This is a genomic window from Paraburkholderia sp. CHISQ3, from assembly GCF_030464945.1.
Taxonomy (GTDB): Bacteria; Pseudomonadota; Gammaproteobacteria; order Burkholderiales; family Burkholderiaceae; genus Paraburkholderia; species Paraburkholderia megapolitana.
Genome location: NZ_JALPRG010000002.1, coordinates 627515 through 684852 on the forward strand (window position 1 = coordinate 627515; position 57338 = coordinate 684852).

At 62.8% G+C, this 57338-nt stretch carries 53 protein-coding genes (2 of these 53 running past the window's edge); 26 read left to right on the forward strand and 27 right to left on the reverse strand.

The features are described 5' to 3' along the window. Window positions 1-893: the 3' portion of a citrate synthase family protein gene (locus M0D65_RS06555; protein ID WP_266251937.1), read on the forward strand. 346 nt of this gene lie to the left of the window's left edge; 893 of the gene's 1239 nt are visible here — the last part of the coding sequence; its start codon lies off the left edge, out of view; its stop codon occupies window positions 891-893. A 75-nt stretch (window positions 894-968) separates the two neighbouring features. Here the strand turns inward: M0D65_RS06555 and M0D65_RS06560 are convergent, their stop codons facing one another. Continuing rightward, window positions 969-1286 (reverse strand): DUF2917 domain-containing protein, encoded by a 318-nt coding sequence (locus M0D65_RS06560; RefSeq protein WP_266251938.1) that lies wholly within the window; start codon window positions 1284-1286, stop codon window positions 969-971. Between the two features lie 181 nt (window positions 1287-1467). Between M0D65_RS06560 and M0D65_RS06565 the strand changes: the two genes are divergently transcribed. Then, on the forward strand, window positions 1468-2880 hold the full coding sequence (locus tag M0D65_RS06565) for a PLP-dependent aminotransferase family protein (protein ID WP_266251939.1): 1413 nt from the start codon (window positions 1468-1470) through the stop codon (window positions 2878-2880). A 21-nt stretch (window positions 2881-2901) separates the two neighbouring features. On the opposite strand, the gene M0D65_RS06570 is transcribed toward M0D65_RS06565, so the two are convergent. From M0D65_RS06570 to M0D65_RS06580, 3 genes are all read right to left on the reverse strand, one after another. Continuing rightward, on the reverse strand, window positions 2902-4221 hold the full coding sequence (locus M0D65_RS06570) for an MFS transporter (protein WP_266252040.1): 1320 nt from the start codon (window positions 4219-4221) through the stop codon (window positions 2902-2904). Between the two features lie 42 nt (window positions 4222-4263). After that, window positions 4264-4920, reverse strand: coding sequence for a DUF4286 family protein (locus M0D65_RS06575; RefSeq protein ID WP_266251940.1), 657 nt, complete (start codon window positions 4918-4920; stop codon window positions 4264-4266). A 104-nt stretch (window positions 4921-5024) separates the two neighbouring features. After that, complete coding sequence (locus tag M0D65_RS06580) at window positions 5025-6050, reverse strand: LysR family transcriptional regulator (RefSeq protein WP_266251941.1); 1026 nt, start codon at window positions 6048-6050, stop codon at window positions 5025-5027. 177 nt (window positions 6051-6227) lie between these two features. On the opposite strand from M0D65_RS06580, the gene mdtD reads away from it, so the two are divergent. Both mdtD and M0D65_RS06590 read left to right on the forward strand, forming a co-directional pair. Beyond that, on the forward strand, window positions 6228-7664 hold the full coding sequence (gene mdtD, locus M0D65_RS06585; RefSeq protein ID WP_266251942.1) for a multidrug transporter subunit MdtD: 1437 nt from the start codon (window positions 6228-6230) through the stop codon (window positions 7662-7664). 300 nt (window positions 7665-7964) lie between these two features. Then, a complete protein-coding gene (locus M0D65_RS06590; protein ID WP_266252041.1) occupies window positions 7965-9239 on the forward strand; it encodes an EAL domain-containing protein in 1275 nt (424 codons plus the stop codon). Here M0D65_RS06590 and M0D65_RS06595 read toward each other — a convergent pair. Then, window positions 9195-10157, reverse strand: coding sequence for a sigma-70 family RNA polymerase sigma factor (locus tag M0D65_RS06595; protein WP_266251943.1), 963 nt, complete (start codon window positions 10155-10157; stop codon window positions 9195-9197). The genes M0D65_RS06590 and M0D65_RS06595 overlap by 45 nt on opposite strands. Window positions 10158-10374: 217 nt before the next feature. Between M0D65_RS06595 and clpP the strand changes: the two genes are divergently transcribed. The 3 genes from clpP (at window position 10375) to M0D65_RS06610 (ending at window position 13175) form a co-directional block, all read left to right on the forward strand. Continuing rightward, entirely contained in the window at window positions 10375-11043 is a 669-nt protein-coding gene (gene clpP, locus M0D65_RS06600; protein WP_266251944.1) for an ATP-dependent Clp endopeptidase proteolytic subunit ClpP, read from the forward strand. A gap of 202 nt (window positions 11044-11245) precedes the next feature. Next, the gene (locus M0D65_RS06605) at window positions 11246-12583 is read left to right on the forward strand and encodes a chloride channel protein (protein ID WP_266251945.1); all 1338 of its coding nucleotides are present in this window, start codon (window positions 11246-11248) and stop codon (window positions 12581-12583) included. 250 nt (window positions 12584-12833) lie between these two features. Beyond that, entirely contained in the window at window positions 12834-13175 is a 342-nt protein-coding gene (locus M0D65_RS06610; RefSeq protein WP_266251946.1) for a DUF4148 domain-containing protein, read from the forward strand. Window positions 13176-13279: 104 nt separating this feature from the next. On the opposite strand, the gene M0D65_RS06615 is transcribed toward M0D65_RS06610, so the two are convergent. The 4 genes from M0D65_RS06615 to M0D65_RS06630 all read right to left on the reverse strand — a co-directional run bounded on the left by M0D65_RS06615 (window position 13280) and on the right by M0D65_RS06630 (window position 20240). After that, window positions 13280-14491, reverse strand: coding sequence for a hypothetical protein (locus tag M0D65_RS06615; RefSeq protein WP_266251947.1), 1212 nt, complete (start codon window positions 14489-14491; stop codon window positions 13280-13282). Between the two features lie 92 nt (window positions 14492-14583). Beyond that, window positions 14584-16713 carry an alpha-galactosidase gene (locus M0D65_RS06620; protein WP_266251948.1) on the reverse strand — a complete coding sequence of 710 codons (2130 nt, stop codon included), beginning with the start codon at window positions 16711-16713 and terminating at the stop codon, window positions 14584-14586. A gap of 97 nt (window positions 16714-16810) precedes the next feature. After that, on the reverse strand, window positions 16811-19225 hold the full coding sequence (locus tag M0D65_RS06625; RefSeq protein WP_266251949.1) for a glycoside hydrolase family 95 protein: 2415 nt from the start codon (window positions 19223-19225) through the stop codon (window positions 16811-16813). 409 nt (window positions 19226-19634) lie between these two features. Then, complete coding sequence (locus M0D65_RS06630) at window positions 19635-20240, reverse strand: rhomboid family intramembrane serine protease (protein ID WP_266251950.1); 606 nt, start codon at window positions 20238-20240, stop codon at window positions 19635-19637. A gap of 528 nt (window positions 20241-20768) precedes the next feature. On the opposite strand from M0D65_RS06630, the gene M0D65_RS06635 reads away from it, so the two are divergent. Continuing rightward, the gene (locus M0D65_RS06635) at window positions 20769-22079 is read left to right on the forward strand and encodes a lipase family protein (RefSeq protein WP_266251951.1); all 1311 of its coding nucleotides are present in this window, start codon (window positions 20769-20771) and stop codon (window positions 22077-22079) included. A gap of 85 nt (window positions 22080-22164) precedes the next feature. On the opposite strand, the gene M0D65_RS06640 is transcribed toward M0D65_RS06635, so the two are convergent. From M0D65_RS06640 to xseA, 6 genes are all read right to left on the reverse strand, one after another. After that, entirely contained in the window at window positions 22165-23031 is an 867-nt protein-coding gene (locus tag M0D65_RS06640; RefSeq protein WP_266251952.1) for a LysR substrate-binding domain-containing protein, read from the reverse strand. 115 nt (window positions 23032-23146) lie between these two features. Continuing rightward, window positions 23147-24211, reverse strand: a complete 1065-nt coding sequence (locus M0D65_RS06645; protein WP_266252042.1) for an ABC transporter substrate-binding protein — start codon at window positions 24209-24211, stop codon at window positions 23147-23149. A 502-nt stretch (window positions 24212-24713) separates the two neighbouring features. Next, window positions 24714-25304, reverse strand: a complete 591-nt coding sequence (locus M0D65_RS06650; protein ID WP_266251953.1) for an HD domain-containing protein — start codon at window positions 25302-25304, stop codon at window positions 24714-24716. Next, entirely contained in the window at window positions 25304-26470 is a 1167-nt protein-coding gene (locus tag M0D65_RS06655) for a gamma-butyrobetaine dioxygenase (protein WP_266251954.1), read from the reverse strand. Before M0D65_RS06655 ends, M0D65_RS06650 begins: the two co-directional genes overlap by 1 nt. A gap of 216 nt (window positions 26471-26686) precedes the next feature. Continuing rightward, complete coding sequence (gene sodB / locus M0D65_RS06660; RefSeq protein ID WP_266251955.1) at window positions 26687-27265, reverse strand: superoxide dismutase [Fe]; 579 nt, start codon at window positions 27263-27265, stop codon at window positions 26687-26689. Window positions 27266-27473: 208 nt separating this feature from the next. Further along, complete coding sequence (gene xseA / locus M0D65_RS06665) at window positions 27474-28853, reverse strand: exodeoxyribonuclease VII large subunit (protein WP_266251956.1); 1380 nt, start codon at window positions 28851-28853, stop codon at window positions 27474-27476. A gap of 600 nt (window positions 28854-29453) precedes the next feature. On the opposite strand from xseA, the gene lpxK reads away from it, so the two are divergent. From lpxK to M0D65_RS06690, 5 genes are all read left to right on the forward strand, one after another. After that, window positions 29454-30470: a tetraacyldisaccharide 4'-kinase gene (lpxK, locus tag M0D65_RS06670; RefSeq protein WP_266251957.1), complete on the forward strand. Its 1017-nt coding sequence runs from the start codon at window positions 29454-29456 to the stop codon at window positions 30468-30470. Then, on the forward strand, window positions 30451-30657 hold the full coding sequence (locus M0D65_RS06675) for a Trm112 family protein (RefSeq protein ID WP_091011206.1): 207 nt from the start codon (window positions 30451-30453) through the stop codon (window positions 30655-30657). Before lpxK ends, M0D65_RS06675 begins: the two co-directional genes overlap by 20 nt. Window positions 30658-30804: 147 nt before the next feature. Then, a complete protein-coding gene (gene kdsB / locus M0D65_RS06680) occupies window positions 30805-31623 on the forward strand; it encodes a 3-deoxy-manno-octulosonate cytidylyltransferase (RefSeq protein WP_266251958.1) in 819 nt (272 codons plus the stop codon). 258 nt (window positions 31624-31881) lie between these two features. After that, window positions 31882-32544: an adenylate kinase gene (adk, locus tag M0D65_RS06685; protein ID WP_091011204.1), complete on the forward strand. Its 663-nt coding sequence runs from the start codon at window positions 31882-31884 to the stop codon at window positions 32542-32544. Window positions 32545-32721: 177 nt separating this feature from the next. Then, window positions 32722-33480: a 3-hydroxyacyl-CoA dehydrogenase gene (locus M0D65_RS06690; protein WP_091011203.1), complete on the forward strand. Its 759-nt coding sequence runs from the start codon at window positions 32722-32724 to the stop codon at window positions 33478-33480. A gap of 147 nt (window positions 33481-33627) precedes the next feature. Here the strand turns inward: M0D65_RS06690 and M0D65_RS06695 are convergent, their stop codons facing one another. Then, window positions 33628-34485 (reverse strand): SirB1 family protein, encoded by an 858-nt coding sequence (locus tag M0D65_RS06695; RefSeq protein ID WP_091011202.1) that lies wholly within the window; start codon window positions 34483-34485, stop codon window positions 33628-33630. Next, on the reverse strand, window positions 34482-36032 hold the full coding sequence (gene murJ / locus M0D65_RS06700; RefSeq protein WP_091011201.1) for a murein biosynthesis integral membrane protein MurJ: 1551 nt from the start codon (window positions 36030-36032) through the stop codon (window positions 34482-34484). The genes M0D65_RS06695 and murJ overlap by 4 nt, the downstream gene beginning before the upstream one ends. Before the next feature lie 412 nt (window positions 36033-36444). Here murJ and rpsT point away from each other — a divergent pair, with 412 nt between their 5' ends. Continuing rightward, entirely contained in the window at window positions 36445-36723 is a 279-nt protein-coding gene (rpsT, locus tag M0D65_RS06705; RefSeq protein WP_091011200.1) for a 30S ribosomal protein S20, read from the forward strand. A 177-nt stretch (window positions 36724-36900) separates the two neighbouring features. Here the strand turns inward: rpsT and M0D65_RS06710 are convergent, their stop codons facing one another. Then, a complete protein-coding gene (locus tag M0D65_RS06710; RefSeq protein ID WP_091011199.1) occupies window positions 36901-37236 on the reverse strand; it encodes a DUF3579 domain-containing protein in 336 nt (111 codons plus the stop codon). Window positions 37237-37674: 438 nt separating this feature from the next. Here M0D65_RS06710 and argF point away from each other — a divergent pair, with 438 nt between their 5' ends. Continuing rightward, entirely contained in the window at window positions 37675-38604 is a 930-nt protein-coding gene (gene argF / locus M0D65_RS06715; protein WP_091011198.1) for an ornithine carbamoyltransferase, read from the forward strand. Window positions 38605-38696: 92 nt separating this feature from the next. Here argF and murB read toward each other — a convergent pair whose 3' ends face one another. After that, window positions 38697-39734, reverse strand: coding sequence for a UDP-N-acetylmuramate dehydrogenase (gene murB, locus M0D65_RS06720; protein ID WP_266251959.1), 1038 nt, complete (start codon window positions 39732-39734; stop codon window positions 38697-38699). Between the two features lie 194 nt (window positions 39735-39928). On the opposite strand from murB, the gene M0D65_RS06725 reads away from it, so the two are divergent. Further along, complete coding sequence (locus M0D65_RS06725; RefSeq protein WP_091011196.1) at window positions 39929-40414, forward strand: YajQ family cyclic di-GMP-binding protein; 486 nt, start codon at window positions 39929-39931, stop codon at window positions 40412-40414. A 138-nt stretch (window positions 40415-40552) separates the two neighbouring features. Here the strand turns inward: M0D65_RS06725 and plsY are convergent, their stop codons facing one another. After that, the gene (gene plsY / locus M0D65_RS06730) at window positions 40553-41206 is read right to left on the reverse strand and encodes a glycerol-3-phosphate 1-O-acyltransferase PlsY (RefSeq protein ID WP_091011195.1); all 654 of its coding nucleotides are present in this window, start codon (window positions 41204-41206) and stop codon (window positions 40553-40555) included. A 120-nt stretch (window positions 41207-41326) separates the two neighbouring features. Further along, window positions 41327-41818 (reverse strand): aminoacyl-tRNA deacylase, encoded by a 492-nt coding sequence (locus M0D65_RS06735; protein ID WP_266251960.1) that lies wholly within the window; start codon window positions 41816-41818, stop codon window positions 41327-41329. A 168-nt stretch (window positions 41819-41986) separates the two neighbouring features. Between M0D65_RS06735 and M0D65_RS06740 the strand changes: the two genes are divergently transcribed. Continuing rightward, window positions 41987-43585 (forward strand): class I adenylate-forming enzyme family protein, encoded by a 1599-nt coding sequence (locus M0D65_RS06740; protein WP_266251961.1) that lies wholly within the window; start codon window positions 41987-41989, stop codon window positions 43583-43585. 15 nt (window positions 43586-43600) lie between these two features. Here M0D65_RS06740 and xerD read toward each other — a convergent pair whose 3' ends face one another. The 3 genes from xerD to queG form a co-directional block, all read right to left on the reverse strand. After that, window positions 43601-44560, reverse strand: coding sequence for a site-specific tyrosine recombinase XerD (xerD, locus tag M0D65_RS06745; RefSeq protein ID WP_266251962.1), 960 nt, complete (start codon window positions 44558-44560; stop codon window positions 43601-43603). Further along, window positions 44557-45063, reverse strand: coding sequence for a methylated-DNA--[protein]-cysteine S-methyltransferase (locus M0D65_RS06750; RefSeq protein ID WP_266251963.1), 507 nt, complete (start codon window positions 45061-45063; stop codon window positions 44557-44559). Before M0D65_RS06750 ends, xerD begins: the two co-directional genes overlap by 4 nt. A 67-nt stretch (window positions 45064-45130) precedes the next feature. Further along, a complete protein-coding gene (gene queG / locus M0D65_RS06755; RefSeq protein WP_266251964.1) occupies window positions 45131-46381 on the reverse strand; it encodes a tRNA epoxyqueuosine(34) reductase QueG in 1251 nt (416 codons plus the stop codon). 17 nt (window positions 46382-46398) lie between these two features. Between queG and tsaE the strand changes: the two genes are divergently transcribed. The 4 genes from tsaE to trxA all read left to right on the forward strand — a co-directional run bounded on the left by tsaE (window position 46399) and on the right by trxA (window position 50426). Beyond that, window positions 46399-46956, forward strand: a complete 558-nt coding sequence (tsaE, locus tag M0D65_RS06760) for a tRNA (adenosine(37)-N6)-threonylcarbamoyltransferase complex ATPase subunit type 1 TsaE (RefSeq protein WP_266251965.1) — start codon at window positions 46399-46401, stop codon at window positions 46954-46956. Further along, on the forward strand, window positions 46938-48494 hold the full coding sequence (locus tag M0D65_RS06765) for an N-acetylmuramoyl-L-alanine amidase (RefSeq protein WP_266251966.1): 1557 nt from the start codon (window positions 46938-46940) through the stop codon (window positions 48492-48494). The genes tsaE and M0D65_RS06765 overlap by 19 nt, the downstream gene beginning before the upstream one ends. An 82-nt stretch (window positions 48495-48576) precedes the next feature. Continuing rightward, entirely contained in the window at window positions 48577-49458 is an 882-nt protein-coding gene (locus M0D65_RS06770) for a pirin family protein (protein ID WP_266251967.1), read from the forward strand. Between the two features lie 119 nt (window positions 49459-49577). Further along, on the forward strand, window positions 49578-50426 hold the full coding sequence (trxA, locus tag M0D65_RS06775; protein ID WP_266251968.1) for a thioredoxin: 849 nt from the start codon (window positions 49578-49580) through the stop codon (window positions 50424-50426). A gap of 106 nt (window positions 50427-50532) precedes the next feature. Here the strand turns inward: trxA and tcdA are convergent, their stop codons facing one another. After that, window positions 50533-51408, reverse strand: coding sequence for a tRNA cyclic N6-threonylcarbamoyladenosine(37) synthase TcdA (gene tcdA / locus M0D65_RS06780; protein ID WP_266251969.1), 876 nt, complete (start codon window positions 51406-51408; stop codon window positions 50533-50535). Between the two features lie 188 nt (window positions 51409-51596). Between tcdA and pdxH the strand changes: the two genes are divergently transcribed. The 3 genes from pdxH to M0D65_RS06795 all read left to right on the forward strand — a co-directional run bounded on the left by pdxH (window position 51597) and on the right by M0D65_RS06795 (window position 54840). After that, on the forward strand, window positions 51597-52247 hold the full coding sequence (gene pdxH, locus M0D65_RS06785; protein ID WP_266251970.1) for a pyridoxamine 5'-phosphate oxidase: 651 nt from the start codon (window positions 51597-51599) through the stop codon (window positions 52245-52247). Between the two features lie 157 nt (window positions 52248-52404). Beyond that, window positions 52405-53619, forward strand: a complete 1215-nt coding sequence (locus tag M0D65_RS06790) for a cyclopropane-fatty-acyl-phospholipid synthase family protein (RefSeq protein ID WP_266251971.1) — start codon at window positions 52405-52407, stop codon at window positions 53617-53619. A gap of 99 nt (window positions 53620-53718) precedes the next feature. Then, window positions 53719-54840: a DUF72 domain-containing protein gene (locus M0D65_RS06795; RefSeq protein WP_266252043.1), complete on the forward strand. Its 1122-nt coding sequence runs from the start codon at window positions 53719-53721 to the stop codon at window positions 54838-54840. Between the two features lie 81 nt (window positions 54841-54921). Here M0D65_RS06795 and msrA read toward each other — a convergent pair whose 3' ends face one another. Further along, window positions 54922-55470 (reverse strand): peptide-methionine (S)-S-oxide reductase MsrA, encoded by a 549-nt coding sequence (msrA, locus tag M0D65_RS06800; RefSeq protein WP_266251972.1) that lies wholly within the window; start codon window positions 55468-55470, stop codon window positions 54922-54924. 198 nt (window positions 55471-55668) lie between these two features. Here msrA and M0D65_RS06805 point away from each other — a divergent pair, with 198 nt between their 5' ends. Then, the gene (locus M0D65_RS06805; protein ID WP_091011182.1) at window positions 55669-56178 is read left to right on the forward strand and encodes a flavin reductase family protein; all 510 of its coding nucleotides are present in this window, start codon (window positions 55669-55671) and stop codon (window positions 56176-56178) included. Window positions 56179-56259: 81 nt separating this feature from the next. On the opposite strand, the gene M0D65_RS06810 is transcribed toward M0D65_RS06805, so the two are convergent. Further along, entirely contained in the window at window positions 56260-56778 is a 519-nt protein-coding gene (locus tag M0D65_RS06810) for an Lrp/AsnC family transcriptional regulator (protein ID WP_091011181.1), read from the reverse strand. A 132-nt stretch (window positions 56779-56910) separates the two neighbouring features. On the opposite strand from M0D65_RS06810, the gene kynB reads away from it, so the two are divergent. After that, a protein-coding gene (gene kynB / locus M0D65_RS06815; RefSeq protein ID WP_266251973.1) for an arylformamidase crosses the window boundary here: on the forward strand, window positions 56911-57338 show its 5' portion. 220 nt of this gene lie beyond the right edge of the window; only the first 428 of its 648 coding nucleotides appear in the window; the start codon lies at window positions 56911-56913; the stop codon falls past the right edge of the window.

Here is a 57338-nt window from a genome sequence, read left to right on the forward strand (position 1 = left end):
CGCGACGCATTGCCGATACGCCACCGACGCAACCGGGACCGCCTTCCGCTGCGCAATGGGCGGCATGGCTGAAGCTCTGGGGCGACAGCGCACCGCTCGATCGTGCGCTCGTGTTGCTGCCCGCGGCGGCCGCCCAGATGCCGCGCGTCTGGGCGCTCGGCCGCGATGCGCAGCTCGATTCAGCGTGTGCACTGGTGCGGCTGCTCGCTGCCGCGATGATCTCGACGACGCCGTCGGGTAATCCGCTGCACCGGCAACTCGCCACGACCTGGGGCGTGCGCAACCGGCGGCAAGCCGACCTGCTGCGTATGGCGCTGGTGCTGTGTGCGGATCATGAGCTGAATGCGTCCACGTTTACCGTGCGCTGCATTACGTCGACCGGCACGCATCTGTTCGGTGCGATAGCGGGCGGTCTCGCCGCGCTGGCAGGACCGCGTCACGGTGGCGAAACCACGCGCGTCGCGGCGCTGTTCGACGAAGCCGAGCGTGCCGGCGATCCCAACCGCTTCCTCGCCACCCGTATCGCGCACAACGAGCACGACGGTGCGCCAGGTGCGGTGCTGTCCGGCTTCGGTCATCCGCTGTACCCGCAAGGCGATCCGCGCGCGGCGTTGCTGCTGGACGCGCTGACGCAATGCGCGCCGGCACGCTCGCCACTGCCGTCAATCCTCGCGCTCGCGCAAACCGTGCGTGAAACCACGGGCGCGGAACCGACCGTCGACTTCGCTCTCGCCGCCCTCGAGCGCGTGCTCGATCTACCGAAGGAAGCGGCCTTCACGCTGTTCGCGGTTGGGCGGACAGTCGGCTGGATCGCCCATGCAATGGAACAGGCGGCAGACGGAAGACTGATCCGGCCGCGCGCCCGCTACATCGGCGAACACTACGAAGAGTGACGTCGGTTCGTCGCACGGCGCGATTAGATCGCTCGATTACGCCGCGCGGTTACACCGCTCGATTGCCTCGCTCGACTACGCAGCAAGCAACCACCGCGGCAACCAGCTACGCACCGGCGCACGCAGTCCCGCAGCAGCCGGCCGCGGCGTGCCGACACGCCCTTCCTCGACAGCCAGCGCGACACGCGCACCCGTGCGTCCGGCACTGATCCACGCCTGCGCGCCACGCGGCAGTTCGAAAGACTCGCCAGAAGCAAGCCAGTGATCGGTCAGATCGCCGCTGACGGTCAACCAGACCTCGCCCGCCATCACTTTGAGTACGAGCGGCTGCGCGGCACGCCAGGCGGCCGCGGGCTCGCCGTGTTCGAGTTCGAAAGTACGGATTTCGCGCATTGCTGTTCTCCTTGCAGGGCACTCTGGTTGAAACATTATTGCTGTGAGATGATCAGAAACCCATGAACACTTCCGAACAGTTTTGACAGAACTGTTCAGTCGAAAAACCGGACAGTTGCTGAGCAACTGCGCGAACAACTGCGCAAACCGGCGCCTCGACAGCGGGACCAGGAGGACGCAGATGAAACTCGATATCGAACTCGACCGCGATAACGGCGTGCCGCTCATCGAGCAGATCGTGCACGGCGTGCAGACATGGATCCGCTCGCGCGCGGCGCGCCCCGGTGCGAAGCTGCCGTCGATCCGCCAGTTCGCCGCCGACTACGCAATCAGCCGCTTTCCGGTGATCGAGGCGTATGACCGGCTTGTCTCGCTTGGTTATGTCGACTCGCGTCACGGCTCCGGTTTTTACGTGGCCGAGCGGTTGCGCACCGGCATGTCGGGCCGCGGCACCTCGGACCCGCGTCGTGCCGAAGAGGAATCGGTTCATCTCCTGCAGGAGTTCAACCATCCGGGCGGAACGCTAAAGCTCGGCAGCGGGTTCACGCCCGAAGCGTGGCGCGACATGGACAGCCTCGTGCACGCCATCCGCCACGTCTCGCGCGTCGACACCGAGAGCCTGATCGACTACTCGACGCCGCTAGGCAATGCGACGCTGCGCGAACATCTGCAGGCACGCATCGCACAGCTCGGCATCGTCGTGGATGCGTCCCAGATTCTCATCACGAATGGCGCAAGCCACGCGCTCGACCTGCTGATGCGCTACCGGCTCAAACCCGGCGACACGGTGTTTGTCGAAGACCCCGGCTACTTCAATCTGAACGGCCTGCTGAAGCTGCACGGCGTCAAGCTGATCGGCATTCCGCGCAATCACGGCGGCCCGGACCTCGATGTGCTGCAGGCACAGTTGCAGCAGCATCGGCCGAAGCTGTTCTTCATCAACACCGTGTTTCACAATCCGACCGGCACGTCGGTGTCGCCGCCGGTTGCGTTCCGGCTACTGCAGTTCGCCCGCGAGCACGATTTCACGTTCGTCGAAGACGACATCTTCGCGGACTTCCAGAGCGAACCAACCGCGCGACTCGCGACGCTCGATCAGCTCGAACATGTGGTCTATATCGGTGGACTGTCGAAGACACTGTCGTCGTCGCTGCGCATCGGCTACCTCGTGGCGAGCCACGCGATCGTCAAGGATCTGATCGACATCAAGATGCTGACGAGCATCGGCGGTTCGCGTTTTGTCGAAGCGGTTGCGGTTGCGCTGCTCGAACGCGGCATGTACCGGAAGTATCTCGAGCGGCTGCGGCGCCGGATGAGCGATGCGATGGGCCTCACCGTGCAGACGCTCGAAGATAACGGCTGGGAAGTGTTCGAAAAGCCGCTCGGCGGTCAGTTCGTGTGGGCGCGCGTGCCCGGTATCGACGATGCGGCGCGGCTCGTCGAGTGTGGTGAGCCGCTTGGCGTGACGGTCCCGCCGGGCAGCTACTTCCGGCCCAATGCAGAGACGAGCCCGTGGATTCGCATCAACGCGGCGTTCGGCAACGACCCGCGTGCGCATGCGTTCTTTGCTGCGGCGGCGCAACTCCCACGCTGACCAGCGTGGGCGCGTCCCGACTCAGCTTTCGAGCGGCCGCTTCGCCGTTTCGCGCGCAGCCAGCAATGCGATAGCCGTGACGACCAGCGCCCCGCTCACGTACATCGACACCGCGGTCGTGCCATGCCAGTGGCGATACAGCGCAACGATAATGAGCGGCGCGAAGCCGCCGCCGACAATACCCGCCAGCGTATAAGCCAGCGACGACCCGGCATAACGCACGCGCGTCGGAAACTGCTCGGTGACGAAAGCCGCCTGCGGGCCGTACATCATCGCGTGAATCACGAGACCCACGACGACCGCAAGCACGATGGTGAGCGGCCGCGCACTATCCATCAGCACGAAGAACACGAACGCCCAAACGATCGCCGCCACGACGCCGGCCAGATACACCGGCCGCCGGCCGAAGCGATCGGACAACGCACCGAAGAGCGGCACGCTCAACGCATTGAACGCGGTGCCGGCCAGCACGGCACCGAGCGCCAGCGATCTCGGCAGACTGAGCACGGTGGTCACGTAGGTCAGCGTGAACACGACGAGCAACGCATACAGCACATCCGAGCCGATGCGCGAGCCGCCGGCAATCAGAAGCCGCCGCCAATGCTGCGCGAACACCTCGGCGACCGGCACTTTCGCAGTTGCGTGTGCCTCGCTCAGTTGCTGGAACTGCGGGGTTTCCTCGACGCCGTTGCGCACCCAGATACCGAACGCGACCAGCAGCAGACTCGCGAGAAACGGCACGCGCCAGCCCCACGACAGAAAATCGCCGGACGAAATCGTCATCGTGATCGCTGCGATGAAGCCGGTCCCGAGCAGCGTTCCGAACGACGGCCCGACCTGCGTCCACGAAGCGTTGAGTCCGCGTTTCTTCTGGTCGCCGTGTTCGACCGACAGCAGCACCGCACCGGCCCATTCGCCACCGAGCGCAACACCCTGTACGAAGCGCAGCGCAACCAGCAGGATCGGGCTCAGGATGCCGGCCGTTTCGTAGGTGGGCAGTGCGCCCATCAACGCGGTGGTGATGCCCATCAGCACGAGCGTGATCATCAGCACCGCGCGGCGGCCCACGCGATCGCCTAGGTTACCAAACACCAGACCGCCGAGCGGCCGCGACACATAGCCGACCGCATAGGTAGAAAACGCGAGCAGCGTACCGGCGAGCGGATCGACGGACGGAAAGAACAGGTGATTGAAAACCAGCGCGGCAAGCGTGTTGTAGACCGTGAAGTCATACCATTCGAGCGACGTGCCGACCATGCTGGCAGTCGCGAGCCGCCCCCGGCCCGCACGCGGACGGCCGAGCACCGCGGGTTGTGCAACGGTGTTCATCAGATTCTCCAGGTTGGGATGGATGCCGGTCGTCGGGCGTTGAATGGCAGTTCGCTACGCGCCAAGGCGCCACAGGAGGCTGAAGGTACGCACGTCGTCCGGCGATGCACCGGCCTCGCGTGCCAGCGTTTCGGCCACCGCGCGAGTCGCCGCGGCATCGCTGCCTTCGACGAACACAATCGCATCGGCCGCTGCAAGCTGAGGTGTGCCGCCGGACGTCGCGAGCGGAGTGGAGAGTCGTGCATCGGTGCAAAACATCCGGATCGCGTGTATGCCCGCCTGCCGCACGCTGGCTTCGGCGTGCGCGTGCCAGCGCGTCGAATCGGCGGCTTGCGGCGGCAGCACGAACAGGGCGAGCTGGCCACCCTCGCCCGCGCCGGCTTCGAGCACCAGTTCGCCGACACGTCGTTGCGTATTCGTCATGCGCGCAAAGTTGCGCAGCGACCAGTCCGTCTGCACGGTAAAAGCCTGCTTGTACGACGCACTGTCGAACACACCGAGCGAATCGGTCACATACAACGCGAGATAGCGGCGCGCCTGACCGTCGTTCGCCAGAAAGCGCCGCGCGTGACGAAAGCCCGGCAGCGCAACGCGCTCCTGCATATGTTCGCGGTCATACCAGGCATTGAAGTCGGCGTCCACCAGCGGATCCGCTTCGGTGTCGGTCCAGATGCAGAGCTGGCCGAACGGAGAGGACGGTTTGAGACTCATGGGCAACGCTCCTGCGCACTGAGAGAAATCGGTCAGTGCACAGTGTCGCCAGTAGGCGCCGCTTCAATCCAACAAGAAAAAAAATCCGCAGCGAACAGGTTTTCTTATGGCTTCCGTTTGCGCGGCGCGTTCGCCGCTGGAACCTTAGCCTTGGCGTTAGCCTTTCCTTGACGCGGTTTCGCAGCGGCAGAGCGCTTGCTCGCAGCGCGCGCAGGCCGTGCCGCGGTGCCGACAAGCGCAGGACCCAGCGCGTGCACGAACACCCTCGCCTGCTCGGCGGCCAGCTCGACGATGCGCGCCGACAGCTCGCCGCCCTGCGCGCGATGGGTTGCTATAAGCGGCAGCGGCGCGAAACCGCCGTCTACATCCAGCAGCTCCAGCACGCCTTCAGTCAGTTCGCGCTGGATGATCGCAGGCGGCAGCACGGCCACGCCGAAACCGTCCGCGACGAGCCGGATCATCGCGGCCACGGAACTGATGCAATTGATCCGCGCAGGCCGCTCGACATCGGCGAACACGCGTTCCAGCGCGGCATGCGGCCCCGAGTGACGCGAAAAACTGAGCACCGGAAACTCGGCCACGCGATCGAGATCGATCGTGCTGCCGGACAGACCGAGCGTCGGACTCGCCACCCAGCGCAGCGGAAATTCGCACAGCGGATGATTGACGAACTCCGGCCCGGACAGCAGATCGGTTTGCAGGATCAGATCGACGGAATCGGTGCGCAGCAATTGCTCGAGATGGATCGTCGTGTCGCTTGTCACCTCGATCTCGAGACGCGGATAGCGATCGCGTACCACGGTCATCAGCGCGGGAAACCAGCTATGCACGATCGATTCGATGACGCCGATGCGTATCAACCCGGCATCTCCGCTCGCATCGTCGACTTCGCGGCGCATCTCGTCGCCAAGTCGCACGATGCGCTCGGCGTAAGCGAGTAGCTTGCGGCCAGCGGGCGTGAGCGTCGCCGAGCGCGAGTTGCGGTCGAACAGACGCACATCGAAGCTGTCTTCGAGCGACGCAATGCGGCTCGATACGGCCGCCTGGGTCGTATGCAGTTTTTCGGCGGTGAGGCGGAAGTTTCGCAGTCGCGCCAGCCAGATGAAGGTCTCGAGGAAACGGATATTCATGGTTTGGGCCAACGGACAAAGGGCGGAAAGCTTGCATGGTAGCGCGCCAGCTCGACCCGCAAAGAAGCAGGACTTGGGCTATCCCGACCTTTTCCCTAGAATGTGGCCTACCCGGTCCACCAGGTTCAACCGCAGCGCTGTGTCGCAGCCGCGCGTCCCACACGCTCCCAGGCCCTCATGTCCACGCCATCGACCGCCGCCTCGCCGTCCCCTCGTATGCTCACCGTGATGCTGTGGCTCGTCGCCACCGGCTTCTTCATGCAGACGCTCGACTCGACGATCGTCAACACCGCGCTGCCCGCGATGGCGACGAGCCTCGGCGAGCTGCCGCTGCGGATGCAATCAGTGGTGATCGCATATTCGCTGACGATGGCGGTCATGATCCCGGTATCGGGCTGGCTCGCGGACCGCTTCGGCACGCGGCGCGTGTTCTTCAGCGCGATTCTCGTGTTCACGGTCGGCTCGCTGCTGTGTGCGAACGCGCATACGCTGACGCAGCTCGTGCTGTGGCGCATCGTGCAGGGCGTAGGCGGCGCGATGCTGCTGCCGGTCGGCCGGCTCGCGGTGCTGCGCACCTTTCCCGCCGAGCGTTATCTGCCAGCGCTGTCGTTCGTCGCGATTCCAGGCCTGGTCGGGCCGCTGATCGGACCGACGCTCGGCGGCTGGCTCGTCAAGATCGCGTCGTGGCACTGGATCTTCCTGATCAACGTGCCGGTCGGGTTGATCGGTTGCATCGCGACGTTCATCTTCATGCCGGACAGCCGCAATCCGGACACCGCGCCGTTCGACATGAAGGGCTATCTGCTGCTGGTGCTCGGCATGGTGGCGATCTCGTTCGCGCTCGACGGACGCACCGAGCTCGGCATTCAACATGCCGCCGTGCTCGTGCTGTTGATTCTCAGCCTCGCTGCCTTCGTCGCCTACGGGCTGCACGCGGTGCGCGCACCGCAGCCGATTTTCTCGCTCGATCTGTTCAGGATCCACACGTTCAGCGTCGGCCTGCTCGGCAACCTGTTCGCGCGGATCGGCAGCGGCGCGATGCCGTATCTGATCCCGCTGCTGCTACAGGTGAGCCTCGGCTACTCGGCATTCGAAGCGGGCCTGATGATGCTGCCGGTCGCCGCCGCGGGCATGACGTCGAAGCGCATCGTCACGCAGCTGATCACGAAGTACGGCTACCGGCGCATCCTCGTCATCAACACGGTGCTGGTCGGGCTCGCCATGGCGAGCTTCTCGCTGACGAGCGCGGACCAGCCGTTATGGCTGCGGCTCGTGCAGCTTGCGTTCTTCGGCGGCGTCAACTCGATCCAGTTCACCGCGATGAACACGCTCACGCTGAAGGATCTCGGCACCGGCGGCGCGAGCAGCGGCAACAGCCTGTTTTCGCTGGTACAGATGCTGTCGATGAGCCTCGGCGTCACGGTGGCAGGCGCACTGCTCGCTACCTTCACGGGCCTGATCCCGCGCGCGACCGCGGTCAACACGCTGCCCGCGTTCCACGCGACGTTCCTGTGCGTCGGCATCATCACGGCCGGCACGTCGTGGATCTTCGCGCAGCTCGCACCGGACATCCGCCGCGCGGCGAAGAAAACCGATCCGTCCGAGCGGACCTGACCCGGCGCTCACACCGGCTCGATCAACGGTGCCGGTGAGGCGCACTGGTTTACCCGCAACAGATGCTCGGGTGCGTTCGCCAAAACCAGCACTTCACGAACACTTCGGGGCACGTCGCGCACCAGCGCTGTGCGGCAGGACGCACGACGCGCAGCAAAAACTCACGAACGTGAGCCGGATCTGCGCAGAAACCACTTTCTCCACGCGCATGTTTCTTGCTCGCCTATCCTGTAAACTTGCGGGCAGCCCCAGCGAATCAAGCGAGCTTGCGCACGGCCCGCCCTTCACAAGACCGACATGATGAGCACCATCGACCTCGATCCTCCCGGTTTCCAGCCGCCGCGCCCCATGGCCGGCGACGAAGGCGCCCGGCGCACCGTCCTGTATGGCGGCTACACCGTCTTCAGCGTGTTCCAGCCTGTGTTTTCGGTGTCGCACCGGCGCGCCATCGGCTACCACGCATCGCTGCGCGCGCACGACGAGCAGGCGCTGCAAGTGCCGTCGCACGAAGTGTTCACGCAGGCGGCGCGGCGCGGCGATCTGCTGGAACTCGGACGACTTGCCGAATCGCTGCATCTCGGCAACTTCAATGCGTTCGACAGCCACGACGAGTGGCTCTTCCTGAACCTGCATCCGGCCGCGCTGATGGACACGAGCTACGGCGATGCGTTGCTCGCGAGCCTGAAAGCGCTCGGCTTGCCGCCGCAGCGTGTCGTGCTCGAAGTGTCGGAGCAGGCGGGCGGCGAAACGACGCGCTTCGCCGAGATCGTCGATGCGTTGCGCAAATCCGGCTTTCTGATCGCGCTCGATGGCTTTGGTGCGAAGCATTCGAACATCGACCGCGTGTGGCAATTGCGACCCGACATCGTTACGCTCGATCGCTGCATTCTTGCGCAGGCGAGCGAGCATTCGCATATCGAGCGCGTGCTGCCGGGCCTCGTGTCGCTGCTGCACGAATCGGGGCAACTCGTGCTGATGGGTGGTCTGTCCACCGAACGCGATGCACTGATCGCGCTCGAGTGCAATGTGGATTTCGTGCAGGGGACGTACTTCGCGGGCCCGAGCGTCGACCCGGTGAAACCGCAGACAGCCGCGGGGGTGATGGATGCGCTATCGGCAGCGCTGCGCGAACGTGTCGCCGCACGCGAACGTGCCCAGGCGAAGCGCCTTGCCCCTTACGTCATCGCGCTGAAACAGGCGAGCACGCAACTGATCGCGGGCAAAACCGTGGCGGATGCAACCACCGCGCTGCTGGCGCTCGACGAAACCGCTCGCTGCTTCCTGCTCGATGCGTCAGGCCGGCAGATCGGCGATAACGTGCTACCGCCCGGCCGCGCATCGCAGCGCGCCAAGCGGTTTCGTCCGTTGCTGCACTCGGAAGGCGCTAGCTGGGAACGTCGGCCGTATTTCATCGAAGCCGTGCGCACGCCAGGCCTCGTGCATGTGACGCCACCGTATCTGTCGATCAACGAGGCGCACCTATGCGTCACCGCATCGATCGCCGCGCAGACTGCGCACGGCGTTCAGGTGCTATGCGTCGACATCAACTGGGAAGTCGCCGCACACCGTAACTGACACGGACGGGCGCACAAGAGAACGTGCGCGAATGCGTTTCAACAGACGTTGCACGGCGAACAGACCGAATTGCGCGTTGGCGGCCCGCAGGCTCGTCGCATCGGTGACCACACGCAGCGCGGCGATGGCGCCGGTGCCGGTGCCGCAGTCGTCCGCAGTGATATCCAGCCATGCCACGATCTCGCCGGCGCGCAGCAGCGCGAGACCCGGCGTGTCGTCCATCGACATGGCTTCGGCCGCGCAACCCTTCATGCTCGCGACGAATGTCGTCGTGGCTACCGTGTCGAGCGCATCGTCGACCACTTCCGGTAGCGCGCCGAACAGTCGCAGCAGGCTCGCGCGGTCCTGTTCATCGATCGCTTCCCGCAGTTGTTCGACCAGCCGCGTATGCGCGGCCGGATCGGCCGCCGGCAACGGCGCACCCGCGCGCTGCAGACGACTCTTCGCGCGATGCACGATCTGCCGGCAAGTCGATGGCGGCCGGTCGAGAATCTTCGCAATGTCCGCGTATTCGCAATCGAACGCTTCGTGCAACACGAATGCCGCGCGTTCTTCGGGCTTGAGCCTCTCGAGCAGCAGCAGTACGCCGCTGGACAATTCCGCTGCGCGCAATGCAAGCTCTTCCGCCGACGGCGCGAATTCGTCGAGCCACGGTTGCGGCGGCACGCCACCGTTCTGCAACGCACGCTCGTATTGCAGATGCCGCAACCGGTCGATCGCGAGGCGCGTCGTGATCGTGGTGAGCCAGGCAGCGGGGGTACGCACTTCGTCGGTACTGGCGGATTGCCACTTCAGCCATGCGTCCTGCACGATGTCCTCGGCTTCCGCGCGGCTGCCGAGCATCCGGTACGCGAGCGCGAGCAGCCGTGCGCGTGCGGCATCGAAGGCCGCTGCGGGATCGTTTGTCTGTTCTGTCATGTGTGACTCATGTGTAACATTCGCAACGCTCCAAAAACGAACGTGAAACCAGCGCGCGCTCGCGCGCTTTTCCGGTTGACGTTTGAACCACGGCCGGCGTGACACTCCAGCGAAAAAATTTATCTGTCACGCGACGTCCTGCCCTTGCGTCATGCGGTTAGAACCCCACGCCACGCTGATTTGCGGCATGAGGCCACTCTTTCACTGCGAGGAACGCATGCCCTTTCATCCCCCATTCCCCGGTTTCTCGGGGCTCGGCCTTGTGCCGACCGTCATCGAACAGTCCGGCCGCGGCGAGCGCGCCTATGACATCTATTCGCGCCTGCTACGCGAGCGCATCGTGTTTCTGGTCGGTCCGGTGAACGATCAATCGGCGAGCCTGATCGTCGCGCAGTTGCTGTTCCTCGAATCCGAAAACCCCGACAAGGACATCTCTTTCTACATCAACTCGCCTGGCGGCTCAGTCTACGACGGTATGGCGATCTACGACACGATGCAGTTTATCAAGCCCGAAGTGGCGACGCTGTGCACCGGCTTCGCGGCGAGCATGGGTTCGTTTCTTCTCGCGGCCGGCCAGCGCGGCAAGCGCTACGCGCTGCCGAACGCGCGGATCCTGATCCATCAGCCGTCCGGTGGCAGCCAGGGAACGGCCGCCGATATCGACATCCAGGCGCGCGAAGTGCTCTATCAGCGCCAACGGCTGAACTCGATACTTGCCGAGCGCACCGGGCAAAACATCGAAACGATCGCGAAAGACACGGATCGCGATAACTTCATGTCGGCCGCGGCGGCGAAGGAATATGGATTGATCGACGATGTGTTGAGTTCGCGGCATGCGCTGCCGGACTCAGCGGCTACGGCGATGTTGACTGGGCCGGCAACTTAAGACGACGCCGTGAAGTACCCCGCAGTTGCCATCAGAAGACGTGTGGCCCCCGGTATATTCAAAACACGCATCAATTGATTCAAATAAACAATTTGAATCATGCTGCGCTGCGGAATAGTATTCAGGGCAAAGAATCCGGCCAGATGGGAGTTACGATTCCGTCAGCCGCGACTCAATGTCCACCTATACCGGGAGCCACAACATGTCAGCCGAGATCGATCGTCGCACGGGACCCGCGGAGGCACCTCGTTCGCTCGTGAGGTTTGCCGTGGTCACCGTTCTGACGGGCGTGGGTGCTGGCATCGGCGGCATGGCGCTCGCGCTCCTGCTGCATGCAATCCAGCACGTCGCCTACGGCTACAGCGTGGCGCACGTGATCAGTACCGAAAGCTTCCTCGAAGGCGTGACCGACACGCTCCCGCTGCGACGTCTGCTCGTGCTCACGGTCTGTGGTTTGATTGCGGGTTTCGGATGGTGGGCGCTGTACCGTTTCGGCCGCCCGCTCGTCAGCATCCGCCAGGCGGTGAAAAGCGATAACCCGCGCATGCCGCGTGTCAGCACGACCATCCACGCACTGCTGCAGATCATCACCGTGGCAATGGGGTCGCCGCTCGGCCGCGAAGTTGCACCGCGCGAAATCGGCTCGGTGTGGGCCGCCTGGCTGGCGCAACGCGCCGGGCTTTCGGTAAGAGACCGGCAGATCATGGTGGCCTGTGGCGCCGGAGCCGGTCTCGCGGCGGTTTATAACGTGCCGCTCGGTGGCGCGGTGTTTGTGCTCGAAGTCCTGCTCTGCACGTTCGACTGGGCCGTTGTCGTGCCAGCTCTCGCCACCTCCGCGATTGCAGCAGTCGTCGCGTGGATCGGTCTGGGCAACGAGCACCAGTACCAGGTGCCGCAGTTCACACTGACCGCACAACTGATGGTGTGGTCAGTGGTATGCGGGCCGCTGTTCGGACTCGCAGCGTATGGCTTTACGCGTCTGACAAGCCGGGCACGCGCACTCGCACCGAAAGACTGGCGGCTGCCGGTTCTGACGATACTCAACTTCGCTGTGATCGGCTTGCTTGCAATGTCGTGGCCGCAACTGCTCGGTAACGGCAAAGGACCGGCGGGGCTCAGCTTCGACAGCCACCTCACAGTCGGGCTAGCGGCGATACTGCTCGTGCTGAAGGTCGTCATCACCAGCAGCAGTCTGCGCAGCGGCGCCGAAGGTGGTCTGCTTACACCTGGAATTGCCATCGGCGCACTGCTTGCACTGGTGATTGCCGGTTTGCTGAACCAGATCTGGCCTGGCATGCAACCGGGCGCATTCGCTATCGTTGGCGCGGCGGCGTTCCTTGCCGCGTCGATGCAGATGCCGATCACCGCGGTGGTTCTCATCCTCGAGTTCACGCGCGTCAATCACGATCTGCTGATTCCGATCCTGCTTGCAGTGGGCGGATCGGTCAGCACGCTCAAGCTGGCGGCACGCTGGTTTCCGTTGCCGTTCGTTCCGGCGAAAAGGCCGGTTGGAGCGGTCAGCATCGAACGCACGGCGTAACGATCGGCTTCGTCTTTCGATGCAGCGCTCGTAGGGCGCTCATCGCGCTGATTGCGACGTACAACACCTGACGTTCGCTCTTATTCCCCGTTGTCGTCGATATTTTCTGTGCACTCGTGCGGTCGCGCGATGCCAGCCTGCTCACGCACGGCATCGTTAAAGTTTTTTCTAATCGCGGGAATATCGGCGTGTGTGGTGAGGTTTACGGCTATGAACACAGCAGTCGTCTCTCACCACTCAGGAGTTCCAAATGAACAAACTCTCTCTCATCGCCGTGTCCTTCGTTGCCATCGCTTCGAGCGGCGTATTCACGAACGCTTTCGCACAGGAAAAGACCCGTGCCGAAGTCCGGCAGGAATTGATTCAGGCCGAAAACGACGGGCTGCGCTTCGTCACCGATGCGTCGTATCCCGACGTAAGTCCGATCTACGCGCATCAGGTCGCGCAGATGAAGGCGCAGGATACGAGCGGTGTCGGCGCGGCGGCGTCCGGTGCCAGCAATAGCGGTACGCGTGCTCCGATGAGCGGTGCGAATCACAGTGCGTCGTGTGTTGGACCCGTGAGCTTCTGCTCGCTGTATTTCGGCAGCTGATGCGCCTTTCAGGCACTCACTATGTTCAACAAAAAACGAAAGCTCCCACCTCGGGGAGCTTTCGCTGTCGCTACCTCATAGACTCGTTGAAACGTGATCTGCGCTCAATTCGGTAGCCGTCGCGGAAGCGCTGCAATGCGCGGCCCGCACGATCTCGCACTGCCGAGACATGCCGCGATCGCCTGTTCGCCGAACCACTTCTGCGTGTCGAGGTTGTAGTGCACGCTGCCATCCCCGCCACCGAGCGAGCCACCCTGGAAAATACCGAAGCCCGGTCCCTGGCCGTTCCAGTCGGGTGACTGCGACGCATCGACGAAACTGAAGACGCGTGCATCCGCATCGACAAAACCGCCGAACACCTTTTGCATCGACGCGAGCGCTGCGGGGTTATAAGGCGCGACACCATTGGTGACGTTGTCGTACGCAGTCGATAACGGCTTCACGATCATCACCGGAAACGCCGAACCTACCGACGCAAAAAAGCTGCTGAACAGATGAGCGTAGTTTTGCGGCGCACGACCGATCGTCGTCGCATTCCCGGCGGAGTTCAGCGGCGCAGCTTCCGCTTCCCACTGATTCCACTCGAGACCGAGAACGCGCGGCTTCTTGCCGGTCGCGAGAATCTGCTTCAGCCCGAGGTACATCATGCGGCGCGCAAACGGAGCAAGCGCCCAGGTCGGGGTTTTAGTCGCATCGAGCATCGGTTGCCAGAGATTGACGCCATGCACGGTCCAGTCGCAGCAACCGCTGAATGCATCGTCCGCGACGTCCACACCCTGGCTGCCCCAGCCGATATGAATGATGTACAGATCGGGCAGCGGCTCACCGGCGTTGATCGCCGACTGCCACGCATAAGCCGCGAAATTCGCGGCGTTTCCGCTGCCGCCGTAGTATCCGAGGTTCATGTCGGACGACGTGCTGTCGGTCCAGTTCACCCAGGACACGTGATCGATGGTGGAGATCGGTTGGGTGAACGAGGGTCCCGACCCATCGGCGTTGCCGGTGATATTCCCCCAGCCGTCATTGCGAATACCCCAAACATTGGGCGCGGACATTGCACCACTGCCGGCCCCCGGAGCCGCGGCACCGGTCAACACGAAACTGGCGGGCAGACCGTTCAGGCCCGCGCTATTGCTCTGTCCCATCACGAACAGCACCGCGACTTCGTCATGCCGGAAACGCGAGCCTTTTTGCCACGCTGCCGCTGTCGTTGCGGCGGTATCGGGCTGAGCAACCGTGTCGGCGGCGACGGATACCTGGACCGCGCTCGCAGCCAGTACCAGCGGCAGCGCAATCCGCATCAAGAGATTCTTCATGCCTGTCTCCATGGATCGTTATAGATCGCTATCTATGCGATGCCGCCGATACAACCCGGCAACCCGGCGGCATCGATTCGTCACACACCGTCTTACTGTTTGACTGCCTGGCCCAGGCCATCCAGATCGGGACCGTAGTTGCCGGGTATCGTGGAGAACTTGATCGTGTTGCTCGTGCCGGCTTTCAGCGGCACCACGACCTGAACGCTCGACAGGATCGGGAAGTCCCAGGTGCCTTCACCCGGAAACTGCACGGCAACCGCCGGCCCGTTGTTCACGCTCACATTCAACGCGCGAGGCGCACCGCCACCGTCGTCCGCGCTGATGTACACGACGGGAACCGCGTACTGTCCATCGGCGGCAGCAACGACGTTGTTGAACTGCAGGCTCGAATCCGAGTTGGTGAGATTGCCGATCTTCTCGTTACCGCTGCAGATGTTGCACTCCGCCACCGACGCGTCCTGGACGGTATTGGCCGGGTCTGCTGCCGCATAGATGACCGGCGGCAATGCAGGTTGCGGACCGGCGATCAACGTCACCTTGCCGACAGTCGGTGCGTGACGGCCCGGGTTGGGGAGCACGAACGTCAACTTGTTGCTGCCCGGCTGGAACGGCATGTACAGCGTGATTCTGCCTTGCGCGTTTCCGCTGGTAACGGGAAGCGTAATCGTCGTGAGGACGCTTTCGTTGAGGATCAGCGGCACCTTCAGCGCGGATTTCCCTGTGTTCTGGTAGTCGACGTCGATGTACCCGCCGTTGGTCGCGTTCAACGTATAGCGTGCTACGCCGGCTTCGTGCTTCTCGGGTGTGGCCGGCTCGACTTTCGTTGCATCGTCTGTACCGGCGATCGTCAGCATGACGGAGCCGCCCGCGGGTACATTGGCGACCGTGTAGCTGGACGCATGCGAACCGAGATCCTGGTGTGCCCAGATGTCGCGGACACTGGCTGAAGCACTGGGGCTCAGCCCGAGGTCTGCCCAGTTCACCGTGATCGCTGCCGCGGTCCCCGTCGTGTTGAGCAGGACCACCGCACGACGACCCTGGCCGGACAGCAGCTTGGCCCACACACCCAGACCGTCGCGCGGCTCTGCTACGCGAATTGCCTGCATACCGCGTACGTCCTGATCGACGGCCAGCACTTCGGGGTTGGTCAGCGTCGCCATCGTTGCTGCGCTAACCGGCGTCGTCAGGTCGAGACCCAGGATAAGCGGCGCACCCGAAATCGCCCACAAGCTCATGTGCGTTTGATCCTGCGCAGCCGTCAGACCGAACCCGGCAAGCATCATGTCCGCATCGTTATAGACGCCCGTGTGCTGCGCCTCCGGAAACAGATTGCCGTAGAAATTCTGGTTCACGATCCGGGAGAAATCGGGCGTGCTTTGATGGCCCGGTGTGCCCGTGTCGTACGTGATGTCCTCAGTGCTTCTCCACAGATCCGACACCTGGCCCCAGTCATACGAACGGCCCGTCTTGTCGACGTGGAAACTGTTCGGATTGATGCTGTAGACAATCGGTCGATTCTTCGCAGCCCCCGCGCTGTTCAGTGCATCGCGCATCATCTGGAAACCCGCGACCTGATCGTCGACCGTGCCGTCCGGCGAACACCAGTCGTACTTCACGTAGTCGACGTCCCATGAGGCGAACGTGTTGGCATCCTGCACTTCGTGCCCAAGACTGCCCATCGGGGTTGTGTGTCCTGGGTACAGGTTATTGCGCTGGGCACAGGTTTCGGCCGCGGGTACTTCGTAGATGCCGAACTTCAGGCCGCGAGCGTGCACATAGGCAGCCAGCGCCTTGATGCCGCTCGGGAACTTGACGGGGTCGGCGACCAGGTTGCCCTGCGCGTCGCGCGATGGCGCGAACCAGCAATCGTCGACGTTGATATAGCTGTAGCCCGCTTTCTTCAGCGCGCCATCTTTCTTCAAACCATCGGAGATCACATCCGCGGCTGTCTTCACCAGATCTTCGGTGACGGTGCAGCCATACGCATTCCACGATGCCCAGCCCATCGGCGGCAATGCGATCGTGCTTTGCGCCGGTGCGCCTCCTCGTTGCGAGAGCGCATCTGCGGCCGATGCAGCCGATGTGGCCGTGTTAGCCACGGCCTTCAGGGCGCTTGCCGCCTCGGTGGAATTCTGGTCGCCGCCGCAGGCGACCAGGCCGAAGACCATCAAGACGCTCACGAAAAGCAGATACACCTGCGTGCGACTCAGGGTTTTCATGATTTTCCTTGGTTGAATGAAACCGGGGGCTTCCCGGTAAGCACCGATACAATGTTTTGCTGCGGGCCTTGCGGCCCGTTAGTGGTTCACTAGTGGTTCACGAAAGCGGTCGCAGGTTGCCGTCGAATGTTGCCGTGCCGTTTTCTCGCACCGTTACGGCTCGCACCACGCTGCCGTATTGCAAGGTGGTTCGTGTGCCACCCACGCTGGTGAGCTTGACCGACGACAGCGCGCCGCGACTCCACTTCAGATCCAGCGAGAAGCCGCCTTTCGCGCGCAACCCGGTGACGTGCCCCGTGCCCCATTGCGATGGAAGCGCGGGCAGCACCGTGATGCGATCCATCCTGCTTTGCAGCAGCATTTCCAGAATCGCTGCCGGCCCGCCGAAGTTCGCATCGATCTGGAACGCCGACGAGTTGCTCGACAGCGCGTACGCATCGAACATGTTGGCAAACGTGCCGTCGATCCCGTCGTTGCCCTCCGAATAACGCAGCAACTTCGGGATCATCGAATAGCTGGTTGCGCCATCGTGGAAATGCGCCCAGCACGCGATGCGCCACGCGAGCGCCCAACCGAACGAATCGAAACCGCGTGCGGTGAGCAGTGCCTTCACACCGGCGACGAGCTTCGGATCGCTATCGAGCGTGATCCGCTCGCCTTCGAACCAGCCGATCAGCGGCGAGAGATGGCGATGCCCCACCTCGCCGACGATGCTGTCGTCCATCCACTCCTGTAGCTGCCCGGTCGTCGGGCTTACCTTCGGCAGATAGAGTTGCGATTTCAGACCCGCGATGGTTTGCGCGAAGCTCGCATCCTTGCCGAGCAGTCCGCTGGCTGTCCCGTAGTTGGTGAACAGATCCCAGACGAGTTCCTGCGCAAACGTGATGCCGAGCTGCTGGTGCGGCCCCTGCTCCGGCGACCAGTCCTTGTCGTCGACGAGCAGGCCCGATACCGGGTCCCTGATCAGACGCGCCTGCCAGAATTCACAGGCCGACTTCATGACCGGATAGATCCTCGCGAGATACGCCTTGTCGAGCGTGTACTGGTAGTGATTCCACAGCGTGCGGCAATACCAGGCGCTCGCAGGCGGACTCCAGTCCCAGCCAACCGAACCGTAAATGCCCGTCGAAATCGCCACGGTCCAGCCCGCCACCTTGCCGTCCGAATTGCTGTAATTCACGTTCGCGGCATCGTTGAAATGATTCAGGGTGTTTTGCTGCCACGACGGCAACTGTCCGGTGACGTAATCGACGAACGGTTGCTGGCACTCCGGCAAGCCGGCGCGATCGGCCAGCCAGTAATTCATCTCGATGTTGATGTCGGTGTGGTAATCGGCCATCCACGGCGGGTTGTTCGTGGTGCTCCACAAGCCTTGCAGATTCGCAGGCAGCGAGCCGCGCGACGATGAGATCGTGAGGTAGCGTCCGAACTGCACATACATCGCTTCGAGTTCGGGATCGGCCACGGTGGGGTTAGCCTGACGCGCCACCAGGCGCTCCGGAATCGTCAACGCTCTTTGCGCATCGGTCGATCTGCCGAGATTGAGGTCCATGCGTCCGAACAGCGCGCGGTAGTCCCGCACGTGACGCTCGAGCAGGTCGCGGTAACGCCTGCCCGCTGCGCTTTTCACATCGGCGATTACGGTGTCGCGCGGACTGACACCGTTCAGGTAATTGTCGACGTAACGCCCGTTGTAGTCGGTGCGGGCCGCCACGATGATCGTGAGCGCCGGGCAACCCTGGAGTGTGATCTGCGCAGTGGCCGCATTGAGCGTCGCAGTACCCGCATCCGGCACGACGGCCATGTAGGTTGAGTACAGTTCGCCGCTGCCACTCACCGCACCGGAGAACGACAGCGCCTGGTTCGATTCGCCGACAGTCTGCGTGCCCTGTCCGTCAACAAGGGAAATCGTGCCGTTATACGTGCCGCCATGAGACGCGAGACGAATCACGATCACGTTGTCGGGAAAGCTGCTGAAGATCTCGCGGCTATAGCTCCTGCCGCCGACGCTGTACTGCGTACGCACGATCGAATTGCTGATGTCGAGCGAACGCTGGTAGTTCGTCGCACCGGCGTGACCGGGCAAATCGACGTAGAGCTTGCCGAGCGTCAGGTAGCTGCCCATTCCCGTCGTCGTGTAGGCGAGATCGACGACGTTCTTGCTGCCCGACCACAACGTGATTTCGTTCAGGTAGAGCGCTTCGCGGTCGCTGGCGCCGCCCGACATCGCACCCAGACGTCCGTTGCCGACCGGCAAGCCCTGAAACTGGATGCTCGATTCGACCGCAGGCGTGTCGTAGTTGAACAGCAGCGCCTGATCGGGGGATACAAGCGATGAATCTGACGATATTGAAAGGGAAGCTGAATCGGTGGGGAATGCTGAGGGATCACCGGTTGTACCGGATGGAGAGCTGGTGGCAGCGCCGGCATGTCCGGCAACCGGGATGATGGCAGCCGCGCCCCCTAACTTCAGCAGCTTGCGCCGCTTTTGATTGACCAAAATTTTCATCATGTCTCCTGGTAAGATTTATGCTGAATCCACCTATGAATATTTCGTTCAAATATGCACGGGTAAGGTTTGGTCAGACATTAGGTTTTTCCCCTGGAACAGCATTGCAAATAGTGGGATTATTTGAGGCCAACTCGTGCGATATTCAGGTCGTTTTTTAGATTTAAATTAGTTAAACGAATCTTTTATCGCGAGGCCACGTCTCGATATTTTCGGTCGACCGATGTCGGATTTGAGGATCGCTTTAGATTTCCAGCTTATCCAATACATATGGATTACTGATTTATTATTCCCGTCAGCCAGGTTGACGGTGTTTTTATCTTCAATGCGTGGATTGGCCTGTTCGCGGAGAGCGAAACTGCCCTGTGTCCGATCCCTTTCGCATCAGAAAAGCGACCCTGCGAGTGTGCAGTCAGCCGGAGCGCCGCACGCGTGCGGCGATGCGCGCCGCAAGAATACCGCCTAGTGCTCCACCGAGATGGCTCTGCCAGGAAATGCCCGGCGTGAGCGGCAACACGCCGGACAGCACGCTAACGCCATAAACGCCCGCGACAAACAGCGCGACCACAATAGAAAGGACGCTGTGCGTATACCACCCGCGTGCGACGAGGTAACCGGCGTAGCCAAACACGAGCCCGCTCGCGCCGATATGCACCGTGTCCGGTGCGCCGAGCAGCCACGCAGTCGCGCCGGCGCCGAGCATACCGGCGAGTGTCGCTTGCCAGAACTCCGCGATGCGAGGCCACATGCAAAGCCAGCCGAGCACGACGAGGGCGCCCGTGTTCGCCATCAGGTGCGCGAGGTTGGCATGCAACCACGGTGCGAACAGAATGCCGACGAGACCGCGAAATGTGCGAGGCACGACACCATACTGTGCCAGGTTCAGAAACGGCAAAGCCGCCGAGACCGCCCAGACCATCCACATGGAGCCGACAAAGCAGACGAGGAGTACCGCACGCGGTTTAAGCGAGGCAATGGAGACCGTTGTGTTCGAACGGGGTGCTGTGACTCTCGTCATGGCTCGGTGGTCCTGAATCTTCTGTGTTTCATTACCGGGGTTTTGTAGAAACTCCTGCGCCAGATAATACTCAAAAAATCTCCTTCCGGCGGCCACAAATGATGCACTCGAAACGGCTGAAACCCTTCCACTATGACGTCGCTAACACCGCAATGCGATAACCCTCGTCATCTCAAAATTAGCTTGTTATCCGATTAGGCTTTTAGCTCCAAACGGCGGTAAAAACTCGTGCTGTGTGCTTAAATGAGTAAGCCAGTGGCGGTAGAGAAATATTAAATATGCTTGATAAATAGGATTCCAAAACTACGAGGAGACGAGCGATGGCGCCCCCCGATTTCTGACGCAACACCTGTCGTACCCCACAGCACGACTGAGTCAATCCCGAGCACACCCAATCCAGCAGGTTATCTCCGGCTACCCGGATCGGCCTGCTTATGTCGGCGACGCCCGTACCCAAGCTATCGCGATAACGGATGCGTGGGGGCGGACCACGAAAAGATCGCCGGCTCCATCCAGGAGAGTCATCGTATGGGCCTGAAACTTCGCTTACTCGCAGCCGTTGCGGCAGCGGTGACAACGACGCTGGCGGTTGCGGCTCCGGTTACCGTAGCCGCAACCGATCCGTTCTATACCTACACCGGCAGCACACCGCTATCTTCGATCCCGCTGGGTACCGTGCTCAAGACGCGGACCGTGCCCTATCACGTCGCGGGAATTGCGACGCCGGTCACGGCACAGCAACTGCTGTACCGCACGAACAACGCGCAGAACCAGCCCGTCGTCAACGTGACGTCGGTTATCCAGAGCCCGGCCAGCAACGGCCAGGCAATCTCCTACCAGTCGGCCTACGACTCGTTGAATCCCTACGATGAACCGTCGAAGGTCATCGCTGGAGATCAGGACATCAGCAAGATCATCAATCTGGGAAGCTTCATCTACAGTGCGGAATCCATTCCGCTCGCCCTGCTGCTGCAGCTCGGCTACAACCTGATCGTGCCCGACACAGAAGGTCAGACTGCGGACTTCGCAGCCGGCCCGGAATACGGCATGACGACCCTCGATTCGATTCGCGCTGCGATCAACACACCTTCCACCGGCCTGAGCCCTGCTACGAAGGTTGCGATCATTGGCTACTCGGGTGGAGCGATCGGTACCAACTGGGCCGCGCAGCTTGCGCCAACCTACGCGCCCGATATCAACAAGCTGCTCGTCGGTGCCGCGGAAGGCGGAATACTGGTCGATCCCGCCCACAACCTCCACTACGTGAATGGCAGCATAGTCTGGGGTGGCGTTGCGCCGGCGGCGCTCGTCGGTCTGGGACGCGCGTACAACATCGACTTCACGCCCTATCTCAACGATCAGGGGCTGGCGGTGTTCAACGATATCCAGAACCAGTCGCTGGCCTACATCCTGCCGAAGTACCTCGGGCTACAGTGGGCGACGTTGCTCAAGCCGCAGTACGCCAACGACATCAACAGCATTCCGGCCTACGTGAAGTACGCCAACGTCGTGAACGCCGGGCTCGCTGGATCGCCGACGATTCCGATGTACATGAGTCAAGGTTATCTGGGCATTCTCAACGGTTCGAATCCCTTGCAGTTCGGCGACGGCGTCATGCTTGCCACCGATGTGCGCGCGCTGGCGCAAAAGTTCTGTGCGAGCGGCACACCTGTCGTGTACACCGAATATCCGCTCGAACACGCGGCTACTGCTGCCGTGTGGGCAGTGGGGATGTTGCCGTGGCTGTACGATCGTTTCGCGGGGAAAACGGCGCCGAGCAACTGCTGGATCACGAGCCTGCTGCCGAGCAGCTCGCTAGCGCCTGAGACGGTTCACTAGGCTTGGCTGACGTCTTCACACAAGACGTCAATGCTCGTTGCTCGAGGCCATCGGTCAGGTGCCGATGGCCAGTCAACGCATTTCGCTACGCTTCAGTGAGGCAATCGATCAACGTCCGGTGCTCCGCATAGTCCGGCATGGTCGCGGGCCAGGTGATCCAGTAGGTGCCATCCATCGCGAGCGCGTTCGACGTCAGGCGCTTGAGGCGACCTGCAGCAAGCGCCGACTGACACAGCGGCAGTGAGCCGAGCAGTACGCCTGCGCCGGCTTCGGCAGCATGCAGCGCCAGCACGAACGTATCGAATCGCAGCGACGGCACAGGGGGCAACTGCGTTCCGTTGACTGCACACCAGTCGCGCCAGCCCACCCGAGGCCCGGAAGTCGCGATAAGCGGCAGGTGTTCCCAGCCGCGTTTTTTCTTTCCAGTCAGCGCCGGAGCAGCAAGCGGTGCAAGTTCTTCCCTGAAGAGCCGCTTCGCGCGACGTTCGGGCCACACGCCGTCACCGAAACGAATCTCGAAGTCCGCCTCCGCAAGGCCATAGTCGGGAAGCCGCTGTACGGTTTCAAACGTCAGCTGGACATTGGGCAGTGCGGCAGTAATCGCCGGCAGTCGCGGCGCGATCCAGAGCGTAATCACCGACGCGGAAGCCGCGATGGTAATTTTCTGTCGCGGCGACTCGAACAGATTAACGGTGCTGCCCAGCAACTGACCGAACGCCACCTGGATGTGCGGCAGCCACGCCTCGCCTTGCATCGACAGCACAACTCCGCGAGCCCGCCGGTCGAACAACGGCGCGCCGAGTCGCGCCTCGAGATTCTTGATGCGCTGACTGACGGCCGCCTGTGTCAAACCCAGTTCGTTGGCCGCTGCCGTAAAGCTTCCGAGGCGTCCGGCCGCCTCGAACACGCGAACCCATTCGAGAGGCGGAAGACCCGTAGTCGGCTTGTTCATGAGTGGCTCGCAACCGTGAAGTCGTGTTAGCCCGGTACGTTACATGAAAAGGTCGTTCGCACCGAGCAGCGCGGTCAAGGATAGATCCGGCTCTTCGCCACCGCAGGTGTGCGACTCATTTGATGTTCGCGCCGACGACCTGATCCCAGCGCTTCGTGATGATCGCGTTGAACGCATCCTGCTGGTCAAGGGTCGGGAATACCGCTTTTTCATATGCGGCCGCAGGAGGCAGTTTCGCCATCATATCGGCGGGAATCTTGTGGGTCGCCGTCAGGTCCTTGAAGCGAATCGGATGGCAATAGCCGCTCAACCACGTCAACTGGCCCTTGTCGGAATAGAGGTATTCCATCCAGAGCTTCGCGGCATTCGGATGCGGCGCATAGGCGCTGATCGCCTGCGCATACATGCCTGCAACGACGCCAGTCTTCGGCACGACGACCTGCACTTTCGGATTACCCTTCAGCGAGTCCCGATCGGCAAGCGCGTTGTAGTCCCAGCGAATCAGAATCGGCGTCGTGCCTTGCGCGAGCGTCGATTCCTTGCCGATCACCGGAACGAAGTTGCCGGATTTGTTCAACTCCGCGAAGTATTGCAGGCCCGCGTCGCCGGCCTTTGCGACGTCGCCGTGCGCGCGCGACAGGCCCGCAGCGAATACGCCCAGAATCGCCTGATTGGACACGCGCGCATCGCCTGCCAGCGACACCGAACTGGCGTAATCGGATTTCTGCAGATCGGCCCAGTCAGTGGGAATCTTGCTGACGAGATCGGCGTTCACCTCGAACGAAAGCACACCGTAGTAATCGCCGTACCAGTAGCCATCGGCATCCTTTGCCTCGGTGGGAATGGTGTTCCACGTCGCCACCTTGTACGGAGCGAGCAGACCCTCCGCTTTCGCTTTGGGTGCGAAGGACAGGCCGACGTCGATGGCGTCCGGCGCTTGCGGCCCGCTGTTGCCTTTGTTCGCGCGAATCGCTTCGACTTCGTCGCCCGACCCTGCGTCGGGATTCAACACGCTGACCTTGAGTCCGTACTTCGCCTTGAAGTCGTCGACCAGCTGGCCGTAGTTGCACCAGTCACGCGGCAGTCCCATCAAGGTCAGTTGACCTTCTGCCTTTGCGGCAGCGATCAACTGCGCCGAAGGTTCGGCCCACGCCGCGTTCATGCCGAGCAGATTCACCATACCAAGCGCCGGGAGACCGGCGGCAGCGAATTTCAGATAATTCATCCAATAATTTTTCATGATTTTTCTCCAAAACACCGATTCAGGTTGAATTGCAGGGATACTAGATATGGACAGATTTAACGGACGAGCACTGGCCTGTCAGTCATCTGGCTATTCGATCCAAAAATATCTGACGAGAACGACAATCCAATGCGCTGCGCCTCAAGCGGAACGGCTGCTATCGAAGCACAGGGGCGCGGCATACGATCGCTACAAGGCCTCTACAGCACGTTGGGTTCGCATCGATAGAACACGAAAAATTCGTGCTCCAATGGGTGTCAATAAACATTCCGACATTTACAGGGAATATCAAATATATTATTCATGCCTCATGTCAGTCCAATGACATCGAATAGATTTCTATTATTATTTTATAAATTAAAATATATAAACGCAATTACCCAATCGATTCCGAATCAAACGAAATCAATTGGGTTTTATCTTCCACCACCGGCCGCGTTCACCTCATACAATGCGCGTCCACGAGCCGTTGCACCAATGGCGCGTAGTGCGCGAAGTCGGGCGTGCTCGCACCGGTAACCTTCCCCGCATCGTCCGCCAGGCGAACCTTGATTACATCCTCGAGATTCGGGTTCTGGCTAAAGCGTGCTACCTGCTCATCCGTCATCGGACCGCCCTGAAGCCGTAGCGAATGCACGGATGCCGGCGACAGTTTCGCGAAGTAACCGGGATCGACGGCACAGAGATAACGTTTCGCGGCGACATGCAGACGAACGCAATCGGTCACGGCGCGAGGAAAGAATTGCTCGACCGCGACGGCGCCAGCCGCATCGTGATAGTTGTCCTTCGTGTCGCTCATCGAGAACGCGCCGAATTCGCTCGTGAAATGGCCGATGTCATGCAGGAGCGCCGCCACGATCACCGTATCGCTTTCGCCGTTCTGTTCGACGAGATGCGCAGCCTGGAGCATATGCTCGGCCATCGTCACACCTTCACCGAGGTATTCCTCGCCGCCGCGTCGCGCGAAAATATCGCCGATAAACGCAACGATGTTGTCGGCATCCAGCGTCTGTTTGATCGCAGTCGTCATCACGCGTGCTCCCGTTGTTTCTCGATGACGGCCAGCTTCGACAGCAACCCGTCCTTGTCGGCATAACATCCTTGCAGCCAACGGGAGCCCTCGCCGGAATAACCGCGACGCGCATGCAGAACGCGCGTGTTATCGACGATGAAGGATTCGCCTGGTTGCAGCTTGAAAGCCACCTGCATGTCGTGTGAATCGATCAGCTCGCCCATGCGGCGATACGCGCGGTAGTAATCGTCCATATCGTCATAAGGCACATCGACGATGGCGCTGGCCGACCGGTTGTTGAAACGCACACCGACGAGTTCGCCGTCGGGCATCAACTCGATCATCGGACGACGCGAACGCAGATGAACACCGGCACTGCCGATGTATTCGAAACGTGCGCAGTAGCGCGTCAGCAGATCGAAACCTCGTGGGCTTTCCTGCTGCAAACGCTCAGCGACGCGAAATCCGTCTACCACCATGTTCTCGCCGCCGGTCGCCGAGTTTTCGAGGCAGTAGAGCACTTGTAGCGTCGGCACCGGATCGCGATAGGGGTTGTCGGTATGCGCCTGCAGACCCAGCCCCGTGAACGCGAGATTGTTCGGGTTAACTTCCGTCCGCACCTCGAAGATCTTGCCGTAGTTGGTTTCGCGGACGTAGCCGAACAGGTCGACGACTTCGAGGAGCGCTCCGGGCTTCACCTGGCCGCCTGCCAGCTTGGCAAAACCGTAACGGCGGATATCGTAGAGCCAGTCGCCGAGTGCGTCCTCGCTGCGGCTAACCGCTGTGAAATCGCCGCACGGAACGTTCTGGGCGAGGCCCGCATCCCACGTTTCGATTTCCGTAGCGGTCCAGCCCGGTGCCTGGGGACGCAGCCCGTCGTACGCATGTCCGGCAAGCCACTGGATGTCGTAAGCAATCTCCTGATTGCCTGGCCGGAAGGTCACCCAGACGGTCTTCCCGTCAATCGAAGCGGAGGCAACCCGTGTGTCCGGCGAAATATCGCCGAGCGTAATCAGCCGCTGACCGTTGCCCTGCGCCCGGGTCGATGCATCGCTTGCGTTGTCTCGCAGCCATATGGCGTGAAAGCGCCGCTCGATGCCGTCGCTAAACCTCACAGCTAGCGCTTTCCCGTCGTCCAGAATGCTCGTCGTTTCCACGTTCTTGCCCGTCGTCTGAGTCGTCACAGGCCGTATTTCATACCCGTTCCGATCCAGCGACAAACAATCGATCTTGGGGACGAGACCCCGAAATGGTTATGGCTCGTGGACAGCAAACAACAACAAATAATGCGAGCGCCAGAAAGCAGAAAGCCCTCACGAATGAGGGCTTTCGTTCTTACTGCGTGTCCAGCTTTATTGCACGTTCGAGCGCTACATCGTCACGCTACAACCGCACCCTGCTTACGCAAAATTCTTCGCTGCAAAGTCCCAGTTCACGACGTTCCAGAACGCCTCGACAAACTTCGGACGAGCATTGCGATAGTCGATGTAGTACGCGTGCTCCCATACGTCGATCGTCAGCAGCGCTTTCGCGTCGGTAGTGAGCGGCGTAGCGGCGTTGCTCGTCGACACGAGGTCGAGCGAACCGTCTGCCTTCTTCACGAGCCATGCCCAGCCCGAGCCGAACGTGCCGATGGCGGTCTTCGTGAACGCTTCCTTGAATGCGTCGTAGGAACCCCACTTGGCATTGATCGCGTCACCCAGCGCGCCCGACGGTGCACCGCCACCTTGCGGCGACAGGCTGTTCCAGAAGAACGTGTGATTCCAGATCTGTGCGGAGTTATTGAAGATGCCGCCCGACGACTTCTTCACGATATCTTCCAGCGACAGGTTCTCGAACTCGGTACCCGGAATCAGATTGTTCAGGTTGGTCACATAGGTCTGATGATGCTTGCCGTAGTGGAACTGAATTGTTTCTAGCGAGATGTGCGGTGCGAGGGCGTCTTCGGCGTACGGAAGCGGCGGGAGGGTATGTGCCATGATGCTTTCCTTCTATCTGTTTGTGGGGGGAGTTCGCGGATGACGCTGTAGAGCACTCGATTGTAGGCGACTTGGAATAACCCCGCAAACCAGCGGCCTTTATGATCGGCATCGCGCGGATGCGGCATGCAACGTGCTGCGTAAGCGCCGTAATGAATGCCCACACAGCGATGCAGCGAGGTCAAAAGTGCGGCAGATGAAAGCGTCGTCAGAAACCATCGGTAAGACGTGGCTGCACATCGGCGAGAGCAATGTCAGCCGTACCGTCGGCGAGATGCACCGTGAAGCGCCGGCCGGGCTTCAATGCTGAAGGCGCGCGCACGGCGCGTCCGCTTTGCCCGTCGAGCAGCGCCGCATAGCCACGCTCGAGCGTGCGTTGCGGGCTCAGCACATCGAGCCGTGCAGCGAGCGTGGCCACGCGTGCCGTGTGCCGTTCATGCTGCCGTAACAATGCATCGTCGAGCCGCTGCGTGAGCCGTTGCAGCGTCGCGCGATGGGTGGCCGTATCGGGACGCCAGCGTTGCCAGCGCATCTGTAGCAGCGCAAAACGCGCTTGTGCATCGCGCACGGGTCGTGCGCCTGCCGAAGCCAGACGTACCCCAAGTTGCTGCAGGTGTGTCCGTTGCCGCGCGAGCCGTTCCGCCGGCGAAACGAGTCGCCGCGACAGCCAGTCGAGTTGCTGCGCGCGACGCTCCATCGTGCGATCGAAGCTGCGCGCCAGCGCCTCATGCCGCTGGCCGAGATCGCGCAGCAACAGCGCGCGCTGCGGGCTGACGAGTTCGGCGGCACCGGTCGGCGTTGGAGCGCGCAGATCGGCGGCGAAATCGGCGATCGTGAAATCGGTTTCGTGTCCGACGCCGCTCACCACCGGCAGCTCGCTCGCGGCTATCGCGCGCGCCAGGACTTCTTCGTTGAACGCCCACAGGTCTTCGATCGAGCCGCCCCCGCGACAGACGATCAACACGTCCACTTCGCGTCGCGCGTTCGCTGCCTCGACCATCGATGCAAGCTTCGCACTCGCTCCCACGCCTTGCACCGGTGCGGGATACACGATCACCGGCACGTGCGGCGCGCGTCGTGTGAGCGTCGTCAGCACGTCGCGCAAGGCGGCGGCCTGCAGGGACGTGACGATACCGATCGCACGAGGATGCGCAGGCAACGCGCGTTTGCGACTCGCATCGAAGAGCCCTTCCGACTCGAGTTGCGCCTTCAGACGCAGGAACGCTTCGTAGAGCCGTCCCTGCCCCGTGCGACGCACCGCCTCCACGTTCAGTTGCAGTTCGCCGCGCGGTTCGTACATCGTGACGAGCGCGCGGACTTCGATGCGGTCGCCTTCGCGCGGGGTGAATTCGGCATGCTGTGCACGGCCGCGGAACATCACGCAGCGCATCTGCGCCTGGGCATCCTTGATCGAGAAGTACCAGTGGCCGCTCGCGGCGCGCGTGAAATTCGACACCTCGCCCGACACCCAGACGAGCGGAAACGAGCGTTCGAGCATCGTGCCGATCGCGCGATTGAGCATCGACACCGGCACGACCGCATCGCCGCCAGCGGGCAGCGACGATGAAAAGGAACTATCGGAATTCATGCGAGGAATGATCAGAGGAAAAGCCAAAAGGAGCGTTCGGACAGCCGACAGACGATAGTCCGGGCGGCCCGCGCCGTCCAGCCCTGCCGCATAAAATGCCGCAAGTGTCCACACGGCGAACCGGCTGCGCAAAGCACGGACCCGACACCGCGCAAACGCTCATGAGTTCGTGGCATCTATTTGATTTGCATGGGTTTTTTATCTATCTATCATGCATTGAAGTCGATCCGGGGCTTTCTGCGCGGCCTTTCCCGGGTGTCACAGGGCGACTTCTCCACAAAGTTATCCACAGGCGGGCTACGTGTGCTCAATGCAAACCCGTGGTGGCAGCCCGGCCCGCGCGACTTGCCGCATACGACGCCCGCGCGCTAGAGTGCCGGGTCCCGGACGTTCCACGCGGATGCCGGGCGGGCGGCGAACAACACCTGTGGCATGCGCACTCGCTGCCCGCGCTTTTCGTAGCAAACCGCTTGTGTCTTTTTTCATCCTGTTTTTGATCCTGATTGCCTGGAGAATCGCGTCGATGTCTTATCTGTGGATCGCGTCATCCATGCCCGCGATGTGTGCGCCGCACATCGCACTGCTCCCGCCTGCCCCTCGATGAGCGGATTGAAAGCCCGTATCGAAGCGCGCCTCGCGCGCGAATGGCAACAACGCGGCCCGCTCGCCTGGGCGCTCACACCGTTCGCCTGTCTGTTCGGCGCGATTGCCGGCGCACGACGTGCGACGTTCTCGCTCGGCTGGCGCAAAGCGGTCCGCGTCGGCGTGCCGGTCGTCGTGGTCGGCAACGTCACCGTGGGCGGAACCGGCAAGACGCCGACCGTAATCGCACTCGTCGATGCACTGCGTGCCGCCGGCTTTGTGCCCGGCGTCGTGTCGCGCGGCTACGGCGCGAGAATCAAGGAACCGACGCAGGTCACACCGGCATCGCTCGCCACCGATGCCGGCGATGAACCGCTGCTGATCGCCCGCCGCACCGGCGCACCGGTGTGGGTCTGTCCCGACCGCGTCGCTGCCGCGCTGGCGCTATGCGCGGCGCACCCCGATGTCGACGTGATCGTCAGCGACGACGGCCTGCAGCACTATCGTCTGGCGCGCGATGTCGAGCTGGTCGTGTTCGATCACCGGCTTGGCGGCAATGGCTTTCTGTTGCCCGCCGGTCCGCTGCGCGAACCGTTGTCGCGCAGGCGCGATGCGACGCTGATCAACAACCCTTACGAACGCGCGTTGCCGCCATGGCCGAATACATGGCCGCTCGTGCTCACACCCGGCGATGCATGGCATCTCGACAGTCCCGAACTGCGCCGTCCGCTCGCGCAGTTCGCCGGCAACCGCGTGCTGGCCGCCGCGGGAATCGGTGCGCCCGAGCGCTTCTTCGCGACGCTGCGGGCCGCCGGTCTTACACCGGCCACGCGCGCGCTGCCCGATCACTATGCGTTCAGCAGCAACCCGTTCGTCGACGCCGATGCCGACTCAATCCTGATCACCGAAAAGGATGCGGTAAAATTGGCAGCCTGGCGCGATGCGCGGATCTGGGTTGTTCCAGTCGAAGCCGCGCTCGATCATCGCCTCATCGCTCTGGTTGTGGAGAAACTCCGTGGACGCTCGCCTGCTTGAAATTCTTGTCTGCCCGATCTGCAAGGGCCCGCTCAGCTACGATCGTGCCGCGCAGGAGCTCGTTTGCCACGCAGACAAGCTCGCGTATCCGATCCGCGACGGCATCCCGGTCATGCTCGTCGACGAAGCGCGTCAGACTGTCGAAGGTACGCCCGTCGAGCCGCTTCAACCGGGCGCCGGCACCTGAGTCGTGTCACTCGCCGGGCGCGGGTGTGAGGTCACACCGGCCTCGCATCGACAGCCTCACACCCGCCTGCCGGCATAGCACTTCACCGTTCAGCCGCTGCGTTTCCTGCGGCTTCCGTTTCCGGTCCTTTCCGCCGCCCTCCTCGCGATGCCCAACGCTACCTCTACGCCGCCCTTCATTGCCGTCGTCCCCGCGCGACTTGCGTCGACGCGTCTGCCTAACAAGCCGCTCGCGGACATCGGCGGCAAACCGATGGTCGTGCGCGTGGCCGAACGCGCACGCGAAGCGGGCGCGCAACAGGTGCTGATCGCGTCCGACGCCCAGGAGGTACTCGATGCCGCGTATGCCCACGGCATCGAAGCGGTGCTTACACGCGCCGATCATCCGTCCGGCACCGATCGTCTTGCGGAAGTCGCCACGCGGTTCGGCTGGAGCGACGACACGATCATCGTCAACGTGCAGGGCGACGAACCGCTGATCGATCCCGCGCTGGTGCGCGGTGTGGCTTCGCATCTCGCCGCGAGTGACGGCTGCGCGATCGCGACGGCCGCGCATCCGATTCACGATCCTGCTGAAATCTTCAGCCCCCACGTCGTCAAGGTCGTGCCCGATGCGCGTGGCGTGGCACTGTACTTCTCGCGCGCACCGATCCCGTGGGCACGCGACGCGTGGCAATCGCACTGGCCCGATCTCTCGGCAATGCCCGCGCCGCCTGCGCCGGCTGTGGTCTACCGGCATATCGGGTTGTATGCGTATCGCGCGAAATTCCTGCGCACCTACCCGTCGCTCACGCTATCGCCGATCGAACAGGTCGAAGCGCTCGAACAGTTGCGCGCGATGTGGCACGGCGAACGGATCGCGGTGCTGATCACGCAGGACGTACCGCTGCCGGGCGTCGACACCCCGGCCGACCTGGCCCGCGTACGCGAGCTATTCGCCTCGGGCGCCGAAAAACCCATGGCATAATCGGGCGGTTGCGCGACCCATCCGGTAATCGTCGTTCGTTCGGCTTTCGCACTACCTGCTGTACCGTGCCCCGTCTTGCAGCGCCGCCCGTTTCACACGAAGCGATGCGTGCTGCGCGAGACGTGCCGTTAACCGTTCGATAAAAGCCCAATGCCGCTTGCCCCGCAATTCACGAACAAAACGAGCGGATGCGCTCAAGCCGCTCAAGCCGCTCAAGCGATAGGCCGCATAGAATTCACATAGATCTGGAGATATCAAATGCGTTTGATCCTGTTGGGCGCTCCCGGTGCGGGCAAGGGAACCCAGGCCACCTTCATCAAGGAAAAATTCGGCATTCCGCAAATTTCCACCGGCGATATGCTGCGCGCCGCCGTGAAGGCCGGTTCGCCGCTCGGTGTCGAAGCGAAGCGCTTCATGGATGCCGGCGAACTCGTGTCGGACGAACTCATCATCAATCTCGTCAAGGAACGTCTGCTCGAGCCGGACTGCGTGAACGGCTATCTGTTCGATGGTTTTCCGCGCACGTTGCGGCAAGCCGAAGCGATGAAAGACGCCGGCGTCGCAATCGACTACGTGCTGGAAATCGACGTGCCGTTCGACGAGATCATCGTGCGCATGAGCGGACGTCGCTCGCATGCCGCATCGGGGCGCACATATCACGTCAAGTTCAATCCGCCGAAAGTCGAGAACGTCGACGACATTACCGGCGAACCGCTGATCCAGCGCGAGGACGACAAGGAAGAGACCGTGCGCAAGCGGCTCGACGTGTACGTCGCACAAACCCGTCCGCTGATCGACTACTACAACGGCTGGGCGCAGCGCGGCGCCGAGAGCGGTCTGAATGCGCCGGCGTATCGCCGGATCTCCGGGCTCGGTAGCGTCGACGACATCCGTACGCGCGTCTTCGACGCGCTGAAATAACGCGGCGGCCGCGCATCGAGCGGCTGTCGCGCGTGCGCCGCCGGCTTCGTGCCCGCGGCGTTTTTTCTTTGAGGTGCTGGTGTGAGGTCACGGCAAACGTCGCTGCCGCATGCCGGCAGCAGGCCACGAGCCCCCTCATACGACTGCCCATGAGGCATATACAAAGGAGAGAGCAAGATGGAGATTCGTGACAACGTATTCCTGATCACCGGCGGTGCATCGGGCCTCGGCGCGGCAACGGCGCGCCTGTTCGTCGCACAGGGCGGCAAGGTCGTGCTCGCCGATCTGAACGAAGCGGCAGGTACCGCGCTCGCCCAGGAACTCGGCGGTGTGTTCGTCAAATGCGACGTGACCCGCGAAGACGACGCGATCCAGGCGGTCGAAGCCGCGACGAAGCTCGGCACCCTACGCGGCCTCGTCAATTGCGCGGGTGTCGCACCGGCGGTGAAGACCGTCGGCAAGGACGGTCCGCATCCGCTCGACTCGTTCTCGCGCACCATTGCGATCAACCTGATCGGCACGTTCAACACGACGCGGCTCGCGGCTGCGGCGATGTCGAAGAACGAACCGAACGCCAATGGCGAACGCGGTGTGGTTGTGAACACGGCATCGGTGGCGGCATTCGACGGGCAGATCGGGCAAGCGGCGTATGCGGCATCGAAGGCGGGTGTGGCAGGCATGACGCTGCCGCTCGCACGCGACCTCGCGCGCAACGCGATCCGCGTGATGACGATTGCGCCAGGCATCTTCGAAACGCCGATGCTGCTCGGCATGCCGCAGGAAGTGCAGGATGCGCTCGGCGCGATGGTGCCGTTTCCTTCGCGTCTCGGCAAACCGGATGAGTACGCGATGCTCGTCAAGCAGATCTTCGACAATCCGATGCTGAATGGCGAAGTGATCCGCCTCGACGGCGCGATCCGGATGCAACCGAAGTAACTGACGCACGTGCGCGCGGCACCGGCTTCCGGGCGCTGCGCGAAGCGTTGTCTGTCGGCCTACGCAACAAAAAACGCCAGCGATACGTATCGCTGGCGTTTCTTTTACCGCGTCCGAACGACGTATCGTTCGCCGCGCGTCAATCCGTCAATCGCGGTCGTTGTGCTGTTGCTGTGTGCGTTGCCGCAGTTCGTGCAGTTGCGCTTCGACCACCGTCGCATCCTCCGCGTCCGGCCGATCTTCCAGATAGTGTTCGAGGTCTTCGAGCGCGGGCCGCAGATAATCGAGCCGCGCATACGCGAAGCCGCGGTCGCGCACTTCCTCGATGCTGCCCGGCAGCAAGATGACGAGCCGCTGCTGCACGGCGAGCAGCCGCTGCCACCGCTCGGTCTGCAGATACGTCGATTTCAGGTTGCGCAGCATCCGCGCGACGATCTCGCGGCGCGTTGCCGGTTGCAGCAGCATGCGCAGCGCCCGGCCCACCGATTCGCCCGCCTTCGCCACGTAAGGTTCGAGCATGTCGACCATCTCGGATTCGCTCAGCGAATTGCCCGAAATCGGATCGAGCATCATTTCGCCTTCGGGCATCGTGACGCGCAGCAGGAAATGCCCGGGAAACGATACGCCGCGCGCCGGGATGCCAACCTGCTCGGCCATCTCCAGGTACAGCACTGCAAGCGAAATCGGCACGCCGCGCCGGCGCTTGAGCACCATGTTCAGGTGGCTGTTGTCCGGATCGTAGTAGTCGTTCAGATTGCTCGCGAAACCCAGCTCGCGGAAGAAGAACCGGTTCAGGATGCCGACGCGTTGCTTGATGTCGGCATCGTCGGGCATGCGGCGTTTCAGACGTACCGCGAGTTCGTCGATTTCGGCGAGGATGCCCTGCAGATCGACGTCGGGATAAGCGTCCTGGGCCAGCGACAGTGCCGCTTCGGTCAGCGGCAGACTGTCGTCCTCCGCGACGAGTGTGCTGAAATAATCGAGAACCCGCGTCGTCGTGATCACTTCGCTCGCCTTCTGAAATACGCGTACTTGAAACCCATGAGCCAGAGCATACCGAAATATAGCGCCGCGAACAGCACGAGGCACGCGCCGAGCAGCGCGATCCGCGCGAGCGGCTCCGCATGCAGGCCGATCCAGTCGAAATTCACCGCGAACCAGTGCATCGTCCCGGCCAGCACGAGACACGCGCCGATCAGTTGCGCGAAAAACACCGTCCAGCCGCGCGACGGCATATAGATACCGCGGCGGCGCAGCATGAAGAACAGCAAGCCCGCGTTCATGCACGAACCGAGGCCGATGCTAAGCGTGAGGCCCGCGTGCGCGAAGATCGGCACGAAGATGTAGTTGCTGATCTGCGTCGCGATCAGCACGGCGACCGCGATTTTCACCGGTGTCTTGATGTCCTGCTTCGCATAGAAACCGGGCGCGAGAATCTTGATGAGGATCAGCCCGATCAGCCCGACACCGTAGGCGGACAACGCGCGACCGACCATCACGACGGCGTTGGCGTCGAACTTGCCGTAGTGGAACAACGTGGCGGTGAGCGGTTCGGCGAAGAAAAACAGCGCGACTGCGCTCGGTGCGGCGAGCAGGAACGTCACGCGCAGGCCCCAGTCGAGCAGCGACGAGTATTCGTGTGGATCGGCGTCGACGTGCGCCTTCGACAGGCTCGGCAGCAGGATCGTGCCGAGCGCGACACCGAGCAGCGCCGTCGGGAATTCCATCAATCGGTCTGCGTAATTGATCCACGATACGGCGCCGGGCCCGATACGCGAGGCGATGTTCGTGTTGATGATCAGGCTGATCTGCGCGACGGATACGGCGAACATCGCGGGCAGCATCTTCGCAAGCACGCGCTTCACGCCGCGGTGCGCGAGCGCTTTCAGCGGGTTCAGGCCGATGCGCGGCAGCATGTCGATCTTCTTCAACCCCGGCAACTGCACGAGAAACTGCAGCACACCGCCCGCGATCACCGCCCAGGCGAGCGCATAGACCGGTTTTTGCAGATGCGGCGCGACGAACACGGCCGCGACGATGAACGCGACGTTCAGCAGCACCGGCGCGAATGCCGGCAGCGAAAAGTTCTTGTAGGTGTTGAGCACGCCCGACGCCAGCGACGTCAGCGAAATGAACACGATGTACGGGAACATGATCCGCGTCATCGATACGGCGAGCGGGTAGGCCTGTCCGTCGGCGCGCAGGCCCGACGCGACCACGAACACGACAAACGACGCACCGAAAATGCCGAGCACCGACAATACGGCCAGCACCCAGGCCAGCACGGTCGAGGTCGCGTCGACCAGTGCCTTGGTCGCGTCGTGGCCCTGCTGGTTCTTGAATTCGGCGAGGATCGGCACGAACGCCTGCGAGAACGCGCCCTCGGCGGAAATGCGGCGCAGCAGATTCGGAATGCGGAAGGCGACGTAGAACGCGTCGGTGTATTGGCTGGCGCCGAACGCACGGGCGATCAGCGTTTCGCGGGCCAGTCCGGTCACGCGCGACAGCAGCGTGAAGCCGCTGACCGTCAGCAGGGCTCGGAATAGATTCATGGGGCGCTCATTATACGGGTGCCGGACCACCGAACGGGCGTTCGGCAGATAGAACGCTTCGGACCGGTTTGCGCGGCAGTCGTTCGACGGCACGGGATTTCCGTCGGTGCAGGGCCAGCCGGGCGCCGGTTGTGTCCCCGGTTGTGTCCCTTTAGGCCGGCGACGCCCCGCCCGGCCGGACCCACCGTTTCGTTTGCCACATGCCTGATTTTGTTGCTATAATCGCCGGTTTCCAAGCTTGCTCGACTGTCGGGCTGCTGCGCGGGCCGTAGAAACTGGCCGATTTCGCGTAGACCGTCGTCGAATTTTATTTTTTGCGCCTCTGGGCAATCGCTTCCAGAGGTCGGATCAAAAGCAGCGCCCGCCCCTTTCAGGTCAGGCTCTGGAAACAGGAACAGGATAAGGAACCGTCATGGCTAACACCGCACAAGCACGTAAGCGCGCCCGCCAGGCCGCCAAGGCTAACTCGCATAACTCGGCGCTGCGCTCGAAGTTCCGCACCGCCATCAAGGCTGTTCGCAAGGCAATCGAAGCCGGCGACAAGGCCAAGGCCGCTGAAATTTTCCAGGCATCGTCGAAGACCATCGACATCATTGCCGACAAGAAAATCGTTCACAAGAACAAGGCTGCTCGCCATAAGAGCCGCCTCGCTGCAGCCCTCAAGGGCCTGCAAGCGCCCGCAGCACAGTAATCCTGGCAGGTCCGCGACAGCGGACCGCCTCCTGTTTCCGCTGCGTCATTAAAGCCCGCTTTGGCGGGCTTTTTTGTTTGTCCGGCGGTGTGACGGAGCATGACGTGAATGCGTAAAAAAACCCGCTGAGGCGGGTTTTTCCAATGACACGACTTTTGCTGCACCGTTGCTGCACACCTACCCGGCCGCACCCTTGCGCGTACCGTGCTCAGGCGGCAACTCACAGGCCTCCGTCACGACAAGGTCGTTGTCCTTCGCAAAGTTCAGCACGAAATCGAAGGCCATCGGTTCGATGTCGCGCAAACGCGAGTCGAGGATCACGCACTTCAGATTGCCGAGCATCGTAGGACGCACATACAGCGAGTACTGCAGTCTGGCATTCGGCCCTTTCGCACCCGGCCCGAAACACGACATCACGCCAGCGAGTCGCTCCGACCAGTCGCTCGGCCGAAACGTCTTTCCGCTGTGCGTAATGCCTTGGATGAAATACTCGGTTGGGGGTGCTTCGGCCATGTAGATTACCTGTTGACTGCCCGGCAAAGCGCCGGCTAACGCCGCTGCGTGTGTGATTGCGCGAACACGCTGCACACAGCCCGCAGTACGTGCCGCCAGGTGCTACAGGCAGCCTTAAGACGGCCGGGGCAGCGACCACGACAGCGACCATAACGGTGCATCGCAAGGAAAGCGTGCCGGGTGTGCGACCCGCGTTCCGACAAGCAGCGAACCTGCTGGCCGGACTTCAGAAAACCGCGCAATTATAGCGCAGCGGACCTCTTTCCGCACTGCACACAGACCGTTCCGCCCCGCTTGAATGACGTCCTGCCGCGCCCAGACGGCTCTCGCGGCCGGCTCGTCAAACGGAGCAAAATCCTTTATGCTGCATCGAGTTACCACAAACGACGGCGGCGCCGTCCGGCACTTTCGCCGGGTCAGTCCGCCGTATTTGTTTTTATGACCGCCAAGAAAATTCGTCACTATCTGCAGTTCAAGGATTTCTCGCTGGACGACTACGAGTACGTGCTCGAACGCGCACGCATCCTGAAACGCAAGTTCAAGAATTACGAGACGTATCATCCGCTGCACGACCGCACGCTCGCGATGATCTTCGAGAAGAACTCGACGCGCACGCGCCTGTCGTTCGAAGCGGGCATCTTCCAGCTCGGCGGTCACGCGGTGTTCATGAGCACGCGCGACACCCAGCTCGGGCGCGGCGAACCGATCGAAGACGCGGCTCAGGTCATCTCGCGGATGGTCGACATCATCATGATCCGCACGTTCGGCCAGGACATTCTCCAGCGCTTTGCCGACAACTCGCGCGTGCCGGTCATCAACGGTCTGACCAACGAATATCACCCGTGCCAGGTGCTGGCGGATATCTTCACGTACTACGAGCATCGCGGGCCGATTCGCGGCAAGACGGTCGCGTGGGTCGGCGACGCCAACAACATGCTCTACACGTGGATCGAAGCCGCGCAGATTCTCGGCTTCAAGCTGCAATTGTCCACGCCGCCCGGCTACAAGCTCGACCACGGGCTGGTTTCAGCGGATAGCGCGCCGTTCTACAAGGAATTCGACGATCCGGACGAAGCCTGCGCGGGCGCCGATCTCGTCACCACCGACGTCTGGACCAGCATGGGTTTCGAAGCGGAAAACGAAGTCCGCAAGAAAGCCTTCGCGGACTGGTGTGTGGACGCGGACATGATGGCGCGCGCGCGCCCCGATGCACTCTTCATGCATTGCCTGCCGGCGCACCGCGGCGAAGAAGTCAGCGCGGAAGTGATCGACGGGCCGCAAAGCGTGGTGTGGGACGAGGCGGAAAACCGCCTGCACGTGCAGAAAGCGCTGATGGAATTTCTGCTGCTCGGCAAGCTGAATCACTGAGCCGTACGCGCTATTCCAGGCCGGGTGGCCAAACGGCTTTCAGGTTCGAAACGTGCCTGGAAAGACTGCGAGGTCGCTTCGCACGCAGAGCATCAGAGACACACCGGTTCCATTTCAAGCTCCACGTCGAAGCGGCGCAGCACATCCTCGCGGATCGCGCGGGCCAGCGCGAGCACCTCGGCGCCAGTCGCGCCGCCGCGATTCACCAGCACGAGCGCTTGTCGCTCGTGCACGGCGGCCGCGCCAACGGCCCGGCCTTTCCAGCCGCACTGATCGATCAGCCATCCAGCCGCCAGCTTCACGCTGCCGTCGGGTTGCGGGTAGGACACCACCTCCGGCTCGCGCGCCTTCAATGCGGCAAAGCGCGCGGCATCGATGACCGGGTTCTTGAAGAAGCTGCCTGCATTTCCCAGTACCGACGGGTCGGGCAGTTTTGCGCGGCGTACCGCCACCACCGCATCGAAGATCGCCCGCGCATCCGGTGCATCGGCCTGTTGCTGGACAGCGAGTTGTCGCGCGAGATCGGCATAGGCGGCGCGCGGCGTCCAGGCTTTCGGCAACCTGAACGTTACCGATGCGATCGCAAAACGGTCCCGCCCTTCCTGCTTGAAAAAACTGTCGCGATACCCGAACCGGCACGCGGCGGCGTCCATTTCGACGATATCGCCGGTGGCGAGATCCACCGCGCGCAGCGAGGCGAAACGCTCGGCCATCTCGAGCCCATACGCACCGATGTTCTGGATCGGCGCTGCGCCGACAGTACCCGGAATCAACGCCAGGTTTTCGAGGCCGGGCAGCCCGTGATCGAGCGTCCACGCGACGAACGCGTGCCAGTTCTCGCCGGCTGCCGCTTCGACGTACCATGCGTCGCTGTCTTCGCGAATTACCCGACGCCCCTGCAATGCGACGAGCAGCACCAGGCCGTCGAAATCGCCGGTCAATACCAGGTTGCTGCCGCCGCCCAGCACGAGCCGGCGCAGCCCCGCCGCCCGCGGGTCGCGCACGGCCGCCGCGAACTGCGCTTCGTGCTCGATCCGGCAGGCGACGCGCGCGCGCACGTCGAAGCCAAAAGTGTTGTGCGCCCGTAGCGGGTAACCGGCAACGAACGAAGGGGAATCAGGCTGGGGCATTGAAATACACGGGAAGAACGAGGTGGTCGATCGATCAGGATCGCGCAATGCTTCCATGACATCGCTGCATATTGCGCAGCGGCCTTGGGCAAACGAGGTGGCGCCGGTAAAATGACAGCCGGTCCATGATTATAGCGAGAGCGTGGTGCGCAGCCCCTGCCGCGCCGCGCACGCAGCACTATTGGGAGAAAGCAATGCCATCGTTTGACGTCGTCAGCGAAGCCAACATGATCGAAGTCAAGAACGCGATCGAGCAGTCCAACAAGGAAATTTCCACCCGTTTCGACTTCAAGGGGTCCGATGCCCGTGTCGAGCAGAAAGAGCGCGAACTGACCGCGTTCGCCGACGACGAATTCAAGCTGGGCCAGGTCAAGGACGTCCTGCTGTCGAAGATGGCCAAGCGCAACGTCGACGTGCGCTTCCTCGACTACGGCAAGATCGAGAAGATCGGCGGCGACAAGCTCAAGCAGGTCGTCACCGTGAAGAAAGGCGTGTCGGGCGATCTCGCGAAGAAAATCGTCAGGCTCGTGAAGGACAGCAAGATCAAGGTGCAGGCGAGCATTCAGGGCGATGCGGTACGCGTGACCGGGACGAAACGCGACGATCTGCAAGGCGTGATCGCGATGCTGCGCAAGGATGTCACCGATACGCCGCTCGATTTCAATAACTTTCGCGACTGAGGCGACTGAGGCGGCTGAGGCGACTGAGGCAGCCTGCACAGGCGGCGCGGTCAACGTGACCGTTTAGTCGATGCAACCGCAGCAACCAATGCAGCTAGCGCGCCGGCACGGCAAACAGCGCCGCGCGGCCCGGCTCATTCAGCGGCGACGCTGCTGTTGCTTGTTACCACCGGCGCCCTGGCCCGCGTCGTCCTTCTTCCCACCGAGCCGGCTTTCCTGCCCCGCCATCAGCTTCGCGATATTGCCGCGGTGACGCCAGATCAATAGCGCGCTCATCACGACGATTGCGAGCGTGACGATACTCGGCCCAAACAGGAAACCATCGTAAAGCGGTGCGAAGATCGCGGCCACCAGCGCCGCCAGCGACGAATAGCGAAAGAAGAACGCGACGATCACCCACGTCAGCAGCGTGGCGAGACCCAGCAGTGGATTGATTGCGAGCAGCACACCGGCCGCGGTCGCCACGCCTTTGCCGCCCTTGAAGCGGAAGTACAGCGGGTACAGGTGCCCGAGGAACACGGCGATCGCCGCCAGCGCAACCGCGTCGTCGTCGAGACCGTAATGCGCGCCGAAGCGATCGACGAGCCAGACCGCGAGCCACCCTTTGAACGCATCGCCGACCAGCGTCAGGATTGCTGCCGTCTTGTTGCCGCTGCGCAGCACGTTGGTCGCGCCGGGGTTCTTCGAACCATACGAGCGCGGGTCGGCCAGCCCCATGACAGCGCTGACGATCACGGCAAACGACACCGAACCGATCAGATAGGCCGCGACGGCGACGATCAGGTTTTCCATGTTGGGGCTCTTTTGTCTCTTGGTCTTAGGGGGAAGGCGCCGCCGCTGCACGCGAACACGAGTGCAACGGCCGCCATTCTACCGAACCGCCACAGCGCTTCACGTCGAGCGTCAACCTGGTCACTCCACGCTCGCGCATTGCACCGGTTTCGCATCGAGCAGCGTGGTGAGTACGACGGGCTCGATGCTGACGAGAAAACCGCGCCGCCCGCCGTTCAGCAGAACGCGTTCGAGTTCGAGCACCGTCGATTCGACATACACCGGCATCGCCTTGCGTGTGCCGAACGGCGACGTACCGCCGATCAGATAACCGGAGTGTCGGCTCGCGACTTCGGGCTTGCATGGCTCGACACGCTTCGCGCCGATCTGCCGGGCGAGGTTCTTCGTCGAGACGGTACGGTCGCCGTGCATCAGGACGATCAGCGGTTTTGCATGCTCGTCTTCCATCACCAGCGTTTTCACCACGTGATGCTCGTCGACGCCGAGCTGGCGCGCCGATTCGGCGGTGCCGCCATGCTCGACATAGTCATACGGATGCTCGCCGAACGCGACACCGTGCCGGCGCAAAAACTGGGTCGCGGGGGTTTCGGAAACGTGTCTGGATTTGCTCATCGGCGCATTGTAATGGCCGTGCCGCGCAACGGCTATTTGCCCTATCCTCGATTGTGCGCGGCCGTGGCTTGTGGCACGATCGTTCGAAAATCGTCGCACGGATAGGCCGGATAGACTCGTCACCGAGGTCGTTCAGCAGTCATCCAGACGATGCGGCAATCATCCTGCATGGCACCGGAGACAGCATTGAATATCGACCCACAGGGCGCGAGCACGCCCACCCTTCGTTCGGCCATCGACGTCCCCGCCCTGCTCGCCGCACTGCCCGCACGCATCGCCGAGCTTCCGGCGCGCGCGGCGGCCCGGCAGCCCGAACATCCGGCGCTCATCGAAGACGCACGCAGCCTGACTTATGCGCAATTCGCCCTGGCGATCGATGGTGTAGCCGCGATCCTGCAGGCGCAAGGCGTGCGCGGCGGCGACCGCGTGATGATCGTGGCAGAAAACAGCATCGTGCAGGTGGTACTGCTGTTTGCGGCAGCGAAGCTCGACGCATGGGCGCTCGTATCGAATGCACGACTCTCCGCCGCCGAACTCGACGCAATCCGCGCGCATGCGCAACCGCGCATCGTCGCGTACGCGGTGGAAACCTCGCCCGACGCGCGACAGCATGCACAACGTCATGACGCACAGGCGGCGCCCGCGCTTGCCACCGATATCGGCGCCTGGTCGTACGCACTCGACGCCAGCGTCGCCCCCGAACCGGTCGAAGTCGCCAACGACCGTCAATGCGCCGCCCTCATCTACACGACCGGCACCACCGGCGCGCCGAAAGGCGTGATGCTGTCGCATCGCAACCTGCTGTTCATCGCCGGGATTTCGAGCTCGCTGCGCCGCATCGGTCCGAACGACGTGGTCTACGCGGTGCTGCCGATCTCGCATGTGTACGGCCTCGCCTCGGTGTGCCTCGGCAGCATGTTCGCGGGCACGACGCTGCGGCTCGCCCCGCGCTTCTCGCCCGAAGCGGTGCGGCGCGCGCTCGCCGAAGAACGGATCTCGATCTTCCAGGGCGTGCCCGCGATGCACGCAAAGCTGCTCGAGCATCTGCAGGCGCAGGGCCATGCGTGGTCGGCGCCGCATCTGCGGTTTGCTTACTCAGGGGGCTCGCCGCTCGATGCGGCACTGAAGGCGCGCGTCGAAGGCGTGTACGGCGTCACGCTGCACAACGGCTACGGCATGACGGAGAGCAGCCCGACCATCGCGCAGACGATGCTCGATACGCCGCGCGCCGATTGCTCGGTCGGCCAGGTCATTCCCGGCGTCGATGTGCGCTTCGTGACGCTCGACGGTGTCGAAGCCGCGCCCGGCGAAATCGGCGAGCTGTGGGCGCGCGGCCCGAACGTGATGCTCGGCTATTACCGCAACCCGGAACAAACGCACGCCACCGTCACCAGCGACGGCTGGCTGAAAACCGGTGACCTCGCCCGCCAGGACCCGGACGGTGCGCTGCATATCGTCGGGCGCAGCAAGGAGCTGATCATCCGCTCGGGCTTCAACGTCTATCCCGCCGAAGTCGAGCATGTGTTGAATGCGCACCCGGAGGTCGTCCAATCGGCGGTGGTGGGTCGAGCGGTGGAGGGCAACGAAGAGGTCGTCGCGTTCGTCGAACTGGCGGCCGGTTCGACGGTAGCGCCCGATGTGCTTGCACAATGGTGTAGGGAGCGGCTGGCGCCGTACAAACAGCCGGCTGAGATCCGCGTGCTTGCGGCACTACCGGCTGCGTCGACGGGCAAGATTCTCAAGCACAAGCTGCGCGACGTTGTTTGACGCCGCGACCGCTCATCACCCCCGCGGATGATGCGCAGCATGCAACGACTTCAACCGCTCGCGCGCAACGTGCGTATAGATCTGCGTCGTTGAAATATCGGTGTGCCCGAGCAGCAACTGCACGACGCGCAGATCGGCGCCGTGATTCAGCAGATGCGTTGCGAACGCATGCCGCAGCGTATGCGGCGATAACGGCGCGTGGACGTCGGCGGTTTTGGCATGGCGCTTGATGATGTGCCAGAACTGCTGCCGCGTCATACCTTCCGCGCGCGCGGTAACGAACAGCGCATCGGCCGCGCGTGCGCCGAGCAGCTCCGGCCGCGCCTCGCGCAGATAGCGCTCGATCCAGCCATGCGCTTCCTCGCCGAACGGAATCAGTCGCTCTTTCGAACCCTTGCCCAGTACGCGCACCACACCTTCGTTGAGCCCGACCTCGACGGTCTTCAGCGTAACGAGTTCGGTCACGCGCAACCCGCTTGCGTACATCAGTTCGAGCATCGTGCGATCGCGCAAGCCGAGCGGCGTATCGACATCGGGTGCGCCGAGCAGCGCTTCGACCTGCGCTTCGGTCAGTGTCGAAGGAAAGCGTGCCGGCTGCTTCGCCGAACGGATGCGCAGCGTCGGGTCGACAGCCGCGCGATGCTCGCGCACGGCCCACGCGTAGTAACGCCGGAACACCGACAGCCGGCGGTTCGACGAAGTCGACTTGTCTTTCTGGCGCACCACGCTATAGGCGGTCAGATCGGGTTCGGCGGCGATGTCGAGCGACAGGTCGCGCGTAGCGGCAAGCCACTCCGCAAAAAGCCGCAAATCGCGCCGGTAGGCATCGAGCGTGTTGCGGGACAGTCCGTGTTCGAGCCACAGCGCGTCGCAGAACGCGTCGATCGAAGCGTTGCTGGCCGTGAAGAGCGGCGACGTTGCAACGGTGTCGGAGGAAGAGGAAGCCGCGGCCGTGCTCGAAGCGGTTTCGCTCATAGCGCGAGACCCATCTGCTTCATATGGCCACCGCCCGCATACGGCACACCTTCATGCGTGAGCAGCCAGCGCTTCACCTCGCGCAAATAACCCTCGCCATCCTCATGCGCAAAGCCGCCGATCCAGTTCGACCCTACCACGCGATGACACGGAATCACGATCGGGAAATAGTTCGAACCGCACGCCTGGCCGACTGCACGCGGCACACTGTCGACTTTCTTCGCGAGTTGTCCATAAGTCAGCACGGTGCCCGGCGGAATGTCGCAGATCGCCGCCCATACGCGGCGCTGAAACGCGGTGCCGACGTGCGCGAGCGGCAGATCGAACGTGGCCGATGCACGTTCGAAGTAGCGCTCGATCTGCTTGACCGCATGCAACGCAAGCGGCGAGGCGGGCGCGATGTTGTCCACCGAAACGGGCAAATAAACGATCTCGCGCACCATGCCGTCTTCGAGACGAATGCCGACCTTGCCGAACGGTGCGTCGATTACTGCGTGGAACATCGTTGCCTCCTACTAGCCCCGCGGTGTGCGTTCCTGCCGCGAGATGAAGCCGGAAAATCCTGCTACTTTACGCCGCTTCGAGCGCCCATTGAACATGCTCGCGAACCAGCGGCGACGGATCGTCCGCGCGCCGGCGCAGTGCGTCGACGATCGCGCTACGCGCAGCGCCGGCAAGCGTTGCCGCATCGGCGCGCAGCGCGTTACCCATACCGACCGCAAGATTGCGCAACCAGCACTCGTAGCCGATGCGGCGTATCGCGCTACCTTGCATCCGCGTATCGAAATCGCTGGCGCTCCAGTCGAACAGCTCGACCAGCGACGCGCGGTCGAGCCCATGCCGTACGTCGAAATCGGCGACCGGCGCGGCCTGGGCGAACTTGTTCCATGGACACACGAGCTGGCAGTCGTCGCACCCATACACGCGATTGCCGATCAGCGGTCGCATATCTTCGGGAATACTGCCTTTCAGTTCGATCGTCAGATATGAGATGCAGCGCCGCGCGTCCACCTTGTACGGCTCGACGATCGCCCCGGTCGGGCATGCGTCAATACACCGCGTGCAGCTTCCGCAATGCGCGCCGGCGGTTTCGGGTGCGCTATCGGGATCGATCGATGCGTCGGTGGGTAGCGGCAGATCGACATAGATTTCGCCGAGAAAGAACAGCGAACCGGCATCGCGCTGCAGTAGCAGCGTGTGCTTGCCGCGCCAGCCGATCCCCGCGTTCTGCGCAAACGCCACTTCGAGCACCGGCGCCGAATCGGTGAAGACGCGATAGCCGTAGGCACCGATTTCCGCTTCGATGCGCTCCGCGAGCTGCTGCAGCCGCTGGCGCATGACCTTGTGATAATCGCGACCGCGTGCATAGATCGACACGACCGCTGCGGACGGATCGGCGAGCCGCGCCATTTCGTCGGCACGCCAGTCAGGTGCATCAGGAGCGGGCGAGGAATCGCTTTCGGTCACCTTTCCAGCGTGCGTTCCGGTCAGCGTCAGCGCGGGCAAATAGGCGATTCTGGCGGTGATCACGCGTCGCGTACCGGCCACAAGCTCGGCCGGCCGCGCGCGTTTCGTCCCATGTTTGGCCATATAATCCATCTCGCCGTGGTAGCCCGCCTCGAGCCACGCAGCGAGTCCCGACTCGGCATCGGGCAGTTCGGTATCGCTGATACCGAGCGCACCGAAACCCAGTTCGCGGCCCCATGTCTTGATGCGCAGGGCGAGCGCTGTCAGCGCCGCTTCATCGAAACGACGCATGACACGCGCATCGTCATCGGACGCAGGCGTGTCTGCAACGGGGTACTGCGGACTTCGGTTCATCACGCCATTTTACGAGAATGCCCGACCAGCCCGATCGCCTTCTTCAATTGCCCGCTAGCGCCCTGCTCGAGCGCCACTTCGCGCTCGCGGACGAAGCCGCCACCATTGCGTTCGGTGTGCGCTTCGCGGACGCGATCGAAACCGTGCGTACTGCGCTGCTGCAATCAGGTGGCCAGCGTACGTTCCAGGGGCTGCAAGTGCAGCTCGTCGGCGATCTCGGCGCGGGCAAAACCACCCTCGTGCGCGCGACCTTGCGCGGCCTCGGCCACACCGGTCGAGTGCGCAGCCCGACCTACACACTCGTCGAACCGTATGCGGTCGAGCGTCCCGATGGGGAACTTGAGCTGTATCACTTCGATCTGTATCGATTCACCGATCCGGCCGAATGGGCCGATGCCGGCTTTCGCGAGTACTTCGATTCCGGGGCGATCTGCCTCGTCGAATGGCCGCAACAGGCGGGCGGTCTGCTGGGTACGCCGGATCTCGTTTTCTCGCTCGAAGTCGCTGGTGATGGGCGCCTGCTCGTCGCCCACGCATACAGCGAACCAGGAAAAGCATGTCTCGAAAGATGTTGATCAAACCGTTTCATTCGATCGAAGCAGCCGCCACCGCGACGCATAACTGGCGGCGCAGGCAGATCCTGCGCGCCGGCGCGTCGACGCTGATTCTCGGCCTCGTCGCACCGCGTCTCGCGCACGCGAGTTCGGTGCTCGGCGTGCGCGTATGGCCAGCACGCGACTACACCCGCGTGACGATCGAATCCGATCAGCCGCTGCAAACCACACAACAAACTCTGCAGTCGCCCGACCGGCTGGTGGTGGACCTGACCGGCCTCGATCTCGATCAGGCGCTGCGCGACCTGGTCTCGAAGATCACGCCGAACGATCCGCAGATCCAGGCCGTGCGGGTCGGGCAGTATCAACCGCACGTCGTGCGGATGGTGTTCGACCTGAAGGGATCAGTGAAGCCGCAGGTGTTCACGCTGCAACCGATCGGCGCTTACAAGTACCGCCTGGTGTTCGATCTGTATCCCGCCGTTGCACCCGACCCGTTGATGGATCTGCTCGCGCAGTCCGAGCACAAGCAACAGCAGCTCAACGACAGCAACAGCACGCCGCCCGCGACACTGAGCGGCCCAGCCACGCCGCCCGCCGGGACCGACAACAGCGATGCGTTCTTCCAGCGCTACGCGCAGAACAACCCGCCCGCGGGCGACACCGTGCGTCCGCCGACGCGCGTCACGCCGACGCCCACCACACCGACGCGTCCGTCCGGCAAGCCGCCGGTGGCACCGCCCACGGCGATCGCGCGCAACGACAATAGCGACGACAGCCGCGATGACAACGGCAGCGGTGACGACAGCTACAAGTTCACGGCGCCGAAGTCCGGCAACGGCAGCACCGTGCGTCTGCTCACGGTCGCGATCGATCCCGGTCACGGCGGCGAGGACCCGGGCGCGATCGGCGGCGGCGGTACATACGAAAAACACATCGCGCTCGACATCGCAAAGAAACTGCGCGCGAAGATCGACGCGCAGCCGAACATGCGCTCGATGATGACCCGCGACGCCGACTTCTTCGTACCGCTCAACGTGCGCGTGCAGAAAGCGCGGCGCGTCGGCGCGGACCTGTTCGTGTCGATCCACGCCGATGCGTTCACGACGCCGCAGGCGAGCGGGTCGTCGGTGTTTGCGCTGTCGGATCACGGCGCGTCTAGCGCCGCGGCACGCTGGATGGCGAACAAGGAGAACTCCTCGGATCAGATCGGCGGGATTAACGTGAAGACCGCCGACGCGAGCGTCAATCGCGCACTCTTCGACATGTCGACCACCGCGCAGATCCGCGATTCAATGCGCTACGGCAATTTCGTGCTGAACGAGATCGGCGACATCAACAAGCTGCACAAGGGCTCGGTCGAACAGGCCGGCTTCGCCGTGCTGAAAGCGCCGGACATCCCGTCGATCCTCGTCGAGACCGCGTTCATCAGCAACCCCGACGAGGAACGACGGCTTAACGACGACGCCTATCGCGACAAGATGGCGAACGCGATCCTGAAGGGTATCAAGCGCTATTTCGCGGCGAACCCGCCGCTGGCGAAAAACCGCATGGCGTAGGCGTGCCTAGACGTGCATCGATGATGACGGTGCGTCGCGGGCAGTAGAATGGGCGATCGTCCCCTTCTTCCCCGAGCGCGCCATGTCCTCCTCGATCAAAGCGGTCCTCAAACCTCATTTGCGCGACATCGGCAATCTCGCCGTGCGGCGTGTGCTGCCGGCAATGGCAGCGCGCCTGGTGGGCCCGTTCATCTTCTTCGACCACATGGGGCCGGCCACGCTCGCAGCGGGCGTCGGTCTCGACGTGCGCCCCCATCCGCACATCGGTCTCGCGACGGTCACCTATCTGTTCGAAGGCGCGATCATGCATCGCGACAGTCTCGGCACTGAGCAGAAGATCGTCCCCGGCGACGTCAACTGGATGACAGCCGGCCGCGGCATCGTTCATTCGGAGCGCACGCCGCCGGCTGAACGCGCAGCCGGCACGACCATCAACGGCATCCAGACCTGGGTCGCGCTACCGCTAGCGGACGAAGACATCGAGCCGTCGTTCGAACATCATCCAGCCGCAACGCTGCCGCAGATCGAGCGTAACGGCGTCACGCTGCGTGTCATCGCGGGCACGGCGTTCGGGCACACGGCGCCGGCCAGAACGTTCTCGGGCACGCTCTATGTGGCCGCGCACTTCACGCCGGGCAGCGCATTTGCGCTCGAACCGGAGCACGACGAGCGCGGCGTGTACCTCGTGGAAGGCGATCTCGCGATCGACGGCACACCGCTCGAACCCGGCCAGATGGCGGTGCTCGTGCCGGGCGAAACCGTCACGCTCGCGAGCACCGGCGGGGCGACTGTGATGCTGGCGGGCGGCGAGAAGCTTGAAGGCGAGCGTTTTATCGAATGGAACTTCGTCGCGAGTTCGCGCGAAAAAATCGAACTTGCGAAAACCGCCTGGACGGATCAGCAGATGGGCAAGGTGCCCGGCGAGACCGAATGGATTCCGTTGCCGGAGCGCAAGCCGGCCTGAGCTGGTTGCATGAGCAAACCTCATAGGCACGCCGCACGAGCGTGCCATCTGAGCATCAAGCATTGAATTCAGCGCTTTCACCCCTATCTGCACGCGATAGTCACACCGATGAGGATGCAATGGACACCACCCTGGCCACTTTCGAAAAAGACGTGATCGCAGCGTCGACGCTGGCCCCCGTGCTGGTCGACTTCTGGGCGCCGTGGTGCGGCCCGTGCAAGACGCTCGGACCGATGCTGCAGAAGCTCGAAACCGAGTACGAAGGCAAATGGCGGCTCGTCAAGGTCAACGTCGACGAGAACCAGGAACTCGCCGCGCACTTCGGCGTGCGCAGCATCCCGCACGTCGTCGCATTCGCGGACGGCCAGGCGGTCGACCAGTTTGTCGGCGTGCTGCCGGAAAGCCAGTTGCGCGAATTCCTCGACCGGCTTGTACCGGACGGAGCGGATGCGGCGCGGCAGAACGCGCAGGCCGCACTTGCCGAAGGCCGGCGTGAAGACGCGTACGACGCGCTGAAAGCCGCCCTCGCCTACGATCCCGGTTATGAAGACGCGCGGCTCGATCTGATCGAGCTGCTGCTCGACGACAATCGTTTCGACGAAGCGCGCAACGAAGTGGACCTGCTGTCGCCGAAAACGACCCAGGGCATCGATGCACGCTACAACGCAATCAAGACCCGGCTCGATGCACTCGATGCCGCCGCCGACCTGCCGCCCACCGATGCCCTCGAAGCCCGCGTCGCCGGCAACCCCGCCGACCTCGAAGCGCGCTTCGACCTGGCAAGCGCACTGATTGCACGACGCAACTACGCCGGTGCGCTCGAACATCTGCTCGAGATCGTCCGGCGCGACCGCGCGTTCCGCGACGACATCGGCCGCAAGACGATGCTATCGGTGTTTGACCTTGCCGCTCACCAGCCAGAACTGGTCGCGCAATGGCGGCGCAAGCTTAGCGCAGCGCTGTTCTAAACGCCGCGCGCGGGCGAGAGATCTGTGCACACCGATAACGGGCTTGCGCTGGCCGCGTGAAGGGCCGAGCGCGAGGATTGCAGTGCGGTAGTGCGGCGAACAGGCTCTAGCCCGCGCGTTGCGCAAGCGCACGCAGCACGTGCGCGGCGGCTGCAAAGCCGAAGCTCGCGGTCACGCACACACTTGACCCAAAGCCCGCGCAGTTGAGTCCCACCGGCCCGCTCGCGGCCATCGGTTCGTCCTGATCGTTTAGTTCGTCCAGATCATCGACACTGGGCCCGGCTGCGTCCGGATAGATCAGCGGTTCGTCCGAATACACCGCACTCACCTTGAACTTCGCCTTCGGTCCACGCGGAAAGCGATGCTGCTTGCGCAACTGCCCGCGCACTTTCGACAGCAGCGGGTCCTGGATCGTCAGCGCGAGATCGTCGATGCGGATGCGCGTCGGATCGAACTGGCCACCCGCACCGCCCACCGTGATGAGCGGCTGCCCCTGCTCGACGCACCATGCGATCAGCGCGGTCTTCGTGCGCACACTGTCGATCGCATCGATCACATAATCGAAGCCGCCGCCAAGCAACGCCGGAAAATTGCCCGCCTCCACGAAGTCCTCGACGACCCGCACCTTGCACGCAGGATCGATCAACGCAATGCGTTCGGCCATCGCATCGACTTTCGGTTTGCCGTAGTTGCCGTCGAGCGCGTGGATCTGCCGGTTCGTATTGCTTTCCGCGACGTTGTCGAGATCGATCAGCGTCAGCGTACCGATCGCACTGCGCGCGAGCGCCTCGGCCGCCCACGACCCCACCCCGCCAATCCCGATCACCGCCACATGCGCGCGCTCGAATGCGGCGAGCGCCGCTGCGCCGTACAGGCGCGCAACGCCGCCGAAGCGCCGCGCACGGTCGGCATCCGCCGCGGTTTCAATTGCGGCGATGCTCGGAGTAACATCGGAAGGGGCGTTCGCGTGAGGCGTGGACATGATCGGAGGCTCGTCGAAAAACAGGCTGGGCAGGCTGGGGCATGCGGTGCCCGAAAGCCGTATTTTGCCCGATCGGGCCGATTCGGCGGTATCGGGCGCCCGCCTGTATTCCATATGCGCTGTGGGGCTGCACACAGAAAATTCGTTCCTTAGCTATACTGGCCCCACTGTAGTGCTCGCATAAGAAAATGACCTCACTCGCCGAACTTCGCAAAAATTATTCGCTCGGTTCGCTGGACGAAGCCGACGTCGATCGCGACCCGATCCAGCAGTTCAACGCGTGGTTTGCCCAGGCCCAGGACGCACAGATTCCCGAACCCAACGCCATGACGCTCGCCACTGTCGACCCGCGCGGCCGGCCGTCGGCGCGCATCGTACTGATCAAGGGTGTCGACGCGCGCGGTTTCGTGTTCTTCACCAACTATGAAAGCCGCAAGGGCCGCGAACTCGCGAACAACGCCTACGCGAGCCTGCTGTTTCATTGGGTCGAACTCGAACGGCAAGTGCGTATAGAAGGCACTATCGTTAAGACTGACGCAGAAGAAAGCGACACCTATTACGCATCGCGCCCGCTCGGTTCGCGAATCGGCGCATGGGCATCGGATCAAAGTCAGGTAATTGAAAGCCGCGCACAACTCGAAGCGCGCGAGCGGGAAATCAGTGCGCAGTATGGCGACCATCCGCCACGCCCGCCGCACTGGGGCGGCTATCGCCTCGTTCCCGACTCTATCGAATTCTGGCAAGGCAGGCCGTCGCGGCTGCACGACCGTCTGCGCTACACGCGGGACTCGACCGGTGGTGCCGGCGGCAACTGGCGCATCGCTCGCCTCGCACCTTGATGCAGCGGATAAAGCCGGCGAAACACGACGGCACGAGCCGCCGGTTTCACTGGTTGGATCGCGTGTGCTGTGCTGTGTGGTAAGTGAGTAACCGCGCAACTGCACACAGCGAATCAGCAGGCTTTGCTTTGAATTTCATTGGACACGGAGAAATCACATGTTCTGGGAGAAGAAGCTGGCGCAGTGGGTAGAAGACGTAAAGAGCACGGCCAACCTGCCCGCACGGCTCGTGCTGTGGGACGGCCAGCAACATGACTTCGGGCAGTTCGCCACGCCCCAGGTCACGCTGCACGTGAAGAGCGCAACCGCGCTGCCGTATCTGCTCGAACCGAGCCTCGACAATCTGGGCGAGGCGTACGTGAAGGGCAAGATCGACATCGAAGGCAAGCTGTCGGACATCATCAACATCGGCTATTCGCTCGCGCGCAGTACGGTGACGAGCGCGAGCAAGCTGGCGCGCGTGCGACGCTACTTCAATCACTCGAAGTCGTCGGACAAGAAGGCGATCCAGTATCACTACGACGTCTCGAACGAGTTCTACAAGCTGTGGCTCGACGAGAACATGGTGTACTCGTGCGCGTACTTCGAGAACGGCGATGAAGACCTCGCCACCGCGCAGATCAAGAAGATCGATCACATCCTGACGAAGATCCAGTTGCAGCCGGGTCAACGTCTGCTCGATATCGGTTGCGGCTGGGGTGCGCTCGTGCTGCGCGCGGCGCAGAAGTTCGGCGCGCAATGCGTCGGCGTCACGCTGTCGCAGAACCAGTTCGATCTCGCTACCGCGCGTGTGAAGGCGGCGGGGCTCGAAGACAGGATCGAAATCCGGTTGCAGGACTATCGCGACGTTCCCGGGCAGTTCGACCGGATCACGAGCGTGGGCATGTTCGAGCACGTCGGACGCAAGAATCTGCCGGGCTACTTCCAGAAGGTTCACGACCTGCTCGTCGACGACGGCATCGCGATGAATCACGGCATCACGTCGTCGGATTCGGACAGCGGCGAAACGGCGCTCGGCGGCGGCGAGTTCATCGATCGTTATGTGTTCCCGGACGGCGAGTTGCCGCACATCAGTCTCGCGCTCGAATCGATGCAGCGCGGCGGGCTCGAAGCGGTTGACGTCGAGAGTCTGCGCCGTCACTATGCGCACACGCTCGACATCTGGGCAGACAATTTCGAAACGCATGCGGAAGAAGCGAAGAAACTCGTCGACGACGAGAAATTCCGCATCTGGCGCGTGTACCTGGCAGGCTGCGCCTACGCGTTCGAAAACGACGACGTATCGATCTACCAGGTGGTGTGCCGCAAGTCCGGACGCAGCGCGAAAACGCTGCCGTGGTCGCGGCGCTATATGTACGACAAACCGCTGTAAACCCGTTGCGCCGAAGCCGTGCACGACGGCTGCGGCGCAACCTTGACTTCACAGCAGAACCCGATGGACGAACGCGCGTTGGCGCAATCCGCGCAGAAAATGAATGAGGCCGGCGACGCTGGCCTTGAAGACGAAGACCAGTTCGATCTGTTCGGCATGCCGGTGGTACCAGCGACCCCGGCAGCGCCGGCTGTCACTTCTTCCGCTCCTACCGCTCCCGTCGAGACGAAAAAGCGCCGCGCCCGCGACGTGCTCGCTGCCGAACCTTCCGCCGATTTACTCGAGATCGCCGCCTCACTGCCACCGAACGTGCACCTCGGCACGTCGTCGTGGTCGTTTCCAGGCTGGAACGGTATCGTCTACGGCGACGAGTACAGCAACAGCAAGCTGTCGCGCGATGGCCTCCCCGCCTACGGTGCGCATCCGCTGCTGCGCACGGTCAGCATCGACCGGTCGTTCTACGCGCCGTTGCCGGTCACCGATTACCTGCGCTACGCACAGCAGGTGCCGGACCATTTCCGCTTCATCGTCAAGGCGCCGGCGCTCGTCACCGACGCGACGGTGCGCGCCGAACGCGGCGAACCGGTCTCGGCCAACCCGTGTTTTCTGAACCCGCAACTCGCCATCGACGAGTTCGTCCGGCCGTGTATAGACGGTCTCGGTGCAAAGGCCGGCGCGCTGGTGTTCCAGATCTCGCCGCTGCCCGACGAGATGCTCGCCGAACCGATGCTGTTTATCGAACGCCTTGCCGCGTTCGTCGCAGCGCTGCCGACGCTGCCCGAAGGCACCTGCTATGCGGTGGAAATTCGCGACTCCAGCATGCTGACGCCGCGCTTCATCCGCACGCTGAAGGCGGCGGGCGTGCGCTACTGCGTGGGCATTCACGCGCGCATGCCGGACCCGTTGCGGCAGGCGGCCGCGCTGGCGTTGCTCGATGCAGAAGCAGATGCACCATCCGGCCCGCTGATCGTGCGCTGGAGTCTGCACGGCGGTTTCCGGTATGAGCAGGCGAAGGCCAAATACGAGCCGTTCGACCGGCTCGTCGACGAAGATCCGCAAACCCGCCGCGCACTGGCCGAGCTGGCAGCGAGGTACGCGATTGCGGGGCAGCCGGTGCTGATCGCGGTGAATAACAAGGCCGAAGGCTCGGCGCCGCTCAGCTGTGTGGAACTCGCGCGCCTGATCGCCGAGGCGATCGAGCGGATGCGGCACGACGGCTGATTATTGCCAACCGTCGTGGAACGTCTACACGTTCTGCGAGTAGCGGCGCTCACCGTTCTGGCGAGCGCCGCCGCTAGTCGCTTACCCTGCCTTGATCCGGTGCGCGAACTTCTGACGGAATTTCGCGACCTTCGGCGCGACCACGAACGCGCAATAGCCCTGATCCGGATGCTGCGCGAAATAGTTCTGATGATAGGCTTCGGCCGCCCAGTAATTGCCGTCTAGCGGCAGGACCTGGGTGACGATCTGTCCGTCGTAGATGGCCTCGGCGGTGATCTCGCGGATGGCCTGCAGCGCGGTCTCGCGTTGCGCATCCGAATGCGTGAAAATCACCGACCGGTACTGCGTGCCGACGTCGTTGCCCTGGCGGTTCAACTGGGTCGGATCGTGGATCGCGAAGAAAATATCGAGGATCTCGCGATAGCTGATTTTCGCCGGATTGAAGGTGACGTTGACGACTTCCGCGTGCCCCGTATCGCCGTCGCAGACCTGCTCGTAGCTCGGTCGCTGCGCATGGCCGCCGGCGTAGCCGGATTCCACCGCGTTCACGCCATCGACGCCGAGAAACACGGCCTCGAGGCACCAGAAACATCCGCCGCCTAGCGTGGCGGTTTCGACTGATTCACTCATGCTGCGACTCCTCGTTCGATGCGGCACCCCGGCGGGCCAACGTTGCCAACCCAACGATGCACGGCCGGTCCGTCCGCGATTCCGTTAAAATTTGGACAAATCGCCGACTTTCAATATGACTTTTGAATCAATTCTTCCCGCTGCAGCGTCAAGCACGGTCACCGGGCCGCGATGGCCAACGAAGCGGGCAACCCTCCGATGAAGCACGCCACACCACCCAATTTCGATGCCGCCGAGTTCAAGCGCGCACTCGCACAGTTCGCCACGGGCGTCACCGTCATTACCACGCGCGCGCCGTCGGGCCAGTTGCTCGGCATCACGGCGAGTTCGTTCAATTCGGTTTCGCTGGCGCCGCCACTTGTGCTGTGGAGCCTCGCCACGCGCTCCGCATCGATGCCGGTGTTCAGGGCGAACAGCCATTATGTCGTGAATGTGCTCGCCGCGTCGCAACTCGATCTGTGCACGCGTTTTGCCACGGTGAAGGGCGACCGCTTCGAGGGTGTCTCGCATGCCGAGGGCGATAGCGGCATGCCGGTACTGGACGGCGCGCTGGCCTGGTTCGAGTGCCACAACCGCAGCCGCTATGACGAGGGCGACCATGTGATCTTCGTCGGCGAGGTGGAGCGCTGCGGGCTACATGAGAACGTGGCCGAGATGGCGCCGCTCGTCTTCCAGAACGGCAAGTTCCACGGGCTGAAGTCGTTCTGAGGCAACTGGTATCGCCCAGATCACCGCCGCCTCGACTGCACTGCGGCCTTGCTGCCGCAATAACAACGAGCTGACGCCGGGCTACGCCTGGCCGCCGCCCGCAGCCCCCAGCCGCGTACCCGCCTCCACCAGCGCCACCGGCACACCCGAATCTTCCTTGAGCGTCTGCAGCACGATGTTCGAGCGGATATCGAGCACCCCCGGCGCCTTATACAGCCGCTCCAGCACGAAGTCCGAATAGTGTTTGAGGTTGTGCGCAACGACCCGCAGAAGATAGTGCGTTTCGCCCGTCACGACGAAGGCGCCGACCACCTCCGGCCAGTCGCGCACCGCTTCGGCAAAGCGCTCGTGCCAGTTCGGTTGCTCGTTGCGCATCGATACCTGCACGAAGGCTTCCAGTTCGAAACCGAGCACATGCTGGTTCAGGCAGGCCCGGTAGCGTTCGATCACCCCCTGCTCTTCCAGCAGCCGCAAACGCCGCAAGCACGCCGACGGCGACAGCGAAATCCGCTCCGCGAGGTCGAGGTTGCTGATCCGTCCTTCTTGCTGAAGCACCGCCAGAATGCGGCAATCGGTGGCGTCGAGCGAGATCGCGTTCATTTTCGGTCTCCCTTTCCGGTTTGGATCAAATTATGTTCCAAGAGACAGGAAAAAACGAGATTTATTCGCAAGCTTATTTCGCCGCGTTTTGCCTATCATTCGATAGGCAAGATAGACCCACGAAGCGAAACCATGAACACACTCTGGGACATCACCCCCGCCGTCGATACCGCCACGCCCGTCTGGCCGGGCGATACGCCGGTCGGGATCGAACGCATGTGGCGCATCGAAGCCGGTTCGCCGGTCAATGTCGCGCGACTCACGCTGTCGCCGCACACCGGCGCGCACACCGACGCACCGTTGCATTACGACGCGAACGGCCTCGCGATCGGCGAGGTACCGCTCGACGCCTACCTCGGTCGCTGCCGCGTGATTCACTGCATCGGCGCCGCGCCACTGGTGGAACCGCGGCACGTAGCGGCTGCGCTCGTCGATCTCGGCAACATACCGCCGCGCGTGCTGCTGCGCACCTACCAACGCGCGCCGACCTCCGCGTGGGACAGCGCGTTCTGCGCGGTCGCGCCAGAGACCATCGATCTGCTCGCCGCGCATGGTGTGAA

Bases quoted from the DNA above. Each gene is read 5' to 3' on its own strand.
- M0D65_RS06560 (WP_266251938.1), bottom strand. From the start codon at position 1,286: ATGCGCGAAATCCGTACTTTCGAACTCGAACACGGCGAGCCCGCGGCC.
- M0D65_RS06565 (WP_266251939.1), top strand. From the start codon at position 1,468: ATGAAACTCGATATCGAACTCGACCGCGATAACGGCGTGCCGCTCATC.
- M0D65_RS06575 (WP_266251940.1), bottom strand. From the start codon at position 4,920: ATGAGTCTCAAACCGTCCTCTCCGTTCGGCCAGCTCTGCATCTGGACC.
- M0D65_RS06580 (WP_266251941.1), bottom strand. From the start codon at position 6,050: ATGAATATCCGTTTCCTCGAGACCTTCATCTGGCTGGCGCGACTGCGA.
- mdtD (WP_266251942.1), top strand. From the start codon at position 6,228: ATGTCCACGCCATCGACCGCCGCCTCGCCGTCCCCTCGTATGCTCACC.
- M0D65_RS06590 (WP_266252041.1), top strand. From the start codon at position 7,965: ATGAGCACCATCGACCTCGATCCTCCCGGTTTCCAGCCGCCGCGCCCC.
- M0D65_RS06595 (WP_266251943.1), bottom strand. From the start codon at position 10,157: ATGACAGAACAGACAAACGATCCCGCAGCGGCCTTCGATGCCGCACGC.
- clpP (WP_266251944.1), top strand. From the start codon at position 10,375: ATGCCCTTTCATCCCCCATTCCCCGGTTTCTCGGGGCTCGGCCTTGTG.
- M0D65_RS06605 (WP_266251945.1), top strand. From the start codon at position 11,246: ATGTCAGCCGAGATCGATCGTCGCACGGGACCCGCGGAGGCACCTCGT.
- M0D65_RS06610 (WP_266251946.1), top strand. From the start codon at position 12,834: ATGAACAAACTCTCTCTCATCGCCGTGTCCTTCGTTGCCATCGCTTCG.
- M0D65_RS06615 (WP_266251947.1), bottom strand. From the start codon at position 14,491: ATGAAGAATCTCTTGATGCGGATTGCGCTGCCGCTGGTACTGGCTGCG.
- M0D65_RS06620 (WP_266251948.1), bottom strand. From the start codon at position 16,713: ATGAAAACCCTGAGTCGCACGCAGGTGTATCTGCTTTTCGTGAGCGTC.
- M0D65_RS06625 (WP_266251949.1), bottom strand. From the start codon at position 19,225: ATGATGAAAATTTTGGTCAATCAAAAGCGGCGCAAGCTGCTGAAGTTA.
- M0D65_RS06630 (WP_266251950.1), bottom strand. From the start codon at position 20,240: ATGACGAGAGTCACAGCACCCCGTTCGAACACAACGGTCTCCATTGCC.
- M0D65_RS06635 (WP_266251951.1), top strand. From the start codon at position 20,769: ATGGGCCTGAAACTTCGCTTACTCGCAGCCGTTGCGGCAGCGGTGACA.
- M0D65_RS06640 (WP_266251952.1), bottom strand. From the start codon at position 23,031: ATGAACAAGCCGACTACGGGTCTTCCGCCTCTCGAATGGGTTCGCGTG.
- M0D65_RS06645 (WP_266252042.1), bottom strand. From the start codon at position 24,211: ATGGTGAATCTGCTCGGCATGAACGCGGCGTGGGCCGAACCTTCGGCG.
- M0D65_RS06650 (WP_266251953.1), bottom strand. From the start codon at position 25,304: ATGACGACTGCGATCAAACAGACGCTGGATGCCGACAACATCGTTGCG.
- sodB (WP_266251955.1), bottom strand. From the start codon at position 27,265: ATGGCACATACCCTCCCGCCGCTTCCGTACGCCGAAGACGCCCTCGCA.
- xseA (WP_266251956.1), bottom strand. From the start codon at position 28,853: ATGAATTCCGATAGTTCCTTTTCATCGTCGCTGCCCGCTGGCGGCGAT.
- lpxK (WP_266251957.1), top strand. From the start codon at position 29,454: ATGAGCGGATTGAAAGCCCGTATCGAAGCGCGCCTCGCGCGCGAATGG.
- kdsB (WP_266251958.1), top strand. From the start codon at position 30,805: ATGCCCAACGCTACCTCTACGCCGCCCTTCATTGCCGTCGTCCCCGCG.
- adk (WP_091011204.1), top strand. From the start codon at position 31,882: ATGCGTTTGATCCTGTTGGGCGCTCCCGGTGCGGGCAAGGGAACCCAG.
- M0D65_RS06690 (WP_091011203.1), top strand. From the start codon at position 32,722: ATGGAGATTCGTGACAACGTATTCCTGATCACCGGCGGTGCATCGGGC.
- murJ (WP_091011201.1), bottom strand. From the start codon at position 36,032: ATGAATCTATTCCGAGCCCTGCTGACGGTCAGCGGCTTCACGCTGCTG.
- rpsT (WP_091011200.1), top strand. From the start codon at position 36,445: ATGGCTAACACCGCACAAGCACGTAAGCGCGCCCGCCAGGCCGCCAAG.
- M0D65_RS06710 (WP_091011199.1), bottom strand. From the start codon at position 37,236: ATGGCCGAAGCACCCCCAACCGAGTATTTCATCCAAGGCATTACGCAC.
- argF (WP_091011198.1), top strand. From the start codon at position 37,675: ATGACCGCCAAGAAAATTCGTCACTATCTGCAGTTCAAGGATTTCTCG.
- murB (WP_266251959.1), bottom strand. From the start codon at position 39,734: ATGCCCCAGCCTGATTCCCCTTCGTTCGTTGCCGGTTACCCGCTACGG.
- M0D65_RS06725 (WP_091011196.1), top strand. From the start codon at position 39,929: ATGCCATCGTTTGACGTCGTCAGCGAAGCCAACATGATCGAAGTCAAG.
- plsY (WP_091011195.1), bottom strand. From the start codon at position 41,206: ATGGAAAACCTGATCGTCGCCGTCGCGGCCTATCTGATCGGTTCGGTG.
- M0D65_RS06735 (WP_266251960.1), bottom strand. From the start codon at position 41,818: ATGAGCAAATCCAGACACGTTTCCGAAACCCCCGCGACCCAGTTTTTG.
- M0D65_RS06740 (WP_266251961.1), top strand. From the start codon at position 41,987: ATGGCACCGGAGACAGCATTGAATATCGACCCACAGGGCGCGAGCACG.
- xerD (WP_266251962.1), bottom strand. From the start codon at position 44,560: ATGAGCGAAACCGCTTCGAGCACGGCCGCGGCTTCCTCTTCCTCCGAC.
- M0D65_RS06750 (WP_266251963.1), bottom strand. From the start codon at position 45,063: ATGTTCCACGCAGTAATCGACGCACCGTTCGGCAAGGTCGGCATTCGT.
- queG (WP_266251964.1), bottom strand. From the start codon at position 46,381: ATGAACCGAAGTCCGCAGTACCCCGTTGCAGACACGCCTGCGTCCGAT.
- tsaE (WP_266251965.1), top strand. From the start codon at position 46,399: ATGCCCGACCAGCCCGATCGCCTTCTTCAATTGCCCGCTAGCGCCCTG.
- M0D65_RS06765 (WP_266251966.1), top strand. From the start codon at position 46,938: ATGTCTCGAAAGATGTTGATCAAACCGTTTCATTCGATCGAAGCAGCC.
- M0D65_RS06770 (WP_266251967.1), top strand. From the start codon at position 48,577: ATGTCCTCCTCGATCAAAGCGGTCCTCAAACCTCATTTGCGCGACATC.
- trxA (WP_266251968.1), top strand. From the start codon at position 49,578: ATGGACACCACCCTGGCCACTTTCGAAAAAGACGTGATCGCAGCGTCG.
- tcdA (WP_266251969.1), bottom strand. From the start codon at position 51,408: ATGTCCACGCCTCACGCGAACGCCCCTTCCGATGTTACTCCGAGCATC.
- pdxH (WP_266251970.1), top strand. From the start codon at position 51,597: ATGACCTCACTCGCCGAACTTCGCAAAAATTATTCGCTCGGTTCGCTG.
- M0D65_RS06790 (WP_266251971.1), top strand. From the start codon at position 52,405: ATGTTCTGGGAGAAGAAGCTGGCGCAGTGGGTAGAAGACGTAAAGAGC.
- M0D65_RS06795 (WP_266252043.1), top strand. From the start codon at position 53,719: ATGAATGAGGCCGGCGACGCTGGCCTTGAAGACGAAGACCAGTTCGAT.
- msrA (WP_266251972.1), bottom strand. From the start codon at position 55,470: ATGAGTGAATCAGTCGAAACCGCCACGCTAGGCGGCGGATGTTTCTGG.
- M0D65_RS06805 (WP_091011182.1), top strand. From the start codon at position 55,669: ATGAAGCACGCCACACCACCCAATTTCGATGCCGCCGAGTTCAAGCGC.
- M0D65_RS06810 (WP_091011181.1), bottom strand. From the start codon at position 56,778: ATGAACGCGATCTCGCTCGACGCCACCGATTGCCGCATTCTGGCGGTG.